General features: G+C 62.3%; 49 protein-coding genes (2 of these 49 cut by a window edge). 27 read left to right on the top strand and 22 right to left on the bottom strand.

The features are described 5' to 3' along the window. Window positions 1-157 carry the final stretch of a methyl-accepting chemotaxis protein gene (locus tag AACQ43_RS07875; RefSeq protein WP_168966823.1) on the top strand. It extends 1,397 nt beyond the left edge of the window, so 157 of the gene's 1,554 nt are visible here — the last part of the coding sequence; its start codon lies off the left edge, out of view; the stop codon is at window positions 155-157. Between the two features lie 67 nt (window positions 158-224). Then, on the top strand, window positions 225-581 hold the full coding sequence (locus AACQ43_RS07870) for an MGMT family protein (RefSeq protein ID WP_168966821.1): 357 nt from the start codon (window positions 225-227) through the stop codon (window positions 579-581). A 15-nt stretch (window positions 582-596) separates the two neighbouring features. Here AACQ43_RS07870 and AACQ43_RS07865 read toward each other — a convergent pair whose 3' ends face one another. Next, complete coding sequence (locus tag AACQ43_RS07865; protein WP_005303277.1) at window positions 597-764, bottom strand: hypothetical protein; 168 nt, start codon at window positions 762-764, stop codon at window positions 597-599. Between the two features lie 114 nt (window positions 765-878). Next, window positions 879-3,500 (bottom strand): type I DNA topoisomerase, encoded by a 2,622-nt coding sequence (gene topA / locus AACQ43_RS07860; RefSeq protein ID WP_168966819.1) that lies wholly within the window; start codon window positions 3,498-3,500, stop codon window positions 879-881. A gap of 361 nt (window positions 3,501-3,861) precedes the next feature. Here topA and astB point away from each other — a divergent pair, with 361 nt between their 5' ends. Further along, window positions 3,862-5,199: an N-succinylarginine dihydrolase gene (gene astB / locus AACQ43_RS07855; RefSeq protein WP_024944132.1), complete on the top strand. Its 1,338-nt coding sequence runs from the start codon at window positions 3,862-3,864 to the stop codon at window positions 5,197-5,199. 87 nt (window positions 5,200-5,286) lie between these two features. Here the strand turns inward: astB and sohB are convergent, their stop codons facing one another. Continuing rightward, window positions 5,287-6,294, bottom strand: coding sequence for a protease SohB (sohB, locus tag AACQ43_RS07850; protein WP_168966817.1), 1,008 nt, complete (start codon window positions 6,292-6,294; stop codon window positions 5,287-5,289). Between the two features lie 233 nt (window positions 6,295-6,527). Here sohB and AACQ43_RS07845 point away from each other — a divergent pair, with 233 nt between their 5' ends. Both AACQ43_RS07845 and AACQ43_RS07840 read left to right on the top strand, forming a co-directional pair. Beyond that, a complete protein-coding gene (locus AACQ43_RS07845; RefSeq protein ID WP_016351568.1) occupies window positions 6,528-7,283 on the top strand; it encodes a YciK family oxidoreductase in 756 nt (251 codons plus the stop codon). A 99-nt stretch (window positions 7,284-7,382) separates the two neighbouring features. Next, window positions 7,383-8,267 carry a LysR family transcriptional regulator gene (locus tag AACQ43_RS07840; RefSeq protein ID WP_045527769.1) on the top strand — a complete coding sequence of 295 codons (885 nt, stop codon included), beginning with the start codon at window positions 7,383-7,385 and terminating at the stop codon, window positions 8,265-8,267. Window positions 8,268-8,331: 64 nt separating this feature from the next. On the opposite strand, the gene AACQ43_RS07835 is transcribed toward AACQ43_RS07840, so the two are convergent. Beyond that, on the bottom strand, window positions 8,332-9,504 hold the full coding sequence (locus AACQ43_RS07835) for an MFS transporter (protein WP_005303290.1): 1,173 nt from the start codon (window positions 9,502-9,504) through the stop codon (window positions 8,332-8,334). A gap of 161 nt (window positions 9,505-9,665) precedes the next feature. Here AACQ43_RS07835 and AACQ43_RS07830 point away from each other — a divergent pair, with 161 nt between their 5' ends. Further along, the gene (locus AACQ43_RS07830; protein ID WP_043160051.1) at window positions 9,666-10,802 is read left to right on the top strand and encodes a MalY/PatB family protein; all 1,137 of its coding nucleotides are present in this window, start codon (window positions 9,666-9,668) and stop codon (window positions 10,800-10,802) included. Between the two features lie 263 nt (window positions 10,803-11,065). Further along, on the top strand, window positions 11,066-12,454 hold the full coding sequence (locus AACQ43_RS07825) for a TAXI family TRAP transporter solute-binding subunit (protein WP_168966815.1): 1,389 nt from the start codon (window positions 11,066-11,068) through the stop codon (window positions 12,452-12,454). Between the two features lie 70 nt (window positions 12,455-12,524). Here the strand turns inward: AACQ43_RS07825 and AACQ43_RS07820 are convergent, their stop codons facing one another. Beyond that, window positions 12,525-13,433, bottom strand: coding sequence for a LysR family transcriptional regulator (locus AACQ43_RS07820; RefSeq protein WP_011706900.1), 909 nt, complete (start codon window positions 13,431-13,433; stop codon window positions 12,525-12,527). Between the two features lie 187 nt (window positions 13,434-13,620). Between AACQ43_RS07820 and AACQ43_RS07815 the strand changes: the two genes are divergently transcribed. The 4 genes from AACQ43_RS07815 to ygjK all read left to right on the top strand — a co-directional run bounded on the left by AACQ43_RS07815 (window position 13,621) and on the right by ygjK (window position 19,117). Beyond that, on the top strand, window positions 13,621-14,877 hold the full coding sequence (locus AACQ43_RS07815) for an adenylosuccinate synthetase (protein WP_005303296.1): 1,257 nt from the start codon (window positions 13,621-13,623) through the stop codon (window positions 14,875-14,877). A gap of 214 nt (window positions 14,878-15,091) precedes the next feature. Beyond that, window positions 15,092-15,628, top strand: a complete 537-nt coding sequence (locus tag AACQ43_RS07810) for a YbhB/YbcL family Raf kinase inhibitor-like protein (RefSeq protein WP_041216398.1) — start codon at window positions 15,092-15,094, stop codon at window positions 15,626-15,628. Window positions 15,629-15,639: 11 nt separating this feature from the next. Further along, on the top strand, window positions 15,640-16,452 hold the full coding sequence (locus AACQ43_RS07805; RefSeq protein WP_168966813.1) for a helix-turn-helix transcriptional regulator: 813 nt from the start codon (window positions 15,640-15,642) through the stop codon (window positions 16,450-16,452). A 184-nt stretch (window positions 16,453-16,636) separates the two neighbouring features. Then, window positions 16,637-19,117 (top strand): alpha-glucosidase, encoded by a 2,481-nt coding sequence (gene ygjK / locus AACQ43_RS07800; RefSeq protein ID WP_168966811.1) that lies wholly within the window; start codon window positions 16,637-16,639, stop codon window positions 19,115-19,117. Window positions 19,118-19,195: 78 nt separating this feature from the next. Here ygjK and tyrS read toward each other — a convergent pair whose 3' ends face one another. Continuing rightward, the gene (gene tyrS, locus AACQ43_RS07795; RefSeq protein ID WP_005303305.1) at window positions 19,196-20,395 is read right to left on the bottom strand and encodes a tyrosine--tRNA ligase; all 1,200 of its coding nucleotides are present in this window, start codon (window positions 20,393-20,395) and stop codon (window positions 19,196-19,198) included. A 114-nt stretch (window positions 20,396-20,509) separates the two neighbouring features. Between tyrS and AACQ43_RS07790 the strand changes: the two genes are divergently transcribed. Together AACQ43_RS07790 and AACQ43_RS07785 are read left to right on the top strand one after the other, a co-directional pair. Next, window positions 20,510-21,820: a peptidoglycan DD-metalloendopeptidase family protein gene (locus tag AACQ43_RS07790; protein WP_168966809.1), complete on the top strand. Its 1,311-nt coding sequence runs from the start codon at window positions 20,510-20,512 to the stop codon at window positions 21,818-21,820. 356 nt (window positions 21,821-22,176) lie between these two features. Continuing rightward, complete coding sequence (locus AACQ43_RS07785) at window positions 22,177-23,286, top strand: anhydro-N-acetylmuramic acid kinase (RefSeq protein ID WP_168966808.1); 1,110 nt, start codon at window positions 22,177-22,179, stop codon at window positions 23,284-23,286. A gap of 89 nt (window positions 23,287-23,375) precedes the next feature. On the opposite strand, the gene hchA is transcribed toward AACQ43_RS07785, so the two are convergent. Continuing rightward, complete coding sequence (hchA, locus tag AACQ43_RS07780) at window positions 23,376-24,239, bottom strand: glyoxalase III HchA (protein ID WP_077096077.1); 864 nt, start codon at window positions 24,237-24,239, stop codon at window positions 23,376-23,378. An 826-nt stretch (window positions 24,240-25,065) separates the two neighbouring features. Here hchA and AACQ43_RS07775 point away from each other — a divergent pair. After that, complete coding sequence (locus AACQ43_RS07775; RefSeq protein WP_168966807.1) at window positions 25,066-26,331, top strand: RidA family protein; 1,266 nt, start codon at window positions 25,066-25,068, stop codon at window positions 26,329-26,331. Between the two features lie 108 nt (window positions 26,332-26,439). On the opposite strand, the gene AACQ43_RS07770 is transcribed toward AACQ43_RS07775, so the two are convergent. Together AACQ43_RS07770 and tkt are read right to left on the bottom strand one after the other, a co-directional pair. Beyond that, on the bottom strand, window positions 26,440-26,973 hold the full coding sequence (locus AACQ43_RS07770) for a transcriptional regulator (protein ID WP_168966805.1): 534 nt from the start codon (window positions 26,971-26,973) through the stop codon (window positions 26,440-26,442). 133 nt (window positions 26,974-27,106) lie between these two features. Next, complete coding sequence (gene tkt, locus AACQ43_RS07765; protein ID WP_168966803.1) at window positions 27,107-29,098, bottom strand: transketolase; 1,992 nt, start codon at window positions 29,096-29,098, stop codon at window positions 27,107-27,109. Between the two features lie 342 nt (window positions 29,099-29,440). Here tkt and metK point away from each other — a divergent pair, with 342 nt between their 5' ends. The 5 genes from metK to gshB all read left to right on the top strand — a co-directional run bounded on the left by metK (window position 29,441) and on the right by gshB (window position 33,831). After that, entirely contained in the window at window positions 29,441-30,592 is a 1,152-nt protein-coding gene (metK, locus tag AACQ43_RS07760; protein ID WP_011706910.1) for a methionine adenosyltransferase, read from the top strand. 69 nt (window positions 30,593-30,661) lie between these two features. Next, window positions 30,662-31,207: a SprT family zinc-dependent metalloprotease gene (locus AACQ43_RS07755; protein WP_168966801.1), complete on the top strand. Its 546-nt coding sequence runs from the start codon at window positions 30,662-30,664 to the stop codon at window positions 31,205-31,207. A 77-nt stretch (window positions 31,208-31,284) separates the two neighbouring features. Then, window positions 31,285-31,968: an endonuclease gene (locus AACQ43_RS07750; protein WP_168966799.1), complete on the top strand. Its 684-nt coding sequence runs from the start codon at window positions 31,285-31,287 to the stop codon at window positions 31,966-31,968. 63 nt (window positions 31,969-32,031) lie between these two features. Next, complete coding sequence (rsmE, locus tag AACQ43_RS07745) at window positions 32,032-32,763, top strand: 16S rRNA (uracil(1498)-N(3))-methyltransferase (protein WP_168966797.1); 732 nt, start codon at window positions 32,032-32,034, stop codon at window positions 32,761-32,763. Between the two features lie 114 nt (window positions 32,764-32,877). Further along, on the top strand, window positions 32,878-33,831 hold the full coding sequence (gene gshB, locus AACQ43_RS07740) for a glutathione synthase (RefSeq protein ID WP_168966795.1): 954 nt from the start codon (window positions 32,878-32,880) through the stop codon (window positions 33,829-33,831). Between the two features lie 95 nt (window positions 33,832-33,926). Here gshB and AACQ43_RS07735 read toward each other — a convergent pair whose 3' ends face one another. Next, window positions 33,927-35,552 carry a methyl-accepting chemotaxis protein gene (locus AACQ43_RS07735; RefSeq protein WP_168966793.1) on the bottom strand — a complete coding sequence of 542 codons (1,626 nt, stop codon included), beginning with the start codon at window positions 35,550-35,552 and terminating at the stop codon, window positions 33,927-33,929. Between the two features lie 118 nt (window positions 35,553-35,670). On the opposite strand from AACQ43_RS07735, the gene AACQ43_RS07730 reads away from it, so the two are divergent. Further along, the gene (locus AACQ43_RS07730) at window positions 35,671-36,225 is read left to right on the top strand and encodes a YqgE/AlgH family protein (RefSeq protein ID WP_016351591.1); all 555 of its coding nucleotides are present in this window, start codon (window positions 35,671-35,673) and stop codon (window positions 36,223-36,225) included. A gap of 46 nt (window positions 36,226-36,271) precedes the next feature. Then, window positions 36,272-36,694, top strand: a complete 423-nt coding sequence (gene ruvX / locus AACQ43_RS07725; protein ID WP_011706917.1) for a Holliday junction resolvase RuvX — start codon at window positions 36,272-36,274, stop codon at window positions 36,692-36,694. A 46-nt stretch (window positions 36,695-36,740) separates the two neighbouring features. Here ruvX and dtpB read toward each other — a convergent pair whose 3' ends face one another. Next, window positions 36,741-38,246: a dipeptide/tripeptide permease DtpB gene (dtpB, locus tag AACQ43_RS07720; protein WP_011706918.1), complete on the bottom strand. Its 1,506-nt coding sequence runs from the start codon at window positions 38,244-38,246 to the stop codon at window positions 36,741-36,743. Window positions 38,247-38,760: 514 nt separating this feature from the next. Beyond that, a complete protein-coding gene (gene ampC / locus AACQ43_RS07715; protein ID WP_168966791.1) occupies window positions 38,761-39,909 on the bottom strand; it encodes an FOX/MOX family class C beta-lactamase in 1,149 nt (382 codons plus the stop codon). Between the two features lie 190 nt (window positions 39,910-40,099). Here ampC and AACQ43_RS07710 point away from each other — a divergent pair, with 190 nt between their 5' ends. The 3 genes from AACQ43_RS07710 to AACQ43_RS07700 are packed head-to-tail and all read left to right on the top strand — an operon-like array spanning window position 40,100 to window position 43,966. Further along, window positions 40,100-41,020 (top strand): AAA family ATPase, encoded by a 921-nt coding sequence (locus AACQ43_RS07710; protein WP_016351595.1) that lies wholly within the window; start codon window positions 40,100-40,102, stop codon window positions 41,018-41,020. After that, window positions 41,020-42,006: a DUF58 domain-containing protein gene (locus AACQ43_RS07705; protein WP_168966789.1), complete on the top strand. Its 987-nt coding sequence runs from the start codon at window positions 41,020-41,022 to the stop codon at window positions 42,004-42,006. The genes AACQ43_RS07710 and AACQ43_RS07705 overlap by 1 nt, the downstream gene beginning before the upstream one ends. Next, window positions 41,993-43,966 carry a transglutaminase family protein gene (locus tag AACQ43_RS07700; protein WP_168966787.1) on the top strand — a complete coding sequence of 658 codons (1,974 nt, stop codon included), beginning with the start codon at window positions 41,993-41,995 and terminating at the stop codon, window positions 43,964-43,966. The genes AACQ43_RS07705 and AACQ43_RS07700 overlap by 14 nt, the downstream gene beginning before the upstream one ends. Before the next feature lie 76 nt (window positions 43,967-44,042). Here the strand turns inward: AACQ43_RS07700 and AACQ43_RS07695 are convergent, their stop codons facing one another. Beyond that, entirely contained in the window at window positions 44,043-45,485 is a 1,443-nt protein-coding gene (locus AACQ43_RS07695; RefSeq protein ID WP_041218405.1) for an alanine/glycine:cation symporter family protein, read from the bottom strand. A gap of 745 nt (window positions 45,486-46,230) precedes the next feature. Here AACQ43_RS07695 and tal point away from each other — a divergent pair. Further along, window positions 46,231-47,181: a transaldolase gene (tal, locus tag AACQ43_RS07690; RefSeq protein WP_168966784.1), complete on the top strand. Its 951-nt coding sequence runs from the start codon at window positions 46,231-46,233 to the stop codon at window positions 47,179-47,181. A gap of 160 nt (window positions 47,182-47,341) precedes the next feature. Continuing rightward, window positions 47,342-47,524, top strand: a complete 183-nt coding sequence (locus AACQ43_RS07685) for a DUF3545 family protein (protein ID WP_016351599.1) — start codon at window positions 47,342-47,344, stop codon at window positions 47,522-47,524. 51 nt (window positions 47,525-47,575) lie between these two features. On the opposite strand, the gene AACQ43_RS07680 is transcribed toward AACQ43_RS07685, so the two are convergent. Both AACQ43_RS07680 and ung read right to left on the bottom strand, forming a co-directional pair. After that, window positions 47,576-48,124 carry a hemerythrin domain-containing protein gene (locus AACQ43_RS07680; protein WP_011706927.1) on the bottom strand — a complete coding sequence of 183 codons (549 nt, stop codon included), beginning with the start codon at window positions 48,122-48,124 and terminating at the stop codon, window positions 47,576-47,578. A gap of 156 nt (window positions 48,125-48,280) precedes the next feature. After that, window positions 48,281-48,949: a uracil-DNA glycosylase gene (gene ung, locus AACQ43_RS07675; RefSeq protein WP_168966782.1), complete on the bottom strand. Its 669-nt coding sequence runs from the start codon at window positions 48,947-48,949 to the stop codon at window positions 48,281-48,283. A gap of 844 nt (window positions 48,950-49,793) precedes the next feature. Between ung and grcA the strand changes: the two genes are divergently transcribed. Then, entirely contained in the window at window positions 49,794-50,174 is a 381-nt protein-coding gene (gene grcA, locus AACQ43_RS07670; RefSeq protein ID WP_011706929.1) for an autonomous glycyl radical cofactor GrcA, read from the top strand. 130 nt (window positions 50,175-50,304) lie between these two features. Here grcA and AACQ43_RS07665 read toward each other — a convergent pair whose 3' ends face one another. The 7 genes from AACQ43_RS07665 to hemA all read right to left on the bottom strand — a co-directional run. Then, window positions 50,305-51,585 carry a dicarboxylate/amino acid:cation symporter gene (locus tag AACQ43_RS07665; protein ID WP_168966779.1) on the bottom strand — a complete coding sequence of 427 codons (1,281 nt, stop codon included), beginning with the start codon at window positions 51,583-51,585 and terminating at the stop codon, window positions 50,305-50,307. Window positions 51,586-51,891: 306 nt separating this feature from the next. After that, entirely contained in the window at window positions 51,892-52,746 is an 855-nt protein-coding gene (gene kdsA, locus AACQ43_RS07660; RefSeq protein WP_011706931.1) for a 3-deoxy-8-phosphooctulonate synthase, read from the bottom strand. Between the two features lie 175 nt (window positions 52,747-52,921). Further along, window positions 52,922-53,722: a SirB1 family protein gene (locus AACQ43_RS07655; RefSeq protein WP_011706932.1), complete on the bottom strand. Its 801-nt coding sequence runs from the start codon at window positions 53,720-53,722 to the stop codon at window positions 52,922-52,924. An 11-nt stretch (window positions 53,723-53,733) separates the two neighbouring features. Beyond that, complete coding sequence (locus tag AACQ43_RS07650; protein ID WP_168966777.1) at window positions 53,734-54,117, bottom strand: SirB2 family protein; 384 nt, start codon at window positions 54,115-54,117, stop codon at window positions 53,734-53,736. Between the two features lie 43 nt (window positions 54,118-54,160). Then, complete coding sequence (gene prmC, locus AACQ43_RS07645; protein ID WP_168966775.1) at window positions 54,161-55,009, bottom strand: peptide chain release factor N(5)-glutamine methyltransferase; 849 nt, start codon at window positions 55,007-55,009, stop codon at window positions 54,161-54,163. Then, window positions 55,009-56,097, bottom strand: a complete 1,089-nt coding sequence (gene prfA, locus AACQ43_RS07640; RefSeq protein ID WP_011706935.1) for a peptide chain release factor 1 — start codon at window positions 56,095-56,097, stop codon at window positions 55,009-55,011. Before prfA ends, prmC begins: the two co-directional genes overlap by 1 nt. Window positions 56,098-56,148: 51 nt before the next feature. Beyond that, window positions 56,149-57,088, bottom strand: the 3' portion of a protein-coding gene (gene hemA, locus AACQ43_RS07635; protein ID WP_168966773.1) for a glutamyl-tRNA reductase. Its footprint extends 320 nt past the window's final position; 940 of the gene's 1,260 nt are visible here — the last part of the coding sequence; the start codon falls outside the window, past its right edge — the gene reads right to left on this strand; its stop codon occupies window positions 56,149-56,151.

Raw genomic sequence — 57,088 nt, 5'->3', positions numbered from 1 at the left:
GCAACAGACGGTGGTGGAGGACATCAGCCGCAGCATCAACCAGATCTCCGAGTACTCCCACGCCAACAGCCAGAAGATGCAGGAGGTCGACGACTCCAGTCAGGAGCTGCTGGAGCGGGCCAAGCAGCTCAAGGGGCTCAGCCAGACCTTCGGCTGACCCATTTGCCAGCCACCCGACAGAAGCGCCACAATGGCGCTTCTGTCGTTATTGACGAGTGATCCGGATGAAAATGGAATCGACCCCTGCCCCGCTGAACAAGGTTGCCCGCATCGAGGCGATCCTCGCCCTGATCCCGGCCGGTCGCGTGGTGAGTTACGGCCAGGTGGCGGATCTGGCGGGGCTGCCCGGTCGGGCCAGGCTGGTGGGCAAGGTGCTGCGGGAGACCGACAAGGTGCTGCCCTGGCACCGGGTACTGGGTGCGACGGGCACCATTTCACTGCCCAAGGGGTCGGCAGGCTTTGACAGACAGGCGGGATTGCTGCAGGAAGAGGGGGTGCCCGTGATTGGCGGGCGAGTCAGGATGCGGGAGTGGCAGTGGCAGCCCGACCTCGCCGAGCTGCTGTTTCTCCTGCCCTTTTGACGATGGCGGCCCGCCTCACCGGGTGATGGGGGCCAGGATCTCGTCGCTGCGCACCTGCACCGGGATGGTTTCGTACTCCCGCTGCAGCAGCACCAGCAGACTCTGCTTGTCTACTTCCAGCACATAGGCGGTTCCTTCCCGGGTCAGACAGGTCATTCCCGGCCGGATCTCGTTAATCTCCATCACAACCTCCGTGTCCAGCGCTGCCATCCTTGCAGCGGTTTCAGTATACCGCCATCCGAAAACAAAAAGGCCCCTGCAAGGGGCCTCTTTCATCAGAGTGTGAACTGCGCGCAATCACGCCTTCTTCGACTTGGCCAGGCTCTCCTGCCACTTGCCGTTGTCGTAGTGCGCCGTCCAGCCGGTCGCCTTGCCGTTGACCTCGGTCATCACGTACTGCTCCTTGGTCTTGCGACTGAAGCGCACGATGGCGGCGTTTCCGTCAGGATCTGACGCCGGGGCATCGGCCAGATACTGGTGCTTGGGCGACAGACGCTCCTTGAAGCGCTTGAGCTCTTCCACCAGCGGCGCACGGGTCTCGCGGGATTTCGGGAAGTTGCTGGCGGCCAGGAACAGGCCGGCCGCCCCGTCACGCAGCACGAAGTGGGCGTCTGACTGGGTGCACTTGAGCTCCGGCAGCGGTACCGGGTCTTCCTTCGGCGGCGCGATATCACCGTTTTTCAGGATCTTGCGGGTGTTCTTGCAGAGGTCGTTGGTGCACCCCATGTACTTGCCAAAGCGGCCGTTCTTGAGCTGCATCTCGGATCCGCAGCGGTCACACTCGATGCTCGGCCCTTCGTAACCCTTGAGCTTGAACTGACCGTTTTCGATGTCGTAGCCATCGCAATCCGGGTTGCGACCACAGACGTGCAGCTTGCGGCTGTCGTCGATGATGTAGGCATCCATGGCGGTGCCACAAATGGTGCAACGGTGCTTGGCACGCAGCGCCTCGGTTTCGGCCTCTTCACCATCGGTGGCGGAGACGAACTCGTCGGCGGAGACCAGGTTGATGGTCTTCTTGCAGCGCTCTTTGGGCGGCAAGGCGTAGCCGGAACAGCCGAGGAACACCCCGGTGGTGGCGGTACGGATGCCCATCTTGCGGCCGCAATCCGGGCAGTCGATGTCGGTCAGCACCATCTGGTTGGCACGCATGCCCCCCTCTTCCGGCGCCTTGTCCGCTTTCTCCAGCTCCTGGGTAAACTCGGCGTAGAAGGCATCCAGCACCTTCTTCCACTCCAGGCTCCCTTCGGCGATGCCATCGAGTTTGTCTTCCATCTTGGCGGTGAACTCGTAGTTCATCAGCTCGACGAAGTTTTCCACCAGCCGGTCGGTAACGATCTCACCCATCTTCTCGGCGAAGAAACGGCGGCTCTCGACCCGCACATAACCACGGTCGACGATGGTGGAGATGATGGAGGCGTAAGTAGATGGACGGCCGATGCCGCGCTTCTCCAGCTCGCGTACCAGCGCCGCTTCGGTAAAACGTGCAGGCGGCTTGGTGAAGTGCTGGCGCGGATCCAGCTTGACGAGTTTGAGGATCTCGCCGACGGTCACCGCCGGCAGCTGGCTGTCTTCGCCCTTGCGGCCCATGGGCGGCAGCGCCTTGGTCCAACCGGCGAAGCGCAGGGTACGGCCGCGCGCCTTGAGCTCGAACTCGCCCGCCTTGACGGTCAGGGTGGAGGAGTCGTACTGGGCCGGCGTCATCTGACAGGCGACAAACTGACGCCAGATGAGGTCATAGAGCCGCATGGCGTCCGGCTCCATCCCTTCCAGCATCTCGGCGGTCACCAGCACGCTGGAGGGGCGGATCGCCTCGTGGGCCTCCTGGGCATTGGCCTTGGCGCCGTACAGGTTCGGCTCGCTCGGCAGGTAGGCAGCGCCATACTGCTCGCCGATGTATTCCCGCACCGCCTCGACCGCCTCTTTGCTGAGGTTGGTGGAGTCGGTACGCATATAGGTGATGTAACCCGCTTCATAGAGACGCTGGGCCATCATCATGGTCTTCTTGACCCCGAAGCTCAGCCGGGTCGAGGCCGCCTGCTGCAGGGTAGAAGTGATGAAGGGGGCGGACGGCTTGGAGCCGGTCGGCTTGTCTTCCCGGTTCACCACCTTGTAGTCGACCCCTTCCAGGGCGGCCACGGCGGCGAAGGTCTCTGCCTGGGTCACCGGCTTGAAGTCGGCGCCGTTGCGGCTGACCACTTCCATGCGCAGATCGCTCTTGTCGGCGGTCAGCAGATCGGCGTTGAGATCCCAGAACTCGACCGGCACGAACGCCTTGATCTCGCGCTCTTTATCGACGATAAGACGCACCGCAACGGACTGTACCCGACCGGCAGAAAGGCCGCGGGCCAGCTTCTTCCAGAGCAGGGGGGAGACCATGTAACCCACCACGCGGTCGAGGAAACGACGGGCCTGCTGGGCATTGACGCGGTGAATGTTCAGCTCGGACGGCTGGGCAAACGCCTCCTGGATGGCGGTCTTGGTGATCTCGTTGAACACCACGCGCTTGTAGCGGCTGTCGTCGCCGCCGATGATCTCGCGCAGGTGCCAGGCGATCGCCTCTCCCTCTCTATCCAAGTCGGTTGCGAGATAGATGGTGTCAGCCTTCTCGGCCAGACTCTGCAACTCGCTGACCACTTTTTCCTTGCCGGGCAAAATCTGGTAGTTGGCCTGCCAGCCTGCGGTCGGATTGATCCCCATCCGTGAGAACAGGGCATTGCGATCCTTGGCAGCCTTCTCTGCTTCGCTCAGCTTGATGCCGCGAATGACAGGTTTTTTGGGCTCGTTGCTGGCGCTGCCGCTGGTGGGCAGATCGCGCACGTGACCGACGCTGGATTTCACCACGTAGTCCTTGCCCAAATATTTGTTGATGGTCTTGGCCTTGGCCGGAGACTCCACTATGACCAGTGATTTGCCCATGCTGTAACTATTATCCTCATTGCACCCGACGGGGTTGGTGTGCGGTTTTGTGGGGCTGTATAAGAGATTTGACGGGAAAAAGCAATCTTGTGAGCAAATTTGCCCGGCAGCCCGAACCACTTTGTTTCTTTATTTATTAATGCGAAGCCGAGCCGCGGGAAGCAACCGCTTTTTTATTTTTATGCTATATCCACCCTCTTTTTATATTTGAAACGACATAACCAACCGCTCTTGTAACATAACAAACCAGATTCGTTATCAGCTTGTTACAAAAGACAAAATCTCCTTATAATGGCTGCATCCCGCAGCATTGTGCGCGGAAGGAACCGCTACCCATATAAAAATCGAAAGGATGTACTCAATGAAGCACTTCGAGGTCAACTTCGACGGCCTGGTCGGCCCGACTCACAACTATGCCGGTTTGTCCTATGGCAACGTCGCCTCCCAGAACAATGCCAAGGAGGCGTCCAATCCGAAGGAGGCGGCCAAGCAGGGTCTGCGCAAGATGAAGGCACTGACCGAGCTCGGCATGACCCAGGGAGTGCTGGCCCCGCAGGAGCGACCGGATCTCGCCACCCTGCGCCGCCTCGGCTTCACCGGCAATGATGCCAGCGTGCTGGCCCAGGCCGCCAAACAGGCCCCCGCCGTGCTGGCCGCCTGCTATTCGGCCTCCAGCATGTGGACCGCCAACGCCGCCACCGTCTCCCCGAGTGCCGATACCCAGGATGGGCGCATCCACTTCACCCCCGCCAACCTGACCAACAAGTTTCATCGCTCCCTCGAACCCGAGGTGACCGGCCGCATCCTGCGCGCCGTGTTCAACAACGACCGCCACTTCTATCACCATCAGCACCTGCCGGAGAACGACCACTTCGGTGACGAAGGGGCCGCCAACCACACCCGGCTGTGCCGCGCCTATGGCGAATCCGGGGTCGAGCTGTTCGTCTATGGCCGCAGTGCATTCGACGTCTCCCAGCCCGCCCCCAAACGCTACCCGGCCCGCCAGACGCTGGAAGCGAGCCAGGCCATCGCCCGCCTGCACGGCCTAGGGGACGAGAGCGCAGTCTTCATCCAGCAGAACCCGGACGTCATCGATCAGGGGGTGTTCCACAACGACGTGATCGCGGTGGGCAACCAGAACGTGCTGTTCTTCCACCAGCAGGCGTTCCTCAACACCGCCTCGGCGCTGGCCGAGGTGCGCACCAAGTTCGGCGACGGCGAGCTGCACTTTATCGAGGTACCGACTGCCGAGGTGTCGGTGCAGGATGCGGTGAAGTCCTATCTGTTCAACACCCAGATCCTCACCCTGCCGTCCGGCGAGATGGCGATCATCGCCCCCACCGAATGTCGCGACAACCCGGCGGTGTCCGCCTATCTGGCCAAGCTGGTGACCCTGGGGACCCCGATCAAGGGGGTGCACTACATGGACGTGAAACAGAGCATGCGCAACGGCGGCGGCCCCGCCTGCCTGCGGCTGCGGGTGGCGATGAACGACACCGAGCTGGCCGCCGTCAACCCGGCCTGTCTCATCACCGACAGCCAGTTTGCCCGCCTCGATGGTTGGGTCGATCGCCACTACCGCGACAGCCTGGCACTGGACGACCTGCGGGATCCGGCGCTGGTCATGGAATCCCGCACCGCGCTGGACGAGCTGACCCAGATCCTCAAACTCGGCTCCGTCTACCCGTTCCAGCGCTGAGACGCGCCATCGGCCTGCAGCGCAGACGCCATCAAAAAAGCCGGGCAAGTGCCCGGCTTTTTTTATTGGGTTTTACGTTGCTCTGGCTCAGCGCCACGGTCCCTGCTGCCACAATCGACCAAGACCGGACTCCAGCGCCACGGCGGCCTGCTGACCGAGCTTCTGGGTCAGACTTTTTGGCTTGCTGTAGCGAATGCCGACCACCTTGTGCTGGCTGGCCTGGGCCAGCAGATAGTCATCGCTGGTGCAGAGGCTGTCCACCAGCCCGAGCTGCTTGGCCTGGCTCGCCAGCCAGTGCTCGCCGGTGGTGACGCTGTCGATGTCGAGGTTGGGTCTGTGCTCGGCCACGAATGCCTTGAACCGCTCGTGGATGGCGCTCAGCTCCTCGCGAAACTTCTCGCGCCCCTGATCGTCGTTCTCGCCGAACATGGTGATGGTGCGCTTGTACTGGCCGGCGGTGTGCATCTCGAACTCGATGTCGTGCTTTTTGAGCAGCTTGTTGAAGTTCGGCAGTTGGGCGATCACCCCGATGGAGCCGACGATGGCAAACGGCGCCGCCAGGATCTGATCGGCCACGCAGGCCATCATGTAGCCGCCGCTCGCCGCCACCTTGTCGATGGCCACGGTCAGCTTGATGTCACGCTCCCTCAGCCGCTGCAACTGGGAAGCAGCCAGGCCGTAGCCGTGCACCACGCCGCCACCGGATTCGAGCCGCAGCAGTACTTCGTCGCCCGGCTGGGCCACCCCTATCACGGCGCTCACCTCTTCACGCAGGGAGGCCACTTCCTTGGCATCCATGCTGCCGTGAAAATCGATGACGAACAACCGGCTGCGCGCATCTTCGCTCTTGGCCCGAGCCTTGTGCTCAGCCTTGCGCGCCTTCTCCAGCTGCTTGCGCTCCGCCTTGCCGGCCAGCGCGGCCTGCAACTGGTGACGTCCCTGCTCCAGCTCGCTGGAGAGATCGGTCACCACCAGCTCCCCCTTGCGGGATTTGGGCTGACGGCTGCTCACCACCATCAGGATGACGGCGCCGATGGCGAGCAGTAGGGTGAGGGTCTTGGCCAGGAACAGGCCGTATTCGGTCAAAAATGCCACTTGATGCTCCACTGGTGTGCCCCGGGGGGACGATTTTTTCACATTCTAGGGAGTTTGCCCGGTGTGCGCAAAAACTCTGCGTCAACCCGTCAAAAATGCCAATCGACAATCACAACCCCTCTGATTTATTCACATTTTTGCCATCTCATACTGGTCAAACGCCGTGCGGGATCAGTACACTTGCCCCTCTATTTGCCGCGCGCATCTGCCACGAATTGTTAACAGGAGTTGTCATGTTCAACTATCAGGCCCCCCGGGATCTGCTCAAGGACAAGGTCATTCTGGTCACGGGTGCCGGTGACGGCATCGGCCGCGAAGCGGCGCTCACCTATGCGGCCCACGGCGCCACCGTGATCCTGCTCGGCCGCACCAGCGCCAAGCTGGAGGCGGTCTACGACCAGATCGAGGCCGCTGGCCATCCGCTGCCCGCCATCGTGCCGGTGGATCTGAAGGGGGCGACCAAGAGCCACTACCTTGGCATGGCCGAGACCTTCGCCCAGCAGTTCGGCCGCCTCGACGGCGTGCTGTTCAACGCCGGCCTGCTCGGCACCCTGTCACCGTTCGAGCACATCCAGGAGCAGGAGTGGGACGAGGTGATGCAGGTCAACGTCAAATCCGAATTCCTGCTGACCCAGGCGCTGCTGCCGCTCATCCGCCAGACCGCCAAGGAGCAGGGCGATGCCTCCATCGTCTACACCTCCTCCAGCGTGGGCCGCAAGGGCCGCGCCTACTGGGGCACCTATGCCATCTCCAAGTTCGCCATCGAAGGCATGATGGAAGTGCTGGCGGACGAGCTGGAAAATACCGGTGTGCGGGTCAATACCCTCAACCCGGGCGGCACCCGCACCAAGATGCGGGCCAGCGCCTTCCCGGCCGAAGATCCGATGAACCTCAAGACCCCCGCCGACCTGATGCCGCTTTATCTCTATTTGATGGGCGCGGACAGCCGGGGCAAAACCGGCCAGACCTTTGTGGCCCAGCCCAAATAAATCAACAAAATAACCGCAACCCTGCGCCGCATGGGGTTACATTCAATAGGGTGCCGTCGGCACCCTATTGCAACATCCGCTCCCTTATCAGGTTGAGATATGTTTCGTCCCAAGAGCACGTTTGAGCAATGGCGGATCTTTCAGGCCGTGGTGGACTGTGGCGGCTACGCCCAGGCCGCCGAGGCGCTGAACAAGAGCCAATCCTCTCTCAATCATGCGGTAGCCAAGCTGCAGCAGAGTCTGGGTGTGGCTCTGCTGGAGGTGAGAGGGCGCAAGGCGGTATTGACGCCGGCGGGGGAGATCTTCCTCAAGCGGGCACGTCAGCTCAGCCAGCAGGTGGAAGAGCTGGAGAACCTGGCCAACAACCTGGAGCGGCAGTGGGAGCCGCAGATCAACCTCTATGTGTCGGTGTTGCAGCCGCGTGAGCGACTCTATCGGGCGCTGGCCAACTTCTATCCCCGCAGCCGGGGTTGCCGGGTCAATCTGCACGAGCGCATCCACTGCCACTTCAACGCCCTGCAGGTGGGGGATCTGATGCTCTCCGAACACCTGCCCCACGATCGCACCGGCCTGCCGCTGGACGAGGTGTGCCTGCTGCCGCTCTGTTCGGCCGAGCACCCGCTCGCCACCCAGGGAGGCGCCATCGCCGCCGAGGAGCTGGCCAGCCACAACCAGATCAGCCTGCATCCCCCCATTCACCGCTCGGTGGACTGGAACGACGCGGACGACACCGGCTGGAAGGCAACCCACTATCACGAGGTGATCGCCATGCTCAAGCTCGGCCTCGGCTACGCCTGGTTGCCGCGCCACCTGGTGCAGGAAGAGCTCACAAGCGGTGCCTTGGTACCGCTGGTTCTGGCCAGCGGCAACGAGCGCCACCTCTATACCTATCTGCTGACTCCGTCGGCCGACGCCCTGGGCCCGGCCACCGAGCTGCTGCTGCGCTGCCTGCGCAACGAATACCAGAACGACAACGACCGCTAGGGCGCCTCCCCACCGCCATCAGACATTGAGGCGGGCGCCTCGCTCGCCCCTCACCCTTTCAGCTTCAGACGTTCGGCACCCGCCAGCAGGCGGCCAGCGCCAGCAGCGCCAAGCCCATGGCCACCATGAAGACCCCGTGGAAGCTCCAGATCTCCGCCACAGTCCCGGCGATAGCACCCGCCATGATGGAGCCGGTACGGATGCTGTTGGCGAACAGGGTGGTCGCCACCCCGGCGCGACCTGGCATCAGGTCCTGGAAATAGGACATGCCGATGCCGGCGACGATGCCGATGAAGATGGCGTTGAGCAGTTGCAGCGCAATGAGGGCATGCTGGCTCGACAGGGTCACCAGCCCCACGTAGAAGCCAACCCCGGCCAGCACCGCCAGCAGCATCATGGGGCGCTTACCAAAGCGCTGGGTGTAGTGGCCCGCCAGCAGCATGAAGGGGATCTCGAGGGCCGCCGCCGTGCCCATCAGCACCCCGGCCAGCTTCTCCTCCAGCCCCAGCTCGCGGGTGATGTAGAGCGGCATGTTGATGAGGTACATGCTGTTGCAGGTCCACATCAGGGTGGAGGCGATGAAGAGCGCCCGCACCGACGGATCCCGCCAGCTGCTGACCCGCTCCACCTCGCTGTCCATCACCGGCAGCGGCAGCGAGGGCAGCCAGCGCCACACCACGAAGGCGCAGAGCAGATAGGCCACTGCGGAGGCAAGGTACATCACCTCGAAGCCGTAGCCGATGGCCAGCGCGAAGGCGATGGGTGGCCCTATCACCCAGGCCAGGGAGAACTGGGCCCGCAGCACCGAGCTGAACATGTCGGCCCGCTTGTTGCGGCTGTCGGCGTATTCCCGCGCCAGCGCGAACAGCTGGGGGCTGGCGGTCGCCGCCAGGCTCGCCAGCAACACCCCCAGACTCACCAGCAGCCAGTATTGCCGGTTCCAGGCAAACAGCAGGGAGAGCACCACGCCGGCGAAGCAGCAGCGCAGGATCAGCCGCTTGCGATCCCCCTTGTTGTCGGAGCGATGGCCGAGCCACTGGCTGATGAGGATGCCGATCACCGCGTTGACGGTATAGAAGAGCCCCACCAGGAAGGGGCGCACCTGCACCTCCTCGGCCAGGAACAGGCTCAAGGTAGGCACCTGCAGTGCCACCGCCACCCCGGTCATAAAGGTCACGGCCAGAAAAGAGAGCGAGACAGGATCCGTCCTGTTGCGAGCGGCGGTAAGCAAGCGCATAGAATTACCACTGATTGGAGAGAAGAAAACTGGCCAAAATTCGGCAAGTGCATGAAATGGCGCCGCTTATTTTATGTCATTATCAAGAGCTACCTCAAGGCTTGCGACCCCGTCCCCGACCCCGTACAGTGAAAGCCCACTGGCCAGCATAAGGATTTCACATGTTTGATTTTGACCGGGAAATAGATCGCAGCGGCACCATGAGCCTGAAATGGGACAAGTACAAGGGACAGGACGTGCTGCCCATGTGGGTTGCCGACACTGACTTCGTCTCCCCCCCTGCCGTCATCGAGGCCCTCACGGCGCGGGTCGCCCACGGCATCTTCGGCTACTCGCGCCCCTCTCCCCGGCTGATCGAACTCATCATCGCGCGGCTGGCCAGCCGCTATGGCTGGACCATCCAGCCCGAGTGGATCGTCTTCCTGCCCGGGGTGGTACCCGGTCTCAACCTCGCCTGCAAGGCCTGGAGCCAGCACGGCCGTGGCATCATCACCCCCAAGCCGGTCTACTACCCCTTCCTGCAGGCGCCGGGCTTCAACGACCGGCCGCTGCTCACAGTGCCCATGGTGGAAGAGGCCGGTCGCTGGGTACTGGATATCGAGGAGCTGGAGCGCCAGGCGCCGGCGGCGGATCTACTGCTGCTGTGCAACCCGCACAACCCGGGCGGCACCGTGTTCACCCGCGAGGAGCTGCTGGCCATCGACGCCATCGCCGAGCGCCACAACCTGGTGATCTGCTCCGATGAAATTCACTGCGACCTTTTGCTGGACAAGGACGCCCGCCACATCCCCTACGGCGCCATCAGCCCGGCGGCGGCCGAGCGCTCGGCGGTGATGATGGCTCCGAGCAAGACCTTCAACATCGCCGGGCTCTGCTGCTCCTTCGCGGTGGTGCCCAATGCCCGTCTGCGCCTCAAACTGCAGCAGGCGATGCGCGGCATCAGTGCCGACGTCAACCTGCTGGGCTTCGTGGCGGCAGAGGCGGCCTACGAAGGGGGCGAGCAGTGGCTCAGCGAACAGCTCGACTACCTGGCCGCCAACCTGGCCCTGATCGAGCAGGCGGTCGCCCGCTGGCCCGGCATCAAGCTGGCGCGCCACCAGGCCACCTACCTCGCCTGGATCGACATGAGCGCGCTCGGGCTGGACGACCCCATCGCCTTCTTCGAGCAGGCCGGGGTGGGGCTCTCCCCCGGTGCCCAGTTTGGTGACGGCCAGTTCGTGCGGCTCAACTTCGGCTGCACCCGGGCTCGCCTCGTCGAGGCGCTGGCCCGCATGGAAAAGGCCATTCTGGCGCGCTGATCACGCGCTTTCTCTCCCCATGGCCTCACCATATGGGCAGTGGCGGGGCCGGCAGCAGCCGGCCCCGCAATATATTGAAGTCAGCCAGATCCGTATCCGATCGCAATAGGGTATATTTTCGCAAAATGCCGCCACGTCCCCGCAACCCGGGATGTCGATGGCGCCAAGTACGGTACAGTGCCGCCGCCAGCAGCTGGCGTGGCCGAATGCCAACCGGGATGGGCCAGCCCCATCCCTTTTATCAGCCATTGATCCGGTTCACTATGCCCCAACCAGCCTTGCACCATCTGCCGACTCTGCTTCGCCGCACCCTGCCCTGGCTGGCAGCGGCCCTGGCGCTGCCCCTGCAGGCATCCACGCCTGCCTATCTCACCATCGGTACTGGGCCCCTCAACGGCGTCTACTACCCGACCGGTGGCGCCATTTGCCGGCTGCTCAATGAAGAGACGGCCAGCCATGGCCTGCACTGCTCGGTGCAGAGCACCTCCGGCTCCCTTGCCAACCTGAAGGCCCTACATCAAGGGAAAGTGCAGCTGGCACTGGTGCAGTCCGATGTGGTGCACCATGCCGCCCACAGCACCGGCCCCTTCATGGGCCAGGCGCCAGACGACCAGCTGCGCAGCCTCTATCGGCTTCATCAGGAGTCGCTGACCCTGCTCGCCAGCGCCAACAGCAACATCAACACCCTGGCCGACATCGAGGGCAAGCGGGTCGATCTGGGCAATCCGGGCTCCGGCGAGCACATCACCAGCCAGGCCCTGCTCGATGCCATGGGCTGGCAGGCCAAGAGCTTTGCCCCCGTCATCCCCGCCGCGGCCAACAACCGGCTGGAGGGGCTCTGTGACGGCACCCTGGACGCTGCCTTCGTGGTGGCGGGCCACCCCAATCAGGCCATCGGCGATCTCACCGGCCGCTGCAAGGCGCGCCTCATCCCCATCGAAGGGGAGCAGGTCGACGCACTGCTCAAACAGCATCCCTACTATCAGCGCAGCCGCATCGGCGCCAACCTCTACCCGGGCCAGCCCAGCGGCGTCAACACCTTCGCCGTTACCGCCGAGCTGGTGGCGCTGGCCAGCCTGCCGGAGGGCGAGGTGCGCACCGTACGCGACGTGTTGAGCGGGCGACTCAAGCAGTTCACCCGCCTCCATCCGGCCCTCACCGCCCTCACCCTGGAGGGAATGCAGGCGGAGGCGGAAGTACCGCGCCACGCCGGCATGGCGGATGCCCCGCCTGCCCCCGCCCTGCTGCCCGAAGCCCTGAACCCGGCTCCGGCCACCTCGGAGGCCCTGGCAACCTCAGCGGCGCAGCCCACCGAAGTGGAGCGACCCGCTGGTGAGGACGCGAAACAGCCTGCCGGCGAAACGGGCGCCCCCTCCCCGGAAGGTACGCCCGCCACCTCATCCGGGCAGACCCCTGGTGCCCTGCTGCCGACCCCCTCGGTAGCCACAACTACCGAGCCGAGTGCGAGCACCGTGCTCAAAGGGGCCGCCGTGGAGCAGGACGGCAAGCTGACGGGCACGGCCGCGCCAAGCCCCTCTGCCGTGATGAGCGGAGAACAACCCGCCTCGCCGGCCCCCGCCGAACCGGCATCGACAGCACCGGCCGCACCGAGCGGCGCCTCACCAACCGGGAACGGCGTGCCAGCCAAGTAAGACCGCCAAACAGCCACAATGAAAGAGGCCACCCAAGGGTGGCCTCTTTTTGTTTCGATATCGGGTGGGCTCACGCCCTGGCGTCCGGCAACGGCTGCGGGCGCTGGATCTCCTGCTCCACCCAGTGCAGCAGTTGCTTGATGGCCCGCGACAGCACCTGATTCTGGCGCACCACATACCCCAAGCTGGTGCCGGGAAAGTCGGTGAGCCGGGTCACCGGAGCGGTCAGCTTGAGCCGCGGGTGAATGGAGAAGTCCGGCACTATGGCCACCCCGAAACCCGCCTCGGCCCAGTCGAGCTGGGCGTCCACGCTGCCCACCTCCATGATGCGGCAGCTGGGCAGGCCGAGCAGCGGCAAAGAGGGGTCGATGAGCGCCCGGGTACGGGTGTCATGCCCCAGCAGGATCAGGGTCGGCTCGTCGAGGGGATCGCTCTCCCCCGCCTTCGCCCGCGCCTGCCAGCGGGCGAGACCGTGGCCCAGCGCGCACCAGGTCACCTGTTGCAGCTCGGTGTAGAACAGCGGCTCGCTGCGCTTTTGCGCCATCACGAAGCCCAGATCCGCCTTGCCCGCCTTGACCAGCTCAGCTGCCTGATCCGAAGTGGTGTTGAACAGGGTGAGGTCGATGCCGGGGAACTCCTGCTTGAAGCGCTGAAAGGGCTGAATGAGCAACAGGCGCGAGATGATGTCGCTGGCAGCGATGGCCAGCGTCCCCTGACTCAACTGGTTAAGGGCGTTGAGATCGGACTGGCAGAGCTGCAGCTCGGCGATGGCGCGCTCGGCGCTTTGCAGCAGCCGCTCGCCAGCCTGGGTCAGCCGAAACGGGCTGCGCTCGATGAGTTTGACCCGGGTGGCCTGCTCCAGATTCTTGAGGTGCAGGCTCACATTGGGCTGGGTCATGTGCAGTTCGGTGGCGGTCTGGCCGAAGTGCTGCAGCCGGGCCAGGGTGACGAAGGTGTGCAGCCAGTGAATATCCAGCATGGGGATCCTCTTGTGCCGCCACGGCCGCACGGGCCCCTGAGGGGGATGTTGGCACGGCAGCGGGGCAGTTTGCCGATAAATTCACCGCAATTATATGACTTTCTTATCGGAATTATAAAGATAATTAATTTTTCTAATCCTCCTGAGCCTCCTAGGATGATCGCCTAACGTCTTAGGAGAAAGAGTCATGTCGTCTATCGTAGTCGTAGGTGCCAACTGGGGTGATGAAGGCAAAGGCCGCATCGTTGATTATCTGGCAGGCCAAGCAGGCGCCAGCATTCGCTTCCAGGGCGGCAACAACGCCGGCCATACCGTCGTCAACGACCTTGGCACCTTCAAGCTGCACCAGGTTCCGAGCGGTGTGTTCAACCCGGATTGCCTGGTCGTACTCGGCCCTGGCATGGTGATCAGCCCCGAGAAACTGACCGTCGAGCTGGACGAAGTGAAAGCCTCCGGCGTCACTCCCAAGCTGGCCATCTCTGATCGCGCCACCCTCTGTCTGCCGCTGCACGCCATGGAAGATACCCTGGAAGAGCAGCGCCTGGGCGACGGTGCCTACGGTTCCACCCGTCAGGGCATCGCGCCGGCCTACGGCGATCGCGTCATGAAGAAAGCGATCCTGGTTGGCTGGCTGAAGCAGCCGGAAGTACTGGTCGAGCGCATTCAATTCTTCCTCGACTGGAAACTGCCGCAGCTCAAAGCGCTCTACCCGACCTTCGAATTCAACCAGACCGCCCAGGAGATGGCCGACTGGCTGCTGGAAGTGTCCGCACCCTGGATCGACTCCGTCTGCAACGTCAGCATGCCGCTCAAAGCGCTGCAGGCCGAAGGCAAGACCCTGCTGTTCGAAGCCCAGCTGGGCGCCGGCCGTGACCTGATCTACGGCGAATACCCCTGGGTGACCTCCTCCCACGTTTCCGGCGCCTATGCCGGCATCGGTGGCGGCCTGCCGGGTCTGCGTCCCGAGCGCGTCATCGCTGTCGCCAAGGCGTTCAGCACCTCCGTCGGTACCGGCACCCTGCTGACCGCCATGGAGAACCAGGACGAGTTCCGCAAGATCGCCAACGAGTTCGGCGCCACCACCGGCCGTCCCCGTGACGTTGGCTACTTTGACGCCGTTGCCACCAAGAACGGTGTCGAGCTGCAGGCTGCCAACGAAGTGGCGCTGACCAAGCTGGACTGCCTGACCGGTCTGCCGGATCTGAAGATCTGCGTCGCCTACGAAGGTGCCCACACCGAGAACCCGATCTGGCCGCAAACTGCCGGTCTGAAGCCGGTTTACGAAGTGATGGAAAGCTGGAGCGAAGACATCACCGGCTGCCGCACCTTCGCCGAGCTGCCCAAAGCGGCTCAGCAGTACGTACTGCGCATCGAAGAGCTGCTGGGCGTACCGGTGCCGATGGTCTCCGTCGGCCCGGGCCGTGACGAGATGATCCTGCGCTAAGGCGCGCGATCAGCTGTCAACACAGTAAAAAACCGGCATCCAAGATGCCGGTTTTTTTTATGCCTGGCGTGCCACCGCTCTTTCGCTGCGCTCACCAGCAATCAACACAACGGCTCAGATCATGGCGGCAAGACGGCCACTTTGAGCGGTTTGGTCACTCACCTTCTCCCCCTCTTCGCTAGACTGATTCCATCATCCACCGAGGAGCCTCACCATGAAGATTGCCAAGCGAACCACCCTGCTCTCCCTGCTGTGCGTGGCGGCCCTGCCCGCCAGTGCCATGACCCTAAAGAGCAGCGACATCCACGAAGGCCAGCTGATGGACAAGGCCTTCAGCTTCAACGGCTTTGGCTGCAGCGGTGACAACCGCTCGCCCCAGCTGAGCTGGCAGGACCTGCCGGCCGGCACCAAGAGCGTCGCCATCACCGCCTATGACCCCGACGCGCCCACCGGCAGCGGCTGGTGGCACTGGCTGGTAGTGAACCTGCCGGCCAGTCAGAGCGAGCTGCCGAGCAACGCCTCCGGCAAGCTCAAGCAGGGGCTGGAGCTTAAGACCGACTTCGGCAGCCAGGGTTACGGCGGCCCCTGCCCGCCCGCCGGCCACGGCATGCACCGCTACCAGTTTACCGCCTGGGCCCTGCCCCAGGCCCTGGAGGTGAAGGCAGACACCCCGCCCGCCATGGTAGGCTACATGCTCAACAGCATGGCCCTTGGCAAGGCCACCCTGACCGCCACCTTCGTCACCCCCTAGGAGCCAGCCGGATGAGCACGCCGCTGCTGCAACTGCACCACTATCTCGGGATCCGCCAGCAGCCGCTGCACCGGGTGCTCATCTACGCCCCCACCATCATCTGGGTGGAGCAGGGTCACAAGCAGTTGTGGTGGCAGGAGAAGCGCCTGGCGTTCGACCAGGCGAGCTGGCTGCTGATCCCGGCCGGTCACCAGCTCACCTTCGTCAACCAGCCGGAGCAAGGCAAGTTTCGCTCCCGCGCGCTGACCCTGCTGACCCCGCCCCCCGTCGAATGGCTCGGCGCCGCCCAGGCCGGCCCGCTCAGGGAGCCGCGCCTCGCGGTCAGCCCGGCGCTGGCCTTCTGTTTCGAGCTGGTCTGCTCCATGGCGGATCGGCGGCTCAATGAGACCACTCAAGTCCAGCTGCTGCAGGGTTTTTATGCCGAGCTGCAGGCCGCCGGCGGGCTCGACCTGCTGTTTCCCGCCCACACCATGACCCTCGGTGAGCGGCTGGCCCGCTACCTTGGGGTGGAGCCGGGCGCCGACCACACTCTGGAGGGGGTAGCACCGCACTTCGCCATGAGCCGCGCCTCCATGGCGCGCAAGCTGGCCGCCGAGGGGCGCAGCTTTCGCCAGCTGCTGACCCAGGTGCGCATGAGCCACGCCCTCACCCTGCTGCAACAGGGGCTGGCACCGCTGGAGACGGCCCTCGTGTGTGGCTACGACTCCCCCAGCCGCTTTGCCGCCCGCTTCAAGCAGGAGTTCGGCCTGACCCCCTATCAATACCTGCGCACCTGCCCCTCCTCTCTCTCGCTGGCTGCCGCCAAACAAGTAAATAGTTACTAAAACATAAAGCTATGTAACCTCGTGTAACCGGGTGATCCGGCTCACACCTGCCCCTACTGCACTGTGACGCAGCGCCAATAATCCCGTCAAAATCACCCTATAATGGCTCTCGCAAACGCTTTCACTAAAACAAACACTAAAAAACACCTTCCTTAACCTACAAAAACTGTCATTGGAGCGAGAGATGTTTCGTAAAAGTTTACTATCCGTCACCCTGAGCGTCGCCCTGTTCGGCCTCACAGCCTGCAACGGCAATGACTCCAGCAGCCCGGCCGCCCCCAGCGCCACCCTGGCGAACCAGTATCAGAACGTGATCGACCGCAGCGGCACCCCGCTCCAGTTCCGTGACTTTGACAGCTACTCCAACCTCAAATACAACCCGCTGCTCGATCTCGGTGCCTGGCACGGCTTCCTGCTGCCCGCCAGCGACAGCGAATGGGGCGGCTTTACCGGCCCCATGGTCATCGCCGAGGAGTACAGCCTGTTCTTCGCAAGCGAATTGGACAAGCTGACCCTGAGCGACGAGAACGGCCGCGCCTTCCCGCTCACCAGCGCCAGCAAGCAGGCGCTGTACGCCATCCCGGGGGCGCTGGTGCAGCGCTTCGAATTCGAACCCTTCACTCTGGAGCTGGAGCTGCGCTATGGCGATGCCCGCACTGCGCTGGTTCGCACCCGCCTCATCAACCACTCTGACGCCCCCCTCACCCTCAAGCTCAACTGGCAGGGGGAGCTGCTCAACCAGTGGGATGCCAACAAGACGGTCGCCGAGCAGTACCCCGCCTGGACCCGCACCATCAGCCAGACCGAGCGCGGCGTGGCATTCCAGTTCGGCAAACTGCGCAGCACCTGGAACATCATGCAAAGCGGCAGCGCCAGCTACCGCATCGATCGCACCCTGCCCAGTCGCACCACCCTCGACGAGCAGGGGCTCGGCTACGTGAGCGAGGCCAGCCTCACCCTGGCCGCCAAGGGCCAGCAGGATATCTACACCCTGCAGAGCTATGTTCACAGCAGTGCTGAAGCGAGTCGTTTCGAGCAGAGCCGCCAGGCGCTGCTGGCCAACCCCGCCAGCCATTTCGACGACTCAATCCGCCGCTGGGAGGATTACCTGGCGCGCGGCCTCTCCAATCAGGGGATCCCGGAATCGGAGCGGCGCATCGCGGTCAAGGCGATGGAGACCCTCAACGGCAACTGGCGCTCGCCGGCCGGCGCCATCCTGCACGACGGGGTGACCCCCTCCAACACCGCCCGCTGGTTCGACGGGGTTTGGGCCTGGGACAGCTGGAAGCACGCCTATGCCATGGCCCACTTCAACCCGGAAGTGGCCAAGAACAACGTGCGCGCCATGTATGACTACCAGATCCAGGCCGATGACCCGGTCCGGCCGCAGGATGCCGGCATGGTGATCGACGCCGTCTTCTACAACAAGCTCGCCGATCGCGGTGGCGACGGCGGCAACTGGAACGAGCGCGACACCAAGCCGCCCCTCTCCGCCTGGGCCATCTGGGAGATCTACAGCGCCACCCAGGACAAGGCCTTCATCGCCGAGATGTATCCGAAGATCCAGGCCTATCACGACTGGTGGTATCGGGCGCGGGACAACAACCGCAACGGCATCATCGAATATGGCGCCACCCGCCACGTCGAGCACAACGACGAGTTCGGCAACATCACCTTCAAGGTGCAGTACCCGACGGGGGCACCAGTCGGGCTGGATCTGTCGAGCTGTTCCGATGAGGGAGATGGCTGGTATGGCTGCGCCGGCATGGCGCTCTATCAGCAGGTATTGAGCGTTGGCGGCTACGCCGACATGGATATCGGCGCCCAGCACGGCGCTGGTTGGGAATCCGGCATGGACAACGCCGCCCGCTTCGGCTTTATCGAGCCGGATCAGCTCAAGCGCTATGCCGACAAGACCTATGGCGGCGACATGGCCAAGGCGCGCCAGGACTGGAACGTCTTCTTCTTCGAAAACCATCAGGATGACGGCAGCCTCATCGGCTTCTCCATCGATCAGGAGTCGGTGGAGCTCAACGCCTTCCTCGCCAAGGAGAAACGCATCCTGGCCGACATGGCCGAACTGCTCGGCAAGCCGGACGAGGCGAGCCGCTATCGCGAAGGGGCGACCCAGCTGGCCGGCTATATCAACAGCTGCCTGTTCGATGAGGCCTCCGGCTTCTATTACGACCGCCAGATAGCCCAGGGGGATCTGCCCAACGCCAACGGCTGCGTCGGCAAGCTGTTGACCGCCCGCGGCCGTGGCCCGGAAGGGTGGAGCCCGCTCTGGGCCGAGGTGGCGGACAAGGAGAAGGCGGCGCGGGTACGCGAGGTGATGCTCAATGCCCAGGAGTTCAACACCAAGGTGCCGCTCGGCACGGCGGCGCTGACCAACCCGGCCTACGACCCTGACATCTACTGGCGCGGCCGGGTCTGGCTGGATCAGTTCTACTTCGGGGTGAAGGGATTGGAGAACTACGGCTATCGCAGTGATGCCCAACAGCTCGTCAACAAGCTGTTTAGCAATGCCGAGGGGCTGGCGGGCAGCGGCCCCATCCGCGAGAACTACAACCCGGAGACCGGCGCCATGCAGGGGGCCAGCAACTTCAGCTGGAGCTCGGCCCACCTCTACATGCTCTACCGCAACTTCCTGAAAACAGAGGGTTGATCCCTCTTTGCAGGAATGAGCCAACAAAAAGGCCTCCGCAAGGGAGGCCTTTCTTATGGCGGCACCGGAGATGGCGACTTACTTGACGGTCACCCGGGCAAACTTGCGCTTGCCGACCTGGTAGACGGCGGTACCGGCACCGATGAGTGCCTTGCCATCGTCCAGCTTCTCGCCATCAACCTTCACCGCGCCCTGCTTGATCATCCGCAGCGCTTCGGAGGTGGTGGCCACCAGATCGGCATCTTTCAGCAGGTTGGCAATGGCCAGCCCTTCGCCTTCCAGTGCCAGCTCGACTTCCGGCATTTCGTCCGGAATGGCGTTCTTGGAGAAGCGCTGGGTGAAATCTTCATGGGCCGCCTCGGCCGCCGCCTCGTCGTGATAACGGGCGATGATCTCCTTGGCCAGCCAGATCTTCACGTCGCGCGGGTTGAGGGTGCCGGCAGCGATACCTGCCTTGAACTCTTCGATTTCAGCCAGCGGACGGAAGGAGAGCAGCTCGTAGTAGTTCCACATCAGATCGTCGGTGATGGACATGATCTTGCCGAACATCTCGCCCGGGGCGTCGTGCACGCCGATGTAATTGGCAGCGGACTTGGACATCTTCTTGACGCCGTCCAGGCCTACCAGCAGCGGCATCATCAGCACGCACTGGGTCGCCATGCCGGCATCTTTTTGCAGCTCGCGGCCCATCAGCAGGTTGAACTTCTGATCGGTACCGCCGAGCTCGACGTCCGCCTTCAGCGCGACCGAGTCATAGCCTTGCAGCAGCGGATAGAGGAATTCGTGAATGGCGATGGACTGGCCGTTGCTGTAGCGCTTTTTGAAGTCGTCACGCTCCATCATGCGGGCCACGGTCTGCTTGGCCGCCAGCTTGATCATGCCGGTCGCGCCCAGCTCGCTCAGCCAGGTGGAGTTGTACTCGATGCGGGTCTTGGCGGGATCGAGGATCTTGAACGCCTGCTCGGCATAGGTGAGGGCGTTGTGCTTGATGGCCTCTTCGGAGAGCGGCGGACGGGTGGCGTTCTTGCCGGAGGGATCACCCACCATGGCGGTGAAGTCACCGATCAGCAGGATCACTTCATGGCCCAGATCCTGGAAGGTCTTCAGCTTGTTGAGGATCACGGTATGACCCAGATGAATGTCGGGAGCCGTCGGGTCCATCCCCAACTTGATACGCAGCGGGCGCCCTTCCTTCAACTTGGCGACCAGTTCTTCTTCCACCAGAATTTCTTCCGCTCCGCGCTTGATCTCGGCTAGCGCCACCTCGAGCTGGGACATTTTTTGACTCTCCAATCACGATTCCACAGGGCCAGACATATTACTGGAATGGCGGGCCAATTGGAAAGGCGGTAAACTCCGACATTCTTCCCGGCTCAACTTCGTCTGCTTCTCATGGTCATTTGGCACGCCTTCAACTCTCTCCCTCACTGGCACCGAAAAATGGTGCTGATCCTGAGCATCATGGTGATGATGCTGGCGGCCTGGCCGAGCGAACAGGCAGTCGCTACCCGGGTCGATGACAACGGCAACGAGCTGGCCATCGAGCAGCAGGTCGACGAGGAGGCGCTGCTGGCCGAAGCCAAGCCCGTCGCCCCGCCCAAGCCGAGCTACATCACCAAGCAGGTTAAGGTACGCAGCGGTGACAACATGGGGATCATCTTCCAGCGCCTCGGCCTCAGCACCACGGATCTGCACCTCATCGACCAGCTCGAGGGCACGGATACCCTGCGCCTGCTCAAGCCAGGCCAGGAGCTCACCTTCAAGCTCACCAAGGGCGGCGAGCTGCACAGCCTCTACTACCCCCACAGCCTGGAGCAGGCGCTCAAGGTGAGCCGCAAGGCCGACAGCTTCGTGGCCAGACCGGTCAAACTCGAACTCGACACCCGCGAGCAGGTGGCCAAGGGCGAGATCCGCTCCAGCTTCTGGGGCGCAGCCGTCGACGCCGGCATGACCGAGGATCAGATCATGGACTTGGCCGCCATCTTCGGCTGGGACATCGACTTCGCTCAGGACCTGCAGCCGGGCGACAGCTTCCGGGTGGTCTACGAAGAGAAGTACCAGGATGACGAGCGGGTTGCCTCCGGCGACATCCTGGCCGCCGAGTTCATCAACCAGGGCACCGCCTATCGCGCCGTGCTGAACGAGGATGGCAACTACTACACCCCGGATGGCAAGGCGATGCGCAAGAGCTTCCTGCGCGCACCGGTCAACTTCAAGTACATCAGCTCCAACTTCAATCCGCGCCGGCTGCACCCGGTCACCGGCAAGGTGCGCCCCCACAACGGCATCGACTACGTGGCGCCGGTGGGGACCCCCATCATGGCGGCGGGCGGCGGCAGCGTGGTGGCCGCCGGCTACAACCAGTTCAACGGCAACTACGTCTTTATCAAGCACGCTGGCAACTACGTGACCAAGTACCTGCACCTCTCCAAGCGCACCGTCAACAAGGGGCAGCGAGTGAAGCAGGGCCAGACCATCGGCCTGCTCGGCGGCACCGGCAGGGTCACCGGCCCACACCTGCACTATGAGTTCGTGGTGGGCGGCGTGCACAAGAACCCGCGCACCCTCAACCTGCCCCAGGCGGAGTCTCTCAGCGGGCGGGCGCTGGCCAACTTCAAGGCCCAGGCCATGCCCCAGCTGGCCAAGCTGGACAGCCCGGAGCTGCAGCTGGCACAGAACAAGCGGGCCAACGGCGGCAGCTGAACCACCATGCCAGAGACCCACAAGGAGCAGTCATGAACGAGCGTTATATAGGCTTGATGTCGGGCACCAGAATACGGCATGGGATCGAGGCCGCTCCCTCTCTCACGTGCGTTTTCCCGCTCTGCAAGTAAGGAAGCCCCATGACTGAACGCTATATAGGCTTGATGTCCGGTACCAGAATACGGCATGGGATCGAGGCCGCCCCCTCTCTCACGTACGTTTTCCCGCGCTGCAAGTAAGGAAGCCCCATGACTGAACGCTATATAGGCTTGATGTCCGGTACCAGAATACGGCATGGAATCGAGGCCGCTCCCTCTCTCACGTGCTTTTTCCCGACCTGCAAGTAAGGAAGCCCCATGACTGAACGCTATATAGGCTTGATGTCCGGTACCAGCATGGATGGTATCGACGCCGTGCTGGTGACGATGGATAGGGAAGCACTTCGAGTAGAGGCGGCGCTGTGCCACCCCTGGCCAGCGGAGACCGCCCACGAGCTGCACGCTCTCTGCACCCCGGGCGACAACGAGATCGACCGCATGGGGGTCGCCGACAACCTGGTCGCCCGCCAGTTTGCCGCCGCCACCCACGCCCTGCTGGCCAAAGCGGGGCTGACTCCCAAAGATATTCGCGCCCTCGGCAGCCACGGCCAGACCATCCGCCACCGCCCCCAGCTCGGCTTTACCCTGCAGATCGGCAACGCGGCCCTGCTGGCGGCGCTGACCGGCATCGATGTGGTGGCCGACTTTCGCACCATGGACATGGCCCTCGGCGGCCAGGGGGCGCCACTGGTGCCCGCCTTCCATCAGGCCTTCTTTGCCCGCCCCGGCGCCCTGCGGGTGGTGCTGAACCTCGGCGGCATCGCCAATATCTCGGTGCTGCCGGGCCAGGCGGATGGCGTCTATGGCTTTGATACCGGCCCGGCCAATACCCTGCTCGACGGCTGGTATCGCCGCCATCACCCCCAGGGAGCCGGTTACGATGCCGGCGGCCAGTGGGCGGCCAGCGGCCGGCTTATCCCTGCACTGCTGGAGCAGCTGCTGGCTCACCCCTACTTTGCCGCCCCCCACCCCAAGAGCACCGGGCGGGAGATGTTTACCCTCGACTGGCTCGATGGCGAGCTGGCCGGCCACGCCCATGCCCCGGCGGATGTGCAGCGCACCCTGCAGGCGCTCACCTGCCACAGCATCGCCCGCCAGCTGCCCACACTGGCGGATGCGCAGAGCCGGCCCGAGTTGTATGTCTGCGGCGGCGGCGCCCATAACACCCCGCTGCTGGCGGAGCTGGCCAGCCTGCTGTCCGGCTGGCGCATCGCCAACACGGCCGAGCTGGGGATCGCCCCCGACTGGATGGAAGGCGCGGCGTTTGCCTGGCTGGCGCAGCGCTTTATCCACCGCCAACCCGGCAACCTGCCCGCTGTCACCGGCGCTAGCCGCCCCGCTGTACTGGGTGCCCTCTATCCTGCCTGACCCAATAGAGCAGGGCCGTCACTCGACGGCCCTGCTGTTTCATTTCCTGCCTGTTCAGCGCTGCCAGCCCCTCTTGCAAAGGCGTGACACTATTGGCGGCTCACCGCCTCCAGCAGGGTAGTGGCGGCCAGCTTGCCGAGCGGATTGCCGGCCAGCGGGCTGTCACCGGTCAGCAGATTGCGATCCCGGCACACCTCCCCCGAGATGCCGCTGTTGACGATCTCAAACCCCATCCCCTTGAGCCGCTCGCCAAACTTCCAGGTGAGCCGGCCCGGCATATAACCGATCGCCGGCGTCTGCTCATCCAGCGCATCGGGGAAGGCGCAGATCCGGTAGCCGGCAAAGGTGTGCGGATTGGCTACCGCCAGCAAGGCCGCCGGCCCGTGGCAGAGGGTGATGATGAAACGCTCGTGGGCCATCGCCCACTCCAGCAGCGCCTTGACCTCGGCGCTCTCGGGCAGCCCCAGCAGGGCGCCGTGCCCGCCGGGAATGAACACGCCGAGGTAGTCCGAATCGGGGGCCTGCACTTGCGCCAGCAGATCCGCCAGTTTGGCGGGCTGGCGAAACTGCCCCTGGTATTTGCCATAGAGCCCCACCACCGCCTCATCCTCCGTCGGCATGGCCCACCACTCGAACTTGACCGGATTGCCCGACAGGGTGGCCACTTCAAAGGCAAAGCCCGCCTTGTCGAGGTGATACATCGGCAGCAGGGTTTCCACCGGGTGGTTGCCGGTAGAGAACAGGGTGCCGTTGTCGGTGGGCAGATAGCGCTCGTCGGCCCCGATCAGCAGGATCTTCCAGCGGCCACCGCGATAGGGGGCGGGATAGTCGGCCCCCGCCAGATCCGACTTGCGCGAAGTGAACTGGCTCAATGAATAGGGGGAAGGGAAAAAGGCATTCTGCTCCGCCGGATCCGGGGTCGGTTGCTTGTCGTCAATCAGCTTCTCGGTCATGGGACTCTCTCCATCATGGGTTGACTCGCTCTCACAGTATTGACTGCCAGGGGCCGGGTAAATGCGCAGCGCCCTTCCCTCTGACAGGTTGCTGACGTACGGCGCCCGCGCTGCCAGGTCCAGTTCGCAGCGCTGAAAATATATGGCATATGCCGAGTGGAGTCCTGCCCGCCTGGTTGCCGCATCCGGCAGTGAACAGCCCCCCTCATTTCCATCCTCATCCTGCCACTCCAGCTTATTGCCATGCAGATGGGCTGAATGTTATTTCAATGGCTCTCTTGCGGCTCACTTCAGGCATATTTTTGGCCTTCTGAAAAGCCCTTCACCAGGCCGAAAAATAAATAGCTATGCAAAACCGGGATAATATCCTGCAAGTTGGTCAGAATCATTAACCTGGAATTTACAGCTGGTAACCTGAATCGGCGCCAATAAAGGCGCCATCAGCCGCCTGCATGGAAAAAAGTGGGAGCGCCATCACCTTTATTGGTCATTCTGGTCATGCATTGAATAGCAAAGTGAATATATTTCACTCTGTTGAGCCACCTCATAGAAACCGGATCCCGGTTTGCATCCGCTGGCGAACGCCCCCTAGAATCCTCCCGTCTGAATCATCAAGCCGATTTATTTCTCCCTTATCCGTTTGCACGCGCCGGCGGCACAGACACAAGGCTTTACACAGTGATGACCATGGTCCCTTGCCCCGTCGCCCTGCGGCGGGAACGGGCAACTGTTGCCGCCATCATGGGTATCGCCCTGCGTGACGCATTCGGCCAGGGAAGAACAACGCGGCCTGACCCTACATCAAAAACGAAAAAGGAGTATCGCCATGAGTGGTACCATCATCAAGTCAGCCAGAAATACCGCCAGTGCACCGCAGAATCTGAGCCCCAGCACCCAGAGCGTGGCGTTCTCCCACTACAACAATATCTCCGCCCAGCTGCCGGTCGACCCGAAAACGGGCGCGCTGGTCGCAGGGGATATCAAGGCGCAGGCCAGACAGTGCCTCACCAATATCAAGGCCATCGTCGAGAGCATCGATCATGTGATGGATGACGTGGTCAAAATCACGGTGTTTCTCAAAGAGATTGCCGATCTCGACGCGGTCAACGCCGTCTATGGCGAGTTCTTCCCCCACCTGCTGCCGACCCGCACCGTGCTGGCGGTGGCCGGTCTGCCGCTCGGCGCCGCCGTGCAGATGGACGCGCTCATCTCCAACGGTGAAGGCACCTTCCCGCAGGCCCCCTGCCCCCTGCTGAAGCTCTCCCGCAACAGCGACAAGGCGCCGCAGGATCCGCTCTCGACCCACACCGTCGCCTTCTCCCACTACAACAATATCGGTGCCCAGCTACCGGTCGATGCCGCGTCGGGCCAGCTGGTCGCCGGTGGCATCCAGCAGCAGGCTGGCCAGTGCCTGCGCAATATCAAGCACGTGCTGGAGAGCATCGATGTGCCGTTTGACGATATCGTCAAGGTCACCGTCTATCTGACTGATCTGGCCGATCTGGACGCCGTCAACGAGGTCTACACCACCTTCTTCCCGGACTCCGCCATTGCCCGTGCTGTCGCCTACCTGCCAGCCCGCAGCGTGATCGTGGCCTCCGCCCTGCCGCTGGGCGCCCGGGTGCAGATGGATGCGGTCATCTCCCACGGTGACGGCACCCCGCCGCAGCTGGTGGAAGACAGACACAATCTGGTGATCAGCGCCCGCAATACCGACAAGGCACCGCGCAGCCCGCTGCACACCCAGACCGTCGCCTTCTCCCACTACAACCATATCGCCGGCCAGTTGCCGGTTGATCTGGCCACAGGCAAGATCCTGACCGGTTGTGTCAAGGAGCAGACCGCCCAGTGCCTCGCCCATATCAAGACCATCGTCGAGAGCATCGGCCACGTGATGGACGATATCGTCAAGGTCAATATCCAGGTGAAGAACATCGCGGATCTGGCGGACGTGGATGCCATCTACACCAAATACTTCCCGGCCTATCTGCCCGCCCGCACCGTGATTGGTGTGAGCGAGCTGCCTGCCGGCGCCCTGGTGCAGATTGATGCGGTGATGTCCAATGCGGAAAGCACCCCGCCGCAGGCATAAGACATGCCCTGAATAATAAAAAGAGACCGGCTATATGCCGGTCTCTTGTTTGGTAACAGGAAGGGATATTATTTTTATGACATCGATATAAAGAACGCGAATGTCCGATTACGCTTCGCTAATCGAACCTACAGACTTTCTTGACTTATTTGACCACGACCTAACTTTTCTACGTTCTTTTTCAACCAATCTTGAACGCCACATTAAATCTGACAGTAATATTGCTATAGCAAAATTAAAGCGCATTCTTGGTGTTGAATTTGACTCCAGCTCATCTGGGCCACACCAAGGTAACTGGCTCACAAGATTTAGTACCTTACCAGAACATAAATCAACACCTCTCCAACTATGACCGAACTCATTTCTAATCTTACGGATTATAGTTATCTCATGATACTCACTTTCTTCAATAAGACCGAGCGCATGAGCAGCAGTTACCTTGGCGGCAAACGTTCCAAGTGGTGCATTGAAACCACTAACAAGTTCACTACCTGATTTGTTTTTAACAAAAAATGACTCAAGAATATTTTTCAACCAGTCATCTAACACTGCAGCCGCATTAAGCACAGCCCCTCTGTCACTCTCTTTATTGAACTCCAACAGAAATTCAGATAGCTCAATGATTTCTGTTTCTGTCTGCATAAAACGCCCCTGGTTAACCCTTGAATCAGATAAACATTTTTAACATTAATAGCTAAATAAAACGCCCCCCATCTTGCGATGGAGGGCGTTTGTTGTTCCGACTATTGAGCCAAAGAGGCTCAATTGTCAGCTATTACAGGGATTCAGCGGTCGCAACCACGTTTTCCACGGTAAAGCCGAATTCCTTGAACAGCAGCTCGGCCGGTGCAGACTCACCGAAGGTGGTCATACCGATGATCTTGCCGCCGAAACCGACGTACTTGTACCAGTAGTCGGCGATGCCGGCTTCGATGGCCACACGTTTGGTGACGGAGGCCGGCAGGACAGACTCTTTGTACTCGGCAGACTGGGCGTCGAACACGTCGGTGGCCGGCATGGAGACCACGCGCACGGCACGACCCTTGGCAGTCAGCTGCTCATAGGCGGCAACGGCCAGTTCCACTTCGGAACCGGTGGCGATCAGGATCAGCTCAGGCTTGCCAGCGCAATCCTTCAGCACGTAGCCACCCTTGGCGGTGTCGGCCAGCTGCTGGGCGCTGCGGTCCATCTGGGCCAGGTTCTGACGAGAGAAGATCAGCGCAGTCGGGCCGTCGGTACGCTCGATGGCGTGCTTCCAGGCGATAGCGGATTCAACCTGGTCACACGGACGCCAGGTGCTCATGTTCGGGGTCAGACGCAGAGAGGCGATCTGCTCGACCGGCTGGTGAGTCGGGCCATCTTCACCCAGACCGATGGAGTCGTGGGTGTAAACGAAGATGGCGCGCTGCTTCATCAGGGCGGCCATGCGCAGGGCGTTGCGAGCGTACTCCATGAACATCAGGAAGGTGGCGCCGTAGGGGATGAAACCACCGTGCAGGGCGATACCGTTCATGATGGCGGACATGCCGAACTCGCGGACACCGTAGTGGATGTAGTTGCCGGAGGCATCGTCATTGGTCAGGGATTTGGAGCCGGACCACATGGTCAGGTTGGACGGCGCCAGGTCGGCAGAGCCACCCATGAACTCCGGCAGCAGCTTGCCGAAGGCTTCCAGCGAGTTCTGGGAGGCTTTGCGGGTTGCGATCTTGGCCGGGTTGGCTTGCAGGGTTTCGATGATCTTGGCAGATTCAGCGGCCCAGTTGGCCGGCAGCTCGCCAGCGGTACGGCGCTTGAATTCGGCAGCCAGGGTCGGGTGAGCGGCTTCATAGGCGGCGAACTTGGCAGTCCAGTCGGCTTCCAGTTTGGCGCCCTTCTCCTGACCGTTCCACTCGGCAGCGATGTCGGACGGAATAACGAACGGCGCGTGGTCCCACTTCAGGAAGGCACGGGCGGCGGCGATCTCGTCATTGCCCAGCGGTGAACCGTGGCAGTCGTGGGAGCCGGACTTGTTCGGGGAACCGTAACCGATGATGGTGCGGCAGCAGATTAAGGAAGGCTTGCCGGTCTCGACCTTGGCGGCTTCGATGGCAGCGTTGATCGCTTCCGGGCTGTGGCCGTCAACAGCCGGGATTACGTGCCAGCCGTAAGCTTCGAAACGCTTGACGGTGTCGTCGGTGAACCAGCCTTCCACGTGACCGTCGATGGAGATGCCGTTGTCATCCCAGAACGCGATCAGTTTGCCCAGTTGCAGGGTACCGGCCAGGGAGCAGGCTTCGTGGGAGATACCTTCCATCAGGCAGCCGTCGCCCATGAAGGCGTAGGTGTAGTGGTCGACGATGTCGTGACCCGGCTGGTTGAACTGCTCGGCCATGGCCTTCTCGGCGATCGCCATGCCGACGGCATTGGTGATGCCCTGACCCAGCGGACCGGTAGTGGTTTCAACGCCCGGCGCGTAACCGTACTCCGGGTGACCCGGGGTGCGAGAGTGCAGCTGGCGGAAGTTTTTCAGATCGTCGATGGAGAGGTCATAACCGGAGAGGTGCAGCAGGGAGTACAGCAGCATGGAGCCGTGGCCGTTGGAGAGAATGAAACGGTCGCGGTCGGCCCACTTGGGGTTGTTCGGGTTATGTTTGAGGTGGCTGCGCCACAACACTTCGGCGATATCCGCCATTCCCATGGGGGCGCCCGGGTGACCGGAGTTGGCTTTTTGAACGGCATCCATACTCAATGCGCGAATGGCATTGGCAAGCTCTTTACGAGAAGGCATCTGTATCTCCTGCGATTGCTTCATTTGATGGCCAAGATTAAGGCGCGTTATTGTCCCAGCAGGGGGCGCGGCGTGCAAATATTATCTGGGCGAATAAAGTGGCTTTGGGAGCTCAATCGCTTTTCTTGACGGGGCAAACGATTGAGTCGTAACCGCTTTACACCCCAAATGGGGTAAAGCGCGGATCTTGTTCGGCCAAGGGGCGGTAAAACCAAAATAGTGCTGGCAATCGAGGGGGGCGCTAACTAAAATGGACGTCCAGATGTAGATACCTCTACAATCATCCTATCATCACCCGGTTATTGCTGCGGCGATAACCCCAGACAAGCTGAGAATCCCATCATGGCAAAGCTGTTTACTTCCGAGTCGGTCTCCGAAGGCCATCCCGACAAGATTGCGGACCAGATCTCCGATGCGGTCCTGGACGCCATCCTCAAGCAAGACACCAAGGCCCGTGTCGCCTGCGAGACCCTGGTCAAGACCGGCATGGTCATGGTGGCCGGTGAAGTAACCACCACCGCCTGGGTAGACATCGAGCAGATCGTGCGCGACACCGTGCGCGACATCGGCTACACCCACTCCGACATGGGCTTCGATGCCGACTCCTGCGCCGTGCTGAACGCCATCGGCAAGCAGTCCCCGGACATCAACCAGGGCGTTGACCGCAGCGATCCGCTGGAACAGGGTGCGGGCGACCAGGGCCTGATGTTCGGCTACGCCACCAACGAAACCGACGTGCTGATGCCGGCCCCCATCACCTACTCTCACCTGCTGGTGAAGCGTCAGGCTGAAGTGCGCAAGAACGGCACCCTGCCGTGGCTGCGTCCGGATGCCAAGAGCCAGCTGACCTTCGCCTACGACGACGCCGGCAAGATCATCGGTGTGGATGCCGTGGTGCTCTCTACCCAGCACGCCGAATCCATCAGCCACAAGGATCTGGTTGAAGCGGTACGCGAAGAGATCATCAAGCCGGTGCTGCCGGCCGAGTGGGTCAACAAGGACACCAAGTACTTCATCAACCCGACCGGCCGTTTCGTTATCGGCGGCCCGATGGGCGACTGCGGTCTGACCGGTCGCAAGATCATCGTCGACACCTACGGCGGTATGGCCCGTCACGGTGGTGGCGCCTTCTCCGGCAAGGATCCGTCCAAGGTTGACCGCTCCGCTGCCTACGCCGCCCGCTACGTGGCCAAGAACATCGTCGCCGCCGGTCTGGCGGACCGCTGCGAAATCCAGATCTCCTACGCCATCGGCGTGGCCGAGCCGACCTCCATCAGCGTCGAAACCTTCGGCACTGCCAAGGTGGCCGAGGATCTGCTGGTCAAGCTGGTACGCGAGCACTTCGAACTGCGTCCGTACGGCCTGATCCAGATGCTGGATCTGAAGCGTCCGATCTACCAGGCCACTGCCGCCTACGGTCACTTCGGTCGCAACGAGTTCCCGTGGGAGCAGACCGACAAGGCCGAACTGCTGCGTTCCGCCGCCGGTCTGTAAGCATCACGCTTGTGGTATAAAGGGGAGCCTGGCTCCCCTTTTGCTTGTCCGCCATTTGCCGAGAACCCGATGTCCGTCACCGCTACCCGCCTCGATCCCGCCCTGCACGATCAGTTGCTCGCCCGCGTCGACGCCTGTTTTGTGCAGGCCGAAGCGCGCCTTGGCCGCACCTTCCCCCGCCCGCAAGTCCATTGCAACATGCGCGGCCGGGCGGCAGGGTCGGCGCGGCTGCAAACCTGGGAGCTGCGCTTCAACCCGGCCCTCTACCAGGCCAACCAGCAGGCGTTTCTGGCCGAGGTAGTGCCCCATGAGGTGGCCCACCTGCTGGTTTATGCCCTTTGGGGTGAACATAGCGGCGATGGGCGCGGCAGATCGCGGGTGCTGCCTCACGGCCGCCAGTGGCAATCGGTGATGCGGGAGGTGTTCGGCCTTGAGCCCAGAACCACCCACAGCTTCGATCTGGCGGTACTGGCGCAGCCGACCATCCCCTATCGCTGCCTCTGCCAGCAGCATCAGCTGTCGGTGCGCCGCCACAACAAGGTGGTGCGCGGCGAGGCTCGCTACCACTGCCGCCGCTGCAAGCAGCCGCTGGAACGGGTTGGCTCGTCGCAGTAAGCCAGCCGGTGTCGCGTCCCTGTGCTAGGGTGCCTCTCTGCTTTTTTCCGCCAACCATCTCATTGCCAAGGATCACCATGTTTCGTCCCCTGCTCTCTCTCGTCCTGACCCTGCTGGTCAGTCTGCCCCTGCATGCCCAGACCTTTCGCGCCGCCAAACAGGATCTGAACCGCCTCTATCAGGATCACCCGGTCACCTTCTATTGCGGCTGCAAGATTGACTATCAGGGCAAGAAGATGAGCCCGGATCTGGCCAGCTGCGGCTATGAGCCGCGCAAGCAGCCCAAGCGTGCCGCCCGCATCGAGTGGGAGCACGTGGTGCCGGCCTGGGAGTTCGGCCACCAGCTGCAGTGCTGGCAGCAGGGCGGTCGCAAGAATTGTGGCAAGAGCGACGAGTTCAACCAGATGGAGGGGGACATGCACAACCTCTTCCCCGCCATCGGCGAGGTGAACGGCGATCGGGCCAACTTCCGCTTCTCCGACTGGAATGGCACCCCGGATCAGTACGGCCAGTGCCGGATGCTGGTGGACTTCAAAAATCGCCAGGTGCAGCCGCCCAAGGGGCCGGTACGCGGCCAGATTGCCCGCGCCTACCTCTACATGAGCCAGCAGTATGGGCTGCGTCTGGCAGCGCAACAGCGTAAACTGTTTGAAGCTTGGGATCGCCAGTACCCGGCAGAGGGCTGGGAGTGCGAGCGCAACCGCCGCATCGGCAAGCTGCAGGGCAATACCAACCCCTTTATTGAAAAGCAGTGCCGATAACCCCATCTATGGACACAAGGGATTTAAAATCCCTCTTCTTGAACCAGAGACTGACACTGAGCCATGCGCATTCCACGTATCTATGAACCGGCCGCCCTGCAAGTTGGCCAGACCATCGCCCTGTCGGAAGACGGTGCCAACCACATCGGCCGGGTGCTGCGCATGCAGCCGGGTCAGCAGCTCGAGCTGTTCAACGGCGACGGCAACCAGTACCCCGCCACCATCGCCAATGTGGGCAAGAAGTCGGTGGAAGTGACCATCGACAGCTGCGACACCCGCTCGGTGGAATCCCCGCTGGCCATCCACCTCGGTCAGGTGATCAGCCGCGGCGACAAGATGGACTTCACCATCCAGAAATCGGTGGAGCTCGGCGTCACCTGCATCACCCCGCTCTTCTCCGAGCGCTGCGGCGTCAAGCTGCCGGCCGATCGGCTGGAGAAAAAACGCGAGCAGTGGCAGAAGGTGGTGATCAGCGCCTGCGAGCAGTGCGGCCGCAATACCGTGCCCATCGTTCGCATGCCGATGGAGCTCGACGCCTGGCTGGCGGAAGAGACCAACGAACTCAAGCTCAACCTGCACCCGCGCGCCCCTTACAGCATCAACACCCTGCCCATCCCCGAGCACGGCGTGCGCCTGCTGATCGGCCCGGAAGGGGGCTTGTCGAGCGACGAGATCGCCCGTACCGTGCAGGAAGATTTCAAAGAGATGCTGCTGGGGCCGCGGGTGCTGCGCACCGAAACCGCCGCTCTGACGGCGATTACTGCGCTGCAGTGCCGCTTCGGCGATCTCGCTTGATACCATAGGCCGCATCGATCAGCCCCATGACAACCTCGATGCAGCCGCAAGCGGCCGATTACGCTGCGCTAATCGACCCTACAACCCCCTCGAGCCATTAAGAAGGAACAGCGGATGACCATTAAACTCGGCATCGTGATGGACCCCATCTCGGCCATCAATATCAAGAAGGACTCCAGCTTCGCCATGCTCGAAGAGGCGCAAAAGCGCGGCTACGAGCTGTTCTATCTGGAGATGAAAGACCTCTACATGGAAGCCGGTCGCGCCTTCGGTACCATGCGTCCGCTCACCGTCAAATATGACTATGCCGACTGGTACACCCTGGGCGAGGTGGTGGATCAGCCGCTCTCCAGCCTGGACGTGATCCTGATGCGCAAGGATCCCCCCTTCGACACCGAGTTCATCTACGCCACCTACATGCTGGAGCGGGCAGAGGATGAAGGCTGCCTCATCGTCAACAAGCCCCAGAGCCTGCGCGACGCCAACGAGAAGCTCTACACTGCCTGGTTTGCCGAGCACACCCCGACCACGCTGGTGACCCGCCGCGCCGACAAGCTGCGCGCCTTCCACGCGAAGCACAAGGACGTCATCCTCAAGCCGCTGGACGGCATGGGCGGCGCCTCCATCTTCCGCATGAAGGAGGATGACGCCAACGCCGGCGTCATCATCGAGACATTAACCTCTCACGGCAGTCAGTACTGCATGGCGCAGACCTATCTGCCCGCCATCAAGGATGGCGACAAGCGGGTGCTGGTGGTGGACGGTGAGCCGGTACCCTACTGTCTGGCCCGTATCCCGGCGCAAGGGGAGACCCGCGGCAACCTGGCGGCCGGCGGCCGTGGTGAAGCGCGTCCCCTGAGCGAAGCCGACTGGGCCATCGCCCGTGCGGTGGGCCCGACGCTGAAAGAGAAGGGGCTTATCTTCGTCGGTCTCGACATCATCGGCGACCGCCTGACCGAGATTAACGTCACCAGCCCGACCTGCATCCGCGAGATTGAAGCGGCCTTCGACGTGCACATCACCGGCATGCTGATGGATGCCATCGAGCGTCGGCTGGCCAAGGCTTAAGCTGCCTCAGCCACGACCACAGGCGATAAACAACAGAGGCGGCCCCGGGGCCGCCTCTTTTCTATCCTGCTTTTTTCTATCCTGCCTCTGCCCCGTCAACAGCGGAACTGTCCCACCTTCACCTTGAGTTCGCTCGATAGCTGTTCCAGCTCGTGGCAACTCTGGTTCAACTGGGAGGCGGCCTCTGTCGACTCGCTGGCGATGTGGGCGATATTGACCACATTGCGGCTGATGTCCTCGGCCACCTTGCTCTGCTCCTCCGCCGCAGTGGCGATGTGGGTATTCATCTCGTTGATCACGTTGACCGAGCTGACAATCTCGCCGAGCGCCTGACCGCAGGCCAGCACGGTGCGGTTGGACTGCTCCACCTGATCCAGCCCCAGCTCCATGCTGGAAGCCGCCTGAGTAGCCCCCTGCTGCAACTTGACGATGGTCTTGCCGATCTCCTCGGTGGAGCGCTGGGTACGCTGGGCCAGGGTGCGCACCTCGTCGGCCACCACCGCAAACCCCCGCCCCTGATCACCGGCCCGCGCCGCCTCGATGGCGGCGTTGAGCGCCAGCAGGTTGGTCTGCTCGGCGATGCCGCGAATGGCATCCATCACGCTGCTGATATTGCGGCTGTCATCGGCCAGCTGGGTGATCATGGCAGCGGTGTTCTGGATCTGGGACGACAGCCCCGACATGCACTGGATGGCGTCCGCCACTATCTGGTGACCGTGACGGGCACTCCCGTCGGCATGGCGCGCCGCATCGGCAGCATTGTTGGAGCTGTTGGCCACTTCCGCCACGGTCGCGCTCATCTGGTTCATGGCCGTCGCGGTCTGATCGGTCTCGGCCTGCTGCTGGGCGAAGCGCTGGCGGCTCTCGACACCGATATGGGCCAGCTGGGCCGACTCCCTGGCGAGCTGCTCCGCCATGCCATTGATCTGGGTGATGAGCTCGCGAAAATGGCAGATCACGTCGTTGAGGGAGTGGGCCAGCCCGCCCATCTCGTCCTTGCGCAGCACCGGCGCCAGCTTGCTCAGATCGAGATCCCTCTGCATGCCGCGCAAGATCCCGCCCATGGCAGCCAGGGGCTGGCTGACGCTGCGCCCGGCCCACACCCCGAAGAACAGGATGCAGGCGCCGCCGACCACCAGCAGCAAGATAAACAGCCGGTTGAGCTGCACCCTGAGCCCGTTGAGCTCGGTCATGTTCTTCTCGGCCTCCTTCAGCTGGTACTCCACCAGGGCGTTGATCCCGTCGCTGACCGGGTCGATCACCCGATAGAGCGGCATGATATGGGCGGCCAGCTGACCCTGATTGCTCCCTTGCATGTCCGCCAGGATCTGCATCACCGCCTCAATCTCCCGGTCTGCCGCCGCAAACAGCCCCTGCATCTGGTCGGCTTCCCGCTGCTCCGCCTGGCTCATCGGCTGGCTGCGGTAGCCCTGCCAGATGCGCTTGATCTCCTGCTGGGCGGCATTCATGTCCGCGCGCGATCTGGCGGGGTCAAAGCCCCCCACATTGGCCTTGTTGGCCGCATCGATCACCTTGACCGCGTAGAGATCGGCAATCTGCTTGAGCTCCTTGAGCTGCACCACCTCCCCCTGATACATGCTGTTCATGCCGGCCATCAGCTGGGACATCGCCTGGACAGCCCCGATCACCAACAGCACCAGTGCCAGCAGGGGTACCACACAGCCCAGGATCAACTTCTGTCTGATCGAAATACCTTCCATGGTGTTATCTCCATCCTGACTCTGGCGGGGAACCGGCCCGCAAGCGGTAAAAAGCGGTTTTGCCCGCCTCGGTGAACTGCCATAATTGACCCAAATACCTTTGCAATATTTGGCCCATATGCAAACACTGCAAAATCACTTCCTGCTCGCCATGCCGAGCCTCTCCGATCCCTATTTCGAGCGTTCGCTGGTCTACCTGTGCGAACACAGCGAAGAGGGCGCCATGGGGCTGGTGGTCAACATCCCGGTGGACATGTCGCTGGATGCCATGCTGACCCAGCTCAAACTGGCGCCGCCCCCCAGCCCCGAGCTCAAGCAGCCGGTGTTGCAGGGAGGGCCGGTGCACGCCGACCGCGGTTTCGTGCTGCACAGCTTCCGACCCGGCTTCAACTCCACCCTGCAGGTGGGGGATGAGCTCATGGTCACCACTTCCAAGGATATATTGGAAACCCTCGGCACCGAGGAGGCCCCCGCCCACTGGCTGGTGGCGCTCGGGTATGCCGGCTGGAGCGCCGGCCAGCTGGAACAGGAGCTGGTCGACGGTGCCTGGCTGGTGATACCGCCCAATCCGGACCTGGTGTTCAAGACCCCGATCCATCAGCGCTGGCAGCAGGCCGCCGCCAGCATAGGGGTCAACCCCATCCATCTATCCAGCGACATCGGCCACAGCTGATGCCGTTTGCCACGCATTTCGCGAGGCATTTTGAGGAATCAATGCAATGTCATCACGCAGTATCATGGGCTTTGACTACGGCACCAAAAGCATAGGGGTGGCCATCGGTCAGGAGCTTACCGGCACGGCCCAGCCCCTGCGCGCCATCAAGGCCAACGACGGCATCCCCAACTGGGACGACATCGACAAGCTGCTCAAGGAGTGGCAACCGGATCTGCTGGTTGTCGGCCTGCCACTCAACATGGACGGCACCGAGCAGGAGATCACGGTACGGGCCCGCAAATTCGGCAACCGGCTGCACGGCCGCTTCGGCAAGCAAGTGGAGTTCAAGGACGAGCGGCTCACCACCACGGATGCGCGGGCGCGTCTGTTCGAGCGGGGAGGTTATCGGGCGCTGGAGAAAGGCAGCGTGGACGGGGTCTCCGCCCAGCTGATCCTGGAAGCCTGGATGGAAGAGCAGTACGGTTGACAGAGGGGTGAGAGGCAGGTCAATCCTGCCCCTCCCCATGCCTGCATCAGGCCTTGGCCTGTTGCGAGAGCAGATCCTCCCCTTCTTCACCCTGACCGGCATGCATCATGCGGTTGAGCCAGGGCACCATCAGCGCCATCACCACCGCCACCAGCAGCGTCACCAGCCCAATCTTGCCAAATACGTCCGTGTAGATGGGCAGGGTCTGCAGCGGATCGGTCACCCCTTGCGGCACGGCGGTAAAGGTCGCCACATAGCCCCCCAGCAAAGAGGCCATCGCCTGGGTCAGGAACCACATCCCAAGGATGAAACCCATCAGCCGCTGCGGCACCAATGCCGCCACCATGGCCAGCCCCAGGGCGCTGATCATCAGCTCTCCCAGACTCTGGAACAGATAAATGAGCACCATGAACCAGGGCGAGGTGAGCCCCTGTGCATCGGCAAACCAGATGCCGGACGCCGCCGCGGTGAGAAAGCCGAGGGAGCAGAACAGCATGCCCAGAGTGAACTTGAGGGGCATGGTGAGATCCCGCCCCTTGCTGCCCAGCCGGGTATAGATCATGGCCAGTACCGGGCTGCCTACCACCACCCAGAAGGGGTTTAGCGCCTGGAAGCTGATGGGGTTGACGCTCATCCCCAGCATCTCGTGATGCATGTTGTTGATGGCAAAGAAGTTGAGCGAGGTCGGCATCTGGGCGTAGAGCACGTAGAACACCACGGCTTCCAGCATCAGCACGAAGGCCACGTACATCTTGTTGCGAGCCACCGCATCGAGCTTGAAGGCCTCGCGAAAGAAGAAGATCACCACGGCTAGGGTCACCGTCATCAGCACCATGTTGGCGATCACCACGTGGTGCATCAGCCAGGCGCAGAAAAAGACCAGCGCCACCGACCCCAGCAAGACCAGCAGCAGCTTGCCGTAATCGAGCGGCAGATGGTCGGGCTCGGAGCCGATGTCCCTGACCATGTGACGACAGGCGAAGAAGGTCAGCAGCGCGATGACCAGGCCCACCCCGCACAGGTTGTAGGTCACCGTATAGCCGTAGTGATCGGCGATGACCGGTGCCAGCGACAGCGAGATGAGCGAGCCGATGTTGATCGACATGTAGAACAGGGTAAAGGCCCCATCCAGCCGGGGATCGCCACGCTCATAGCACTTTGCGAGCAGGCTGGCTGGGTTGGCCTTGAACAGGCAGTTGCCGACGGCGATGGTGCCCAGTGCATAGAAGATGAGGTCGGGATTGTAGATGGACATGCCGGTCATGAAATAGCCGATGACCAGCACGATGGCCCCCAACACCATGGTGCGCTTGGTGCCCAGCACATGGTCGCCCACATAGCCGCCCACCGAGATGAGGCCATATACCAGTGCCGAGAAGGCACCAAAGGTGATGAACGACTGCTCCTGTGAGAATCCCAGTTGCTGGACGAAGAACACCGCCAGGATCCCCTGGACGCCGTAATAACCGAAGCGCTCCCAGAGTTCGACGAAGAAGATCATGAAAAAGGGTTTGGGCTGTTGCAACAACCCGGTCGGGGCCGATGGACGCATGCTAACCTACCTGTCTTGGTGTTTTTTATTGGTGTGATATGGGGCCGCCGCACGGATAAGTGTGCGCGGGCACCTCTGTCTGTGGTGATCACCACTGTGCTCGCAGCGGTGGATGGTCAGCTGGCAGGGCTGGGAATAAGCCGGATGGCTCCTGACACGATAAGGTGGGGGATCGGGCGACTTCATGCCCGGCACAATATTCCGCAGGCGTTTGGCAACGGGCTGGCAGCTGTTTGCCCCCGTCATCGCACACCGGACACTCTCACGACAATTGTAAAAGCCGAAAAATCGACAAATGGCATGATAAGACACTGCCATTAACGCAAACCAATAGCCGATCACACTTCACTTGTTGCAACAGGTGAAGTTTTCTAATGAAACCACATTAGTTTTATTGGTGCAAACGGATCTGTTTTTCCCGCGACCAACCCCTGTGCATAAAAAAACGCCGGACTGGCCGGCGTTTTTCTACATGGTGTTGGCGACCCGTGGGCCGTCCGCCAAGTGCGGCGGATCAGGGTGCCAGCTGACTCAAAATGGCATGGGCCGCGCTGATCCTGGCCTCGTTGGGGTAATTGCGGTTGGCCAGCATGACGATGCCGATCCCTTTGGCGGGCACGAAGGCCACATAGGCACCAAAGCCGTTGGTCGAGCCGGTCTTGTTGTAGAGTCGCGCCCCCCCCGTCTCTTGGGACGCGGCAACAGGTTTGACCGGGTTGGCATTGTAAATCACCGCCGAGGAGTTGCCCGCCAGCAGCGTCTGTTCGCTGACGGGATAAGCGTAACTCTCCCAGCCCAGTCCCTGGGTCATCTCGCCGACCGAGTAGCGCCCTTGGTGGGTCAGGGAGATGGCCTGCTGCAACGCCTTGTCATCCACCCCGCTGATATTGGCCTTCACGAAGGCGAGCAGATCCGCCGAGCTGGTCTTGATGCCGTAGGCCTCGTCGGCCAGTATGTCGGGATTGACCCTGATGGGCTTGTCCTCTTTCGAATAGCCATAGGCATAACTCGCCATGGCCTGCTTCGGCACCTCGAGATAGGTGTGATGCAGGCCGAGTCCGGGCAGCAGGGTCTGCGCCATCAACTGGGCAAACGGCTGCTGCAGGCTGCTCGCCGCCAGATAGCCGAACAGACCGATACTGGGGTTGGAGTACTGGCGATGGCTGCCCGGCTGATAGGCCGGCGTCCACTGGCGATAGAAAGCCTGCATCTGCTCGACCGATTCCACCTCGTCGGGGAATTGCAGCGGCAGCCCGCCGGCGCTGTAGGTGGCGAGCTCAGCCATGGTAACGCCATCAAAGGCGGAGCCCTTGAGCCAGGGCGCGTGCCGGCTCACCTTGTCATCCAGCCCAATCCCCCCCTTGACCACGGCGTAGGCGCCGAGGGTGGCGGTATAGGTCTTGCTGACCGAACCAATCTCGAACAGGGTCTGCTCGTTGACCTTCTTCCCGGCCGCCATATCGGCCAGCCCGTAGTTGAAGTAGTGGGCCTGCCCCCCCTTCAGCACGGCGACCGCCATGCCCGGGATCCTGTGCTGCTTGAGCATGGGGCGGATGGCGTCATCCACCACAGCGTTCAGCGGATCGACGGGGGCCGCCAGGGAGAGCGGGGCAAGCAGCAGGGTGCCGAGGGCCAGAAGTGGCAGGGCTCTGGTCTGTTTCATGGCAAAAATCTCAGTATGTTCAGGAGCTGTCAGCCTACCCGGCCTGCGTGTGCCGAGTATGAGCCTGAGTGAAGTCTGTGTGAAGTCGCCAGCCAAATCATCCAGATTCAATGAGTTATCCATGACTTGCCCCTCTTGCCCGGCAACGGGCGTATAAGCTGTAGAAGCGGCATCACACAGGGAGGCACACGTGCAGACACAACCACAGATAACCCGGCTGCTGACGGCACTGGAGCAGGTGATCCTCGGCAAGCCGTTGCAACTCAAGATAGCGCTGGTGACCCTGCTGGCCCGCGGCCACCTGCTGATCGAGGATCTGCCCGGCATGGGCAAGACCACCCTGGCCCACGCCTTGGCGCAGGTGCTGGGGCTCGACTGCCGGCGGGTGCAGTTCACCGCCGATCTGCTGCCGGCCGATCTGCTGGGGCTGCAGATCTTTGATCCCCACCAGCAGCAGTTTCGCTTTCACCCGGGCCCCGTCTTTGCCCAGGTGCTGCTGGCGGACGAGATCAACCGCGCCAGCCCCAAGGTACAGAGCGCCCTACTGGAGGCCATGGCCGAGGGCAAGGTGAGCATAGAGGGAGAGAGCCACCCGCTGCCCTCCCCCTTCTTCGTCATCGCTACCCAGAACCCGGCGGATCAGGCGGGCACCTATCCCCTGCCGGAATCCCAACTCGATCGCTTCGCGGTGCGCCTCTCCCTCGGTTTTCCCACGCAGGAGGCGGAGCGCCGACTGCTGCGCGGGGCCAGCCAGAGCGCGCCCCTCGAGCGGCAGCTGAGCGCCGCCGAGCTGGCCGCCCTGCAGGCCGAGGCGGCGCAGATCCACCTCTCCGATGCCAGCCTCGACTACCTGCTGGCGCTGGTGCAGCAGAGCCGCTTCGACGCCGACCTGCCGCAACCGCTCTCGCCCCGCGCCGCCCAGACCCTGCTGGCGGTGAGCCGGGCCTGGGCGCTGGTGGCGGGCCGCCGCTTCGTCAGCGTGGAGGATGTGCAGGCGGTCTTCCCCTACGTGGCCGAGCACAGGCTCAGGGGGAGCTTTGGGGTGCAGCGCGGCGAAGCCTGCCCGCTGAGCCAGCGTCTGCTGGCACGGGTCGATCCGGATCGACCCTGATGAACTGGCGCCAGCGCAGGGCCAGGTGGCAACAAGGCTGGCTGGCCCGGCGCATCCCGCCGGCCCGCCAGATCACTCTGCAGGGGCGCTGCCTGTTCATCCTGCCCACCCGGCTCGGCCTCTGGTATCTGCTGGTGATGCTGGCCATCTATCTGCTCGGCACCAACTACCAGAACAACCTGGTGTTGCTGGTGGCCTACGGCCTCGGCAGCCTGTTCATGGTCACCATGTGGCTCACCCACCGCAACCTGCTGGGGCTGTCTCTGCTGGGGGGGCCTGCCGTGCTGGGAGAGGCGGGCAGCCCCCTGCCCATGCCCATCACGGTGCGCAGCGAACGGCCGCTGCAGGCCCTGCAATTCTCCCTCAATGAAGGGCGGCTCTGGCTGGCGCAGGTGGATGCGGTGCCCCAACCCCTGCGCCTGCCAGTGCTGGGCCCCCGGCGTGGACGCCTGCCGCTGGAGAGGCTGCGGGTGGAGAGCCGCTACCCTCTCGGCCTGTTTCGCTGCTGGACACTGCTGGACCTGCAGCTGGAGGGCTGGCTCGCTCCGGCCCCCGAGTATGGCCCCCTGCGCGGGGAGGCAACGGCCGATGCGGCGGGCATCCGGGGGCAGCCCATCCCGGCCTCGATGGGGGATTTCGACATGCTGCGGGCCCACCAGAGCGGGGAGCCGCTGAGCCGGGTCGCCTGGAAGCAGCTCGCCCAGGGACGCGGCCTGCTGGTGAAGCAGTTCTGCGAGCCGAGGCAGGATGATACCCACCTCAACCTGCAGCGGGTCGGCGGCCGGGATCTGGAGCAGCGGCTGGCGGTACTCGCCTGGTGGTGTGACGACTACACCAAGCGGGGCATTCCCTTCAGCCTGACGCTGGCGGGCCGGACGCTCGGGCCGGACAGCGGCGCCACCTTTTTGCAGCACTGCCGGCTGGCGCTGGCCCGCGTCGTTGCCGTGGCGTCGCAGCAGGAGGTCGACCTCGATGTTGCTAGATAACCGGCGCCTGCTGCCGCTGCTCGCCCTGCTGCAACTGCTGCTGATCCCGGCTCTCTGGCCCCATCTGCAACTCTGGGTGGTGGCTGTTTCACTGCTTACCCTGGGCGTGCGGGCCATGATGCTGTGGCGGGGCTGGCGTCCGCCGCCTGCCGCCGCGCTGGCACTGCTGGCCATGCTGGGCATCGCGCTGCTTGGCTGGCAGTGGCGCCAGCTCGGCACCTTGCCGGCCCTCATCAATCTGCTCTGGCTCGGCTACGGCCTCAAGCTCATCGAGGTACGGCGAGAGCGGGATGTGGAGCAGGTGCTGCTGCTCGCCTTCTTTCTCGTCGCGCTGGCGCTGGTGCAGCGGCAAAGCATGGGGTGGGCCCTGGCGATGACGGGGGCGCTCTGGCTGGCTGTCACCACCTTGCTGGCGGCAGTGCAGCCCCTCGCCCAGCGGCTGTGGCGCAGTGCCGGGCTCATCCTGCTGCTGGCCATCCCCCTGCTGCTCACCCTGTTTCTGCTGCTGCCAAGGCTGGCACCGCTGTGGCAGATGCCGAGCAGCAGCCGGGCCCTCTCCGGCCTCTCGGAGGAGGTGGCCCCCGGCGACATCGGCGAGCTGGTCAACTCCTCCGAGCTGGCCTTTCGCATCACCTTCGCCGCTGCGCCGCCCCAACCCCAGGAGCGCTATTTTCCCGTGATGCGCCAGGAGCTGTTCGATGGCCGGCGCTGGTTGCTCAGCGAGCAGGTGCGCCGCTGGCAACAATCCCAATCCGTGCAGATGCTGCCAGTGGCCAACCCGACGACGCCGCTGCCGGCCGGCAGCTATCAGGTGATCGCCGAACCCCAGCGCCTGCGCTGGACCCTGGCCCAGGCCAACCCCGAGGTGTTGAATGGCCCGGTCACCTTGAGCCCCCTCGCCACCCTCTATCGCCAGGATCGGGGGGATGACCGCGTCAGTTATCGGGTCAGCACGGCCGCCATGGCGCCACCAGCCGATGACGCTGCCCGTCACCTCAACCTGCAGTTGCCCGCCGACGGCAACCCCAAGGCCCGGGCCCACGCCCAGGCGCTCAAGGCCCGCCATCCGACGCCAGAGGCCCTGGCCGCCGCCCTGCTGGGCGAGTTTCGCCAGGGCGACTTCTACTACACCCTGCAGCCGCCGCGGCTGGGGCAAGACGGGGTGGATGACTTTCTGTTCGAGAGCCGGCGCGGCTTTTGTGGTCACTACGCCACGGCCACCGCCTTCGTGCTGCGGGCGGCCGGCGTCCCGGCCCGGCTGGTGACCGGCTACCTCGGCGGCGAATGGAATCCGAGGGGCAACTATCTGGAGGTGCATCAGTTTGATGCCCACGCCTGGGTGGAGTATCTGGATGAGCAGAACCGCTGGCAGCGGCTCGACCCCACCGCCGCGGTGGCTCCTCAGCGCATCGAGGGAGGCATGCCGGCGGCCCTTGGCGGCGAGTTCGCCGCTGCCGACCCGCTCTCCTTGCAGCGCTATCGCAACTGGGCCCTGCTCAACCAGCTGCGCTGGTGGGGGGCCAATCTCGACTACCAATGGACCCGCTGGGTGCTCAACTATGATGCCGCCAGCCTGTGGCAGCAGCTGGGGCAACGCTGGCCGGTGCTGGCCGGCCATACCCACTGGCTGATCCTGGCCGCCCTGCTGGGGGTGGCCAGCCTGGTAGGTGGCCTGCTGATCTGGCGCGGCCCTGCTCCGCTGCCCCTGCGGCTATGGCTGCCTCTGCGCTGGCGCGCCGCGCGCCATGGCTGGCAGCCCTTGGCGGGAGAGAGCCTGGCCAGCTGGTGCGAGCGCCTCGCCGGCCTCAGACCTGCCTTGGCGCGGCCGCTGCAACAGGGGGCCTGGCTCTACCGGCGCTGGCGTTATGCCCCCTTGTCGACGGCGCAGCGTCACCGCACCTTGCGCCAGCTGCGACGACGACTGCGCCAGATCTGTCGGCGCTGGGATGCCCGCCACTGACGGCAGTGCAAACGGTGCCCAAACGAAAGGGGAGCCAGTGGCTCCCCTTGTTGTCAGACAACGGCGACTGCGAGGCTTATGCCTGCTTGCTGTTTTGCGCCGGATTGTCCCAGATCCCCTCTTCCAGCTGGCTGCGGATCTCGGGGTACTTGTTGGCGTCGAAGGTGGGCACCTTGCCCAGCTTGAGCTGATCGTTGTAGTCCCGTGCCAGCTTGATGGCCACCCCGGAGAGCAGCAGAATCGCCACTAGGTTGACGATGGCCATCAGCCCCATGGAGACGTCCGCCATGGCCCACACGGTCGGCAATTCGCCCACCGAACCGAACATCACCATGCCCAGCACGAACATCCGGAACAGCATCAGACCGCCCTTGTGGTTGTGCTCGAGGAACACCAGGTTGGTCTCGGCGTAGGAGTAGTTCGCCACGATGGAGGTGAAGGCGAAGAAGAAGATGGCCGCTGCGATGAAGATGTTGCCACCGCCACCGATCTGGGAGGAGAGCGCCCGCTGGGTCAGCTCCACCCCGGTAATGCCGGAGCCCGGTTCAAACTGGCCGGACATCAGGATGATGGCGGCGGTACAGGTACAGATGACGATGGTGTCGAGGAATACCCCCAGCATCTGCACATAACCCTGGGAAGCCGGGTGCGGCGGATAGGGGGTCGCGGTCGCGGCGGCGTTGGGAGCGGAGCCCATGCCTGCCTCGTTGGAGAAGAGGCCGCGCTTGATGCCGTTGATCATCGCCTGGGAGATGGCGTAGCCCAGTGCACCGGAGCCGGCCTGCTCAAGACCGAAGGCGGACTTGATGATGAGGCTGAATACCCCCGGCAGCTCGCTGATGTTCATGGCCACCACGAACAGCGCCATCAGGATGTAGGCCAGCGCCATGAAGGGCACGACCAGCTCGGCGAAACGGGCGATGCCGCGAATGCCACCGAAGATGATGAGACCGGAGAGCACCACCAAAGCCAGACCGCTGACCCAGTCGGGAATGCCGAAGGCCACGTTCATCGCCAGGCTGATGGAGTTGGCTTGTACCGCGTTGAACACCAGACCGAACGCCAGGATCAGACAGAGCGAGAACAATACCCCCATCCAGCGCATGCCGAGACCGCGCTCCATGTAGTAGGCGGGGCCGCCACGGTAGTTGCCGTCCTCATCCTTGACCTTGTAGAGCTGGGCCAGGGTGCTCTCGACGAAGGCGGTCGCCATGCCGATGAAAGCGATCAGCCACATCCAGAAGATGGCACCCGGGCCACCCAGATAGATGGCCACTGCCACCCCGGCCAGATTGCCGGTACCCACGCGGGCGGCAAGGCTGGTACAGAGGGCCTGGAAGGAGGAGATGCCGGCGTTGTCTGATTTGCGGCTGTTGCGCAAGACGGAGAACATGTGGCCGAAGTGGCGGATCTGGATAAAACCCAGGCGGAAGGTGAAGAAGATGCCGACGCCGATGAGCAGGTAGATGAGCACGGCTCCCCACATCAGGTCGTTAATCATTGCGATCAAGGTGTCCATATTTCTCTCGTTGTTATCACATCCATGGTCAGTCTGCGCTGACCCCTTGCTGTCTGTTTCTGAATTTGCGGTTCACTAAAGGGGCGGAATCTAGCATAGCGAGGGAGTTCAGAATAGTGATCGGGATCACTGCGGAAACAAAAAACGAGCGATCCAGTGCATTAAAGCTTCATTTAACTCGCAAAATTTCAACAAAATTGAGAATCCAATCAATCAGCCGACAAATTAGACCCAAAAGAGCACTTTTTGGCAATTATCTATATAGAGGTAGGGCAAGCAGAGAAGGGGGCAAACCATTACGCAAGCGTTTACCCATCCGGGCTGTCAAAACCCTCTTGTTTCGCCAAACGTTTTACACGTAATAAAATTTCAAGAGGTTGATCGGACAATTTGTGTGATCGATGCCACAAAACCGATAATCAACCAAAAAAGTTGTTTTTGGCACCCATTAAATTCACTCCGGCAAAAAAGGATAAAAGTCGTTTTTTATCAAATACTTTTGACCACTCTTTCCCACTGCGGCCAGGGAGTGGCTGATAAGCATACAGCCCCCCCTATTGCAGGATGGGCCACATCCGTATTAATTAGGCAGGCAATGACGATGGGGCACACCCATCGCGCTTTTCTGAGCCTGAGTCGCCGGGATTTTGTAATTTTATTTCAGAACTGTCGTCTCACGCCCGCCACCCCCGAGCCAGCACCCTTTGCAAGAAGAGTGCGCCCTCATAAAGAGATGATATTTGCCATGGCCGATAAATTAACCCAGCTGAAAGCCCTGACCACAGTTGTCGCCGACACCGGTGATATCGAAGCCATCAAGCGCTACCAGCCCATCGATGCCACCACCAACCCCTCTCTGGTGTTGAAGGCATCCGAGATCCCCGAATACGCGGCGCTGATCGAAGACGCCATCAACTGGGCCAAAGCCCAGAGCCAGGACAAGGCACAGCAAATCATCGACGCGGGCGACAAGCTGGCAGTCAACATCGGCCTGGAAGTGCTGAAAATCGTCCCGGGTCGCATCTCCACCGAAGTGGATGCCCGTCTCTCCTTCGATACCCAGGCCAGCATCGCCAAGGCCCGCAAACTGATCCGTCTCTACAACGAAGCCGGTATCAGCAACGATCGCATCCTGATCAAGCTGGCCTCCACCTGGGAAGGCATCCGTGCCGCCGAGGTGCTGGAGAAAGAGGGTATCCAGTGCAACCTGACCCTGCTGTTCTCCTTCGCCCAGGCCCGTGCCTGTGCCGAAGCCGGCGCCTTCCTGATCTCCCCGTTCGTCGGTCGCATCCTCGACTGGTACAAGGCCAAGCACAACCGTGACTACACCGCCAGCGAAGATCCGGGCGTGGTTTCCGTCAGCTCCATCTACGACTACTACAAGCAGCACGACTACCCGACCGTGGTCATGGGCGCCAGCTTCCGTAACACCGGCGAGATCCTGGAACTGGCCGGCTGCGACCGTCTGACCATTGGCCCGGCCCTGCTGGAAGAGCTGAGCAAGACCGAAGGCGCCGTGGTACGCAAGCTGAACTACACCGGCGAGCGCAAAGCCAAACCGGCTCCGATGACCGAAGCCGAATTCCGCTGGGAACTGAACCAGGACGCCATGGCCCACGAGAAGCTGGGCGAAGGCATCCGCATGTTTGCCATCGACCAGGGCAAGCTGGAAACCATGCTGGCCAGCCGCCTCTGATGAAAGCCGTCATGAGCCGATGAAAACCGGGTTCCCGCGAGGGAACCCGGTTTTTTTATGGGCGCCGGACCCTTGTCATGTGTTCGTCACGAAAACGTTTTATTTTCAATGCCGTTATGTTATACGGATGGTGAAAACGAGAATAACCAAGGAGGGAGCCATGGAAATGTTCAACTTCGAATATGACGATGTAGTTGAGCTCGGTTCACGTAGCCGCGGGACAACGGGAAAGAAACGTAAATGGCGTGAGATTGAGGCGTTGAAAGACAAGCACCGCCTGCAGAAGGAGCTGCAATCCATCGACATCGCCTACGAAGGTCTCTCAGACGAGATCGAACTGTAAAAACAAGGCCCCGGTTAACCGGGGCCTTGTTTTTTAAGAGCGTGTTACCCCTCAGGAAGAGAGCGGCAGCGACAGGCGCTTGGCCAGTGCCTGAAAGTGCTGGCTGATCTCGGGCCCGAACAGCGGATCCCCGATGGCACGGTTCTGCCAGATCTGTTCGAGGTGACGCCAGTCATCCTCGGTCAGCGAGTCGCGCAGATGGGGGAAGATGACCCCCTCCTCGTAGTTCATGTGCGCCTCCTGCAGCGCCACGAACTGCTCCAGCTTGGCGGTAAACTGATCGAGCGGGATCACCGCATCCATCAGGATCATCTCCACCATCTCCTTGAGTTCGGCGCCGGCCTCCAGCAACTTGGCATGCTCGGCCTGCAGCCGGTTGGCGACGTCCCCCTCCACTACCCGGTACTTGAGGTAGTAGTCATAAATGATGTCTTCCTTTGGATGGTGATACTTGTCCGACACCTCCCTCAGGTAATCCACCACATCGCGGATCAGGAAATAGCTGACCCGCTGTTCGTCGCGAATGGCGGCGAGCTTGTGTTTGAGCAGATCCAGCAACCTGGCGATGTTGAGATGGTCCTTGTGCAGACTGGCTAGCATGGGCACTCCTTGCGCTGAAATGAGACGATCCTGTTTCGAGTATACGGTCATTTATCGCGCCAACTTTGCACTCAATCAAGTCATCTGCAGACAAAACAGCGGGTAACGCACAATGCCGCCCCCTGTTCATGCCCCCGCTCGTCAGCCACCGGCCCCTCACTCGCAGACCGAGTGCCAGTTGATGGGGCTCATCCCCTGCTGGCTCAGCAGCCGGTTGGTTTCGGAGAAGTGGCCGCAGCCGATGAAACCGCGATGAGCAGAGAGCGGGCTGGGATGCGGCGCGCTCAGCACGTGATGCCGCTGCCTGTCGATGAAGCGACCCTTCTTCTGGGCATGGGCCCCCCACAGCAGGAAGACTACCCCATGACAGCTGGCATTGATCTGCTCGATGACCCGGTCGGTGAAGGTCTCCCAGCCCAGGTGTGCATGGGAGTGGGCCTGGCCCGCCTGGACCGTCAGCACGGTATTGAGCAGCAGCACCCCCTGTTTGGCCCAGGACTCCAGAAAGCCGTGACTGGGTGTGACAAAACCCGGCAGATCCCGCTGCATCTCCTTGTAGATGTTGACCAGCGAGGGGGGCGTGCGCACCCCGGGCAACACCGAGAAGCAGAGGCCGTGTGCCTGATTGGGGCCGTGATACGGGTCCTGACCCAGGATCACCACCTTGACCAGCTCCAGCTCGGTCAGCTTGAAGGCATTGAACACGTCGGTCGCCGGCGGATAGATCACCTTGCCCGCCTCCCGCTCACTCCTGACGGTCGCCAGGGTCGCCTTGAAATAGTCCTGCTCCTTCTCGGAGCCAATCACATCAGTCCAGGTCTGCACCCCAATCTCCTCATTGAATCTGTCCGGATGGACGCCCTGTTACCCCGTGCAGGATCACACCGCCTGATGCGGGTCGGCGCGCCACCATCCTCGATGAATACGGCGGGTTTTGCGGCATGCGGCTTGGCCCATGCCGGGCCATGCGAGCCAGCACACCGCCATCCTCGCTGAATGCGGCAAGACATGGTGCTGGGCCCAGTGCTGGCGTCACCATGCCCTCATTAATGCGGCAAGGGGCTCAGGATAGGGGGCCAGCCCCCGGGACGCAACCTTGGCACCCTCTTCCGAGTCCCCTCGCCCCCGAATGGCCACTGCATCGCAACGGTATGACAACCTCCCGCGCACCCAGCTCTCCCGGCCACTATGGGCAGCGGGGTCACCTTGACCGTGGCAATCGGCGGCTCGGCTGAGGCAGCCTTATGCCAAGGCAACCTTATATAGATGTGTGAGCACCAGGAAGGGCAAACCTGGGCCCGCCACCTTCACCGCAGGCTTGGCCCTGATGCCCCCACAAAGGAGATGAGGTCGACTCATGCATGACGCAAACCCTAAAACATGTAGTTAAATTACTAGATTTAATTAATAGAAGATGCATAATTAAGATATCTTACATAATCAGAAAAATGACCTCTTTTTGATTAATCTCAATAATTTAATCTCTTCCAGCTCGCGCAAACCGCGTATTTTTTGATTTAGATCAATTTTCGTAATATTACCATCGTGGTATATATGACCCAACAAAGTAAAGGTGTAAGGCAAGGGCCCTTTAAATCATCCCGGTGGTTTAAATACATCAGGGTAATTTCCTTACAGTTGAATCCGCTTTCCTATGAGGAGTCATACCATGATCAAGGGCATCCAAATCACCCAGTCTGCCAACGCCGCTCTGCTGAACTCGTTCTGGCTGCTGGACGAAGAGAAGCAACAGGCTCGTTGCATCTGCGCCAAAGGCGACACCTTCGCCGCCGATCAGGAAGTCAGCGTCTCTGACCTGGGCCAGTTCGAATACCGTGAACTGCCGGTACAAGCCGAGCCGGCTGTCGAAGGTGGCCAGCACCTGAACGTCAACGTCCTGCGTCGCGAGACCCTGGAAGACGCCATCGCCAACCCGGAAAAGTACCCGCAGCTGACCATCCGTGTCTCCGGCTACGCCGTGCGCTTCAACGCACTGACCCCGGAACAGCAGCGTGACGTGGTGACCCGTACCTTCACCCAGAGCCTGTAAATCGCTCTGCACCAACCGGTATCATGAAAAACGGCCCAAACGGGCCGTTTTTTTATGGCTTGAATTCACCCACCCACGCTCGCCGCCCTTGCTCGACAGGCTGTCAGCGCACGGTGCGGGCATCGGCGGCTCAATGCTGATCCAGCTTGACGGCTTGTGGCGGGTGGCTCAGCGCCTCGTGCATCTGCTGCTCATCGAGCTGATCGCAGTAACGGGCCACCACCAGGGTTGCCATCCCGTTGCCGATGAGGTTGGTCAGGGCGCGGGCCTCCGACATGAAGCGATCGATGCCGAGGATCAACGCCAGCCCGGCCAACGGCAGGTGGCCCACCGCCGAGATGGTGGCCGCCAGCACGATGAAGCCACTGCCGGTCACCCCGGCGGCCCCCTTCGAGGAGATGAGCAGCACCACCAGCAAGGTGATCTGCTGGAACAGATCGAGCGGGGTGTTGGTGGCCTGGGCGATGAAGATAGCCGCCATGGTCAGATAGATGGAGGTGCCGTCCAGGTTGAAGGAGTAACCGGTCGGGATCACCAGCCCCACCACCGACTTCTTGCAGCCGAGCGCCTCCATCTTCACCAGCATGCGCGGCAATACGGATTCAGAAGAGGAAGTTCCCAGCACGATCAGCAGCTCTTCCCGGATATAGGAAATAAAGCGCAGGATGCTGAAGCCATTCGCTCTGGCAATACTGCCCAGCACCAGGAAAATAAACAGCAGGCAGGTCATGTAGAAGCAGGCAATTAATTGTCCGAGCTGAACCAGCGAGCCGATACCATATTTTCCGATGGTAAAGGCCATCGCACCAAATGCTCCAACCGGTGCCAGCCGCATGATCATGTTGATGATCCCGAAAATAACCTGGGAGAAGCTGTCAATGACATTAAATATCACTTTTCCCTTCTCGCCGATATGGTGCAGGGAGAAGCCGAACAGCACCGCAAATAACAGCACCTGCAGAATGTTGCCGCTGGCGAAGGCACCGATCACGCTGCCCGGGATCACGTCCAGCAGGAAGGGGATGATGCCCTGCGCCTTGGCCTGCTCGGCGTAGGCAGAGATGGCGCTGGCGTCCAGCGTGGCGGGGTCGACGTTCATGCCCGCCCCCGGTTGCAGCAGGTTGACCACGCACAGCCCGATGATGAGGGCGATGGTGCTGACAACTTCAAAATAGAGCAGCGCGATGGCGCCGGTTTTACCCACTGCTTTCATGCTCTCCATGCCGGCAATACCGGTCACCACGGTGCAGAATATAACCGGGGCGATGATCATTTTGATTAATTTAACGAAACCATCCCCCAGCGGTTTCATATCCGCACCGAGATCTGGATATATATGTCCCAGAATGACCCCGAGGGTGATCGCTAACAACACCTGAAAATACAGGCTGCTGACTATTTTTTTCTGCATTCTTAACGTCCTGTCAATTTAATGAGATGTGTCATGGCAGAAATACGCATGCAGCAATCCGTGACGAAATAGTGTTATTTCGCCCGGTTCGTGCCGTTCCCTCATCACAACAGGGGCTACTTTCCCATGTTAAAAAAAGCAATTAATAGACATCAATCACACAACAGATTTAACAACATTAACACCACGGAAACCTGGCTGTATTTATTCTGTGATTGATTTATGCTGGCCAAAGAAATAAAAACAGGCCGCAAACAAAAATGCCCCGCAGTGCGGGGCATTTTTATTGGGCCAGCGGGGCCTGACTCAGATGGAAGTATCGAGCGGCTCGAAGCCCTTGATGAGATCGTCGATGGCCTTCATCTGCTTGAGGAAGCCTTCCAGCTTCTCCAGCGGCAGTGCGCTCGGGCCGTCGCAACGGGCAATCTTGGGGTCCGGGTGGGATTCAATGAACAGACCGGCCAGACCAACCGCCATACCGGCACGGGCCAGCTCGGTCACCTGCTCGCGGCGACCACCGGAGGCAGCGCCCATGGGATCGCGGCACTGCAGGGAGTGGGTCACGTCGAAGATGACCGGGTAGCCGCCGGTGCTCTTCTTCATCACGCCCAGCCCCAGCATGTCCACCACCAGGTTGTCATACCCGAAGTTGGCACCGCGTTCGCACAGGATCAGACGGTCGTTGCCGCACTCCTCGAACTTGTCGGTGATGTTCTTCATCTGGCTTGGGCTCAGGAACTGCGGCTTCTTGATGTTGATGACGTTGCCGGTGCGGGCCATGGCCTCCACCAGATCGGTCTGGCGCGCCAGGAAGGCGGGCAGCTGGATGACGTCGACCACCTCGGCTACCGGTTTGGCCTGATGGGGCTCGTGCAGATCGGAGATGACCGGCATGCCGAAGGTCGCTTTCAGCTCTTGGAAGATCTTCATCCCCTCTTCCAGACCCGGACCGCGGTAGGAGTGGATGGAGGAGCGGTTGGCCTTGTCCCAGCTCGCCTTGAACACGAACGGGATACCCAGCTTGGAGGTCACTTCCACGTACTTCTCGCACACCGCCATCGCCATGTCGCGCGATTCCAGCACGTTCATGCCGCCGAACAACACGAACGGTTTGTCGTTGGCGACATCGATGCCATTGACCTTGATATTCTTCTGTTCCATCTCAGGCTTCCTTAGGTAAAAGGGCTTGCAGGGCTTGAATTCACATCCGGCCGCGCTGCCCAAAGCAGCATGGCCTCGATACTCGTCGGTTGCATTTCCCAGGCCTTGCATGCAACGGCATGGGACTCTTCATTCGGCCAGGGCCTCGCCATGCAACAGGGCCGTTACCCTCCCCTCAGTGGAGGGGCTTGGGGCTCAGATCCAGCGCTGCCAGCTGGGCCTTGAGCACGTCGGCCACCGGATCGTCCGGGCACTGTTCAATAAAGTATTCAAAATCGTCGGCAGCAAAGCGCGGGCAGTCGAGCTGCTCGTAGATGAAGCCGCGATCCCGCGTCTCCAGCGGATCGCCGGGCTTCATCCGCAGCAGCAGCTCACTGCAGCGCAGCGCCTCGGTCATCCGGTCTTCCCGCAGCAGGGCACCCTTGCTGACGTTGAGCAGCCGCTCGATGATCTCCCACTGGCCCGCAGGCTGCAGGTGATCCGAGCTGAGAGTGGCCAGATTGCCGAGGGCCCCGCGCAGCAGCAGCTCGATGTGGTGCAGGCTCAGCTCGTCGCCGGTGAAGGGGTCTACATAAACCTCCCCCTCGCTGCCGGCGAAGCTCACTAGGAAGTGGCCGGGGAAGCAGATCCCCTCCACATCCAGCCCGAGCTTGCGCCCCAGCTGAATGATGAGGATACCAAGGCTGACCGGAATGCCCTGCTTGCGGGCCAGAACCTCTGCCAGATCGCAGTTGGCCACCGAGAAGTAGTCCTGCCAGTCGCCGTGAAAGCCCAGAGTCTGATAGAAGCCCTGCAGCAGCTGGCGGCGCACCTGGTCGCAATCCCCTTCCTCGATGGCCTCGTCCAGCCAGGCGTCGAGCCGTGCCAGCTCCGCCGTCCCGCGGCCGCTGATGCCATGGATCTCGTCGCTCACCGACAGCGCCAGCTCGGCGATGTCATGGGCTTCGAAATCGGTCCATTCGTCTACGCGTATCATCGTCATCATCCTTAACCGAACAGGCTGGCCTGCTTGTAGACGGCCAGCTTGGCGATGAAGAAGACCCAGCCGAGGGCTCCCAGAAACGCAAACCAGCGGATGCCGTTACTGCGGGCCAGGCGCAGTGCCATCATGGCCAGAAAGGCCACCACCAGGATGGCGGTCAGCTTTTCGCTGAGCCAGGGGGTGGCGTTGTTGAGCGGGTTGAGATCCAGCACCATGCACAGCAGCACGCCGGAGAGCACCACCAGGCCGTTGAGCCAGCCGCTCAACCTGAGGGTACGGGCGCTGGCGGCGCGGCTCAAGCCGGTCTGCAGCCAATAGAAGCGCAACATGAACATCAGCACGGCCAAGCCTATCAGCAGCAGGTGCAGATGTTTGATAGCAAAATACATAACGTGTCCTTGAACAAAGGCAGGCCCGGCCTGCCCGTCATCATCACTGAGCCAGCCGCCCCAGGGTCACCCGCTCGTTATCGCCGTAATCGCGCACGGTTTCCACCTGAAGGTAGCCCTGTTGCAGCAGGAGTTGACGCACCGCCTCCCCCTGCTGCCAGCCATGCTCCAGCAACAGCCAGCCGCCCGGCAGCAGATGGGCCGGCGCGCCCGCCACGATCAGCCGGATGTCGGCCAGTCCCTGCTCATCCGCCACCAGGGCGGAGCGGGGCTCGAAGCGCACGTCCCCCTCATCGAGATGGGGATCCGCCCCGTCGATGTAGGGCGGGTTGGAGACGATCATGGCAAAGCGCGGCGCCTTGCTTGACGAGGAATCGACCAGCGGCTCAAACCAGCTGCCGTCGCGCACCTCGATGGGCAGACCAAGGGCGGCGCTGTTGGCACGGGCCAGGGCCGCCGCTGCCGGCATCCTGTCCACCGCCCATACATCGGCATCCGGTCGCTCCGACTTGAGCGCCAGTGCAATGGCGCCGGTGCCGGTGCCCAGATCCAGCACGGCGCAGGGGCCTGCGGGCAGCCGCGCCAGCGCCTGCTCGACCAGCACCTCGGTATCAGGGCGCGGGATCAGGGTGGCCGGGCTCACCTTGAGCGGCAGCGACCAGAACTCCCGCTCGCCAATCAGGTGGGCGATGGGCTCCCCCTCAAGACGGCGTTCAAGCCAGCCCTGCAGGGTCACCTGCTGGGCGGCATCGAGCTCGCGCTCCGGCCAGGTCATCAGGTAGCTGCGCCGGCACTCCAGCAGATGGCAGAGCAGCGCATCGGCATCGGCGCGGGGGGATTCCCCCCCTGCCAAGGTCGCCATGATGTGGGCGCGAGCCTGCTGGATCTGCATCAGTTGCTCTCGGCCAGGGAGGCAAGCTGATCGGCCTGGTACTCCTGGATCATCGGGCTGATGACGCAGTCCAGGTCCCCTTCCATGATCTCGCCGAGGCGATAGAGGGTGAGGTTGATGCGGTGCTCGGAGAGGCGCCCCTGCGGGTAGTTGTAGGTGCGGATACGCTCGGAGCGATCCCCCGATCCCACCAGGTTGCGGCGGGTACTCTGCTCGGCGGCGCGGTGGCGCTCATCCTCGGCCGCCTGCAGACGGGCGGAAAGCACCGACATCGCCTTGGCGCGGTTCTTGTGCTGGGAGCGCTCATCCTGGCACTCCACCACCAGCCCGGTGGGCAGGTGGGTGATGCGGATGGCGGAGTCTGTCTTGTTGACGTGCTGACCGCCGGCCCCGGAGGCGCGGAAGGTGTCGATCTTCAGCTCCGAGGGGTTGATCTCGATCTGCTCGGCTTCCGGCACTTCCGGCAACACGGCGACGGTACAGGCAGAGGTGTGCACCCGACCCTGGGATTCGGTTTCCGGCACCCGCTGCACCCGGTGACCACCGGATTCAAACTTGAGGCGGCCGTAGACGTGCTCACCTTCTACCTTGGCGATCACCTCCTTGTAGCCGCCATGCTCGCCGTCGTTGCAGCTGACGATGGAAACCCGCCAGCCCTGGCGCTCGGCGTAGCGCGAATACATGCGAAACAGATCGCCCGCAAAAATCGCCGCCTCGTCACCGCCGGCACCGGCGCGGATCTCCAGGTAGCAGTTGTTGTCATCCTTGGGGTCGCGCGGCAGCAGCATCACCTGCAGCGCCTGCTCCTGCTCCTCGAAGGTCGCCTTGGCCAGCGGCAGCTCCTCCTGCGCCATCTCGCGCAGGTCGGCATCATCCTCTTCCAGCATCTGGCGGGTGGCGTCCAGGTTCTCTTCGGCCTGGCGGAATTGCTGGAAAGCGTGAACGATATCTTCCAGCTGGGCATATTCCCGGGTCAGGGCGCGGTAGCGATCCTGATCCGCGGCCACGTCCGGCTCGCCGAGCATGGCCTGTACTTCTTCGTGGCGCTCGATGAGGCCTTCCAGCTTTCTGATCAGTGACGGGTTCATAAATCTTGCGTTCTCGATGGAGGACGGGACGACCGGCTGGTCGCCCCAAAACTATGACTCTTGTGACAACCCCAGCACCTGGCGCAACTGGGCCAGCTGGTGGTGATCCCCCTGTGCCGCGGCATGGCGCAGGGCCTGGGTCGGTGCGTGGATCAACTTGTTGGTGAGGCGGTGGGCCAGCGCCTTGAGCGCCTGCTCGGCATTCTCGCCCTGCTGCAGGGCCAGCAGGGCGCGCTGCAGCTCTTCGTCGGCCACCTGTTGGGACTGGTGGCGGTAATCGCGAATGAGATCCACCGAGTGCTGGCTGCGATACCAGCCCATGAAGTCGTCGCGCTCTTCCTGCACGATGAGCTCAGCCTCGGCGGCGGCCCGTTTGCGAGTCTCGAGATTCTGCTCGATGATGCCCTGCAGGTCGTCCACCGTGTAGAGATAGGCGTCCGAGAGCTCGTCCACCTCCGCCTCGATGTCGCGGGGCACGGCGATGTCCACCAGGAACATGGGCTTGAAGCGGCGAGCCTTGAGCGCGCGCTCCACCATGCCCTTGCCGATGATGGGCAGCGGGCTCGCGGTGGAGCTGATGACGATGTCCGCCTCATGCAGGTAGTCCGGGATCTCTTCGAGCGTCATCACCTGGGCGCCGAACTCCTCGGCCAGCAGCTGGGCCCGCTGCAGGGTGCGGTTGGCCACCATCATCTGGGTGACGTTCTGCTCGCGCAGGTGGCGGGCCACCAGTTCGATGGTCTCGCCGGCGCCGACCAGCAGCACCTTGGTCTGGGAGAGATCGGAGAAGATCCGCCGCCCCAGGCTCACCGCGGCAAAGGCCACCGACACGGCGCTGGCGCCGATCTCGGTATCGGTACGCACCCGCTTGGCCACCGAGAAGGATTTCTGGAACAGCCGCTCCAGCGATCCCTTCACCGCCTCGGACTGCTGGGCATGGGCGTAGGATTGCTTGATCTGCCCCAGGATCTGCGGCTCCCCCAGCACCAGG

The sequence above is a fragment of the Aeromonas sp. DNRA1 genome (assembly GCF_963888745.1).
GTDB classification, from domain to species: domain Bacteria; phylum Pseudomonadota; class Gammaproteobacteria; order Enterobacterales; family Aeromonadaceae; genus Aeromonas; species Aeromonas hydrophila.
The sequence above is the reverse complement of the archived record's forward strand: the minus strand, read 5'-3'. Positions and strand labels throughout refer to the sequence as shown.

What these genes read in the sequence shown, in the direction of transcription:
- AACQ43_RS07830 (WP_043160051.1), top strand. Translation starts at nt 9,666, where the DNA reads ATGTTTGATTTTGACCGGGAAATAGATCGCAGCGGCACCATGAGCCTG.
- kdsA (WP_011706931.1), bottom strand. Translation starts at nt 52,746, where the DNA reads ATGGAACAGAAGAATATCAAGGTCAATGGCATCGATGTCGCCAACGAC.
- ruvX (WP_011706917.1), top strand. Translation starts at nt 36,272, where the DNA reads ATGTCATCACGCAGTATCATGGGCTTTGACTACGGCACCAAAAGCATA.
- AACQ43_RS07810 (WP_041216398.1), top strand. Translation starts at nt 15,092, where the DNA reads ATGAAGATTGCCAAGCGAACCACCCTGCTCTCCCTGCTGTGCGTGGCG.
- grcA (WP_011706929.1), top strand. Translation starts at nt 49,794, where the DNA reads ATGATCAAGGGCATCCAAATCACCCAGTCTGCCAACGCCGCTCTGCTG.
- hchA (WP_077096077.1), bottom strand. Translation starts at nt 24,239, where the DNA reads ATGACCGAGAAGCTGATTGACGACAAGCAACCGACCCCGGATCCGGCG.
- AACQ43_RS07655 (WP_011706932.1), bottom strand. Translation starts at nt 53,722, where the DNA reads ATGATACGCGTAGACGAATGGACCGATTTCGAAGCCCATGACATCGCC.
- metK (WP_011706910.1), top strand. Translation starts at nt 29,441, where the DNA reads ATGGCAAAGCTGTTTACTTCCGAGTCGGTCTCCGAAGGCCATCCCGAC.
- AACQ43_RS07835 (WP_005303290.1), bottom strand. Translation starts at nt 9,504, where the DNA reads ATGCGCTTGCTTACCGCCGCTCGCAACAGGACGGATCCTGTCTCGCTC.
- AACQ43_RS07865 (WP_005303277.1), bottom strand. Translation starts at nt 764, where the DNA reads ATGGAGATTAACGAGATCCGGCCGGGAATGACCTGTCTGACCCGGGAA.
- AACQ43_RS07730 (WP_016351591.1), top strand. Translation starts at nt 35,671, where the DNA reads ATGCAAACACTGCAAAATCACTTCCTGCTCGCCATGCCGAGCCTCTCC.
- AACQ43_RS07705 (WP_168966789.1), top strand. Translation starts at nt 41,020, where the DNA reads ATGAACTGGCGCCAGCGCAGGGCCAGGTGGCAACAAGGCTGGCTGGCC.
- AACQ43_RS07840 (WP_045527769.1), top strand. Translation starts at nt 7,383, where the DNA reads ATGTTTCGTCCCAAGAGCACGTTTGAGCAATGGCGGATCTTTCAGGCC.
- AACQ43_RS07695 (WP_041218405.1), bottom strand. Translation starts at nt 45,485, where the DNA reads ATGGACACCTTGATCGCAATGATTAACGACCTGATGTGGGGAGCCGTG.
- astB (WP_024944132.1), top strand. Translation starts at nt 3,862, where the DNA reads ATGAAGCACTTCGAGGTCAACTTCGACGGCCTGGTCGGCCCGACTCAC.
- topA (WP_168966819.1), bottom strand. Translation starts at nt 3,500, where the DNA reads ATGGGCAAATCACTGGTCATAGTGGAGTCTCCGGCCAAGGCCAAGACC.
- AACQ43_RS07665 (WP_168966779.1), bottom strand. Translation starts at nt 51,585, where the DNA reads ATGCAGAAAAAAATAGTCAGCAGCCTGTATTTTCAGGTGTTGTTAGCG.
- tal (WP_168966784.1), top strand. Translation starts at nt 46,231, where the DNA reads ATGGCCGATAAATTAACCCAGCTGAAAGCCCTGACCACAGTTGTCGCC.
- AACQ43_RS07820 (WP_011706900.1), bottom strand. Translation starts at nt 13,433, where the DNA reads ATGCTGGATATTCACTGGCTGCACACCTTCGTCACCCTGGCCCGGCTG.
- tkt (WP_168966803.1), bottom strand. Translation starts at nt 29,098, where the DNA reads ATGCCTTCTCGTAAAGAGCTTGCCAATGCCATTCGCGCATTGAGTATG.
- AACQ43_RS07650 (WP_168966777.1), bottom strand. Translation starts at nt 54,117, where the DNA reads ATGTATTTTGCTATCAAACATCTGCACCTGCTGCTGATAGGCTTGGCC.
- prmC (WP_168966775.1), bottom strand. Translation starts at nt 55,009, where the DNA reads ATGCAGATCCAGCAGGCTCGCGCCCACATCATGGCGACCTTGGCAGGG.
- AACQ43_RS07755 (WP_168966801.1), top strand. Translation starts at nt 30,662, where the DNA reads ATGTCCGTCACCGCTACCCGCCTCGATCCCGCCCTGCACGATCAGTTG.
- AACQ43_RS07770 (WP_168966805.1), bottom strand. Translation starts at nt 26,973, where the DNA reads ATGCAGACAGAAACAGAAATCATTGAGCTATCTGAATTTCTGTTGGAG.
- AACQ43_RS07805 (WP_168966813.1), top strand. Translation starts at nt 15,640, where the DNA reads ATGAGCACGCCGCTGCTGCAACTGCACCACTATCTCGGGATCCGCCAG.
- AACQ43_RS07680 (WP_011706927.1), bottom strand. Translation starts at nt 48,124, where the DNA reads ATGCTAGCCAGTCTGCACAAGGACCATCTCAACATCGCCAGGTTGCTG.
- AACQ43_RS07775 (WP_168966807.1), top strand. Translation starts at nt 25,066, where the DNA reads ATGAGTGGTACCATCATCAAGTCAGCCAGAAATACCGCCAGTGCACCG.
- AACQ43_RS07735 (WP_168966793.1), bottom strand. Translation starts at nt 35,552, where the DNA reads ATGGAAGGTATTTCGATCAGACAGAAGTTGATCCTGGGCTGTGTGGTA.
- AACQ43_RS07700 (WP_168966787.1), top strand. Translation starts at nt 41,993, where the DNA reads ATGTTGCTAGATAACCGGCGCCTGCTGCCGCTGCTCGCCCTGCTGCAA.
- ygjK (WP_168966811.1), top strand. Translation starts at nt 16,637, where the DNA reads ATGTTTCGTAAAAGTTTACTATCCGTCACCCTGAGCGTCGCCCTGTTC.
- AACQ43_RS07815 (WP_005303296.1), top strand. Translation starts at nt 13,621, where the DNA reads ATGTCGTCTATCGTAGTCGTAGGTGCCAACTGGGGTGATGAAGGCAAA.
- AACQ43_RS07790 (WP_168966809.1), top strand. Translation starts at nt 20,510, where the DNA reads ATGGTCATTTGGCACGCCTTCAACTCTCTCCCTCACTGGCACCGAAAA.
- tyrS (WP_005303305.1), bottom strand. Translation starts at nt 20,395, where the DNA reads ATGTCCCAGCTCGAGGTGGCGCTAGCCGAGATCAAGCGCGGAGCGGAA.
- AACQ43_RS07870 (WP_168966821.1), top strand. Translation starts at nt 225, where the DNA reads ATGAAAATGGAATCGACCCCTGCCCCGCTGAACAAGGTTGCCCGCATC.
- AACQ43_RS07785 (WP_168966808.1), top strand. Translation starts at nt 22,177, where the DNA reads ATGACTGAACGCTATATAGGCTTGATGTCCGGTACCAGCATGGATGGT.
- AACQ43_RS07750 (WP_168966799.1), top strand. Translation starts at nt 31,285, where the DNA reads ATGTTTCGTCCCCTGCTCTCTCTCGTCCTGACCCTGCTGGTCAGTCTG.
- AACQ43_RS07685 (WP_016351599.1), top strand. Translation starts at nt 47,342, where the DNA reads ATGGAAATGTTCAACTTCGAATATGACGATGTAGTTGAGCTCGGTTCA.
- prfA (WP_011706935.1), bottom strand. Translation starts at nt 56,097, where the DNA reads ATGAACCCGTCACTGATCAGAAAGCTGGAAGGCCTCATCGAGCGCCAC.
- gshB (WP_168966795.1), top strand. Translation starts at nt 32,878, where the DNA reads ATGACCATTAAACTCGGCATCGTGATGGACCCCATCTCGGCCATCAAT.
- AACQ43_RS07825 (WP_168966815.1), top strand. Translation starts at nt 11,066, where the DNA reads ATGCCCCAACCAGCCTTGCACCATCTGCCGACTCTGCTTCGCCGCACC.
- dtpB (WP_011706918.1), bottom strand. Translation starts at nt 38,246, where the DNA reads ATGCGTCCATCGGCCCCGACCGGGTTGTTGCAACAGCCCAAACCCTTT.
- AACQ43_RS07845 (WP_016351568.1), top strand. Translation starts at nt 6,528, where the DNA reads ATGTTCAACTATCAGGCCCCCCGGGATCTGCTCAAGGACAAGGTCATT.
- rsmE (WP_168966797.1), top strand. Translation starts at nt 32,032, where the DNA reads ATGCGCATTCCACGTATCTATGAACCGGCCGCCCTGCAAGTTGGCCAG.
- ampC (WP_168966791.1), bottom strand. Translation starts at nt 39,909, where the DNA reads ATGAAACAGACCAGAGCCCTGCCACTTCTGGCCCTCGGCACCCTGCTG.